Source organism: Uliginosibacterium gangwonense DSM 18521 (assembly GCF_000373965.1).
GTDB classification, from domain to species: domain Bacteria; phylum Pseudomonadota; class Gammaproteobacteria; order Burkholderiales; family Rhodocyclaceae; genus Uliginosibacterium; species Uliginosibacterium gangwonense.
In genome coordinates this window covers 1-57,671 of the sequence record NZ_KB892846.1, presented here as the reverse complement: position 1 = coordinate 57,671, position 57,671 = coordinate 1, and the positions used below count along the sequence as shown (strand labels likewise).

Annotated in this window: 51 protein-coding genes (1 of these 51 running past the window's edge); 24 read left to right on the top strand and 27 right to left on the bottom strand. The window is 56.2% G+C overall.

Translation table 11 applies throughout. The features are described from left to right. Nucleotides 1–2,033 carry the 5' portion of a PAS domain-containing sensor histidine kinase gene (locus tag B145_RS0111755; protein WP_018607546.1) on the bottom strand. The gene continues 205 nt to the left of window position 1, outside the view, so the window shows 2,033 of its 2,238 coding nt (coding positions 1–2,033); the start codon lies at nt 2,031–2,033; the stop codon falls past the left edge of the window. A gap of 196 nt (nt 2,034–2,229) precedes the next feature. Here B145_RS0111755 and B145_RS0111750 point away from each other — a divergent pair, with 196 nt between their 5' ends. Next, nucleotides 2,230–3,750 carry a PAS domain S-box protein gene (locus B145_RS0111750; RefSeq protein WP_157288382.1) on the top strand — a complete coding sequence of 507 codons (1,521 nt, stop codon included), beginning with the start codon at nt 2,230–2,232 and terminating at the stop codon, nt 3,748–3,750. A 112-nt stretch (nt 3,751–3,862) separates the two neighbouring features. Here the strand turns inward: B145_RS0111750 and B145_RS27490 are convergent, their stop codons facing one another. From B145_RS27490 to trxB, 4 genes are all read right to left on the bottom strand, one after another. Continuing rightward, a complete protein-coding gene (locus B145_RS27490) occupies nt 3,863–5,236 on the bottom strand; it encodes a hypothetical protein (protein WP_051082588.1) in 1,374 nt (457 codons plus the stop codon). A gap of 560 nt (nt 5,237–5,796) precedes the next feature. Beyond that, entirely contained in the window at nt 5,797–7,167 is a 1,371-nt protein-coding gene (locus tag B145_RS0111740) for a S8 family peptidase (RefSeq protein ID WP_018607542.1), read from the bottom strand. A 585-nt stretch (nt 7,168–7,752) separates the two neighbouring features. Continuing rightward, nucleotides 7,753–8,616 carry a Smr/MutS family protein gene (locus B145_RS25385; protein ID WP_018607539.1) on the bottom strand — a complete coding sequence of 288 codons (864 nt, stop codon included), beginning with the start codon at nt 8,614–8,616 and terminating at the stop codon, nt 7,753–7,755. An 89-nt stretch (nt 8,617–8,705) separates the two neighbouring features. Then, nucleotides 8,706–9,665 (bottom strand): thioredoxin-disulfide reductase, encoded by a 960-nt coding sequence (gene trxB / locus B145_RS0111730; protein WP_018607537.1) that lies wholly within the window; start codon nt 9,663–9,665, stop codon nt 8,706–8,708. A gap of 276 nt (nt 9,666–9,941) precedes the next feature. Between trxB and B145_RS0111725 the strand changes: the two genes are divergently transcribed. From B145_RS0111725 to yidD, 5 genes are all read left to right on the top strand, one after another. Further along, nucleotides 9,942–10,613, top strand: coding sequence for a Crp/Fnr family transcriptional regulator (locus B145_RS0111725; protein WP_051082587.1), 672 nt, complete (start codon nt 9,942–9,944; stop codon nt 10,611–10,613). Nucleotides 10,614–10,706: 93 nt separating this feature from the next. After that, nucleotides 10,707–13,025: a DNA translocase FtsK gene (locus B145_RS0111720; RefSeq protein ID WP_018607533.1), complete on the top strand. Its 2,319-nt coding sequence runs from the start codon at nt 10,707–10,709 to the stop codon at nt 13,023–13,025. Between the two features lie 35 nt (nt 13,026–13,060). Beyond that, complete coding sequence (gene lolA, locus B145_RS0111715; RefSeq protein WP_018607531.1) at nt 13,061–13,672, top strand: outer membrane lipoprotein periplasmic chaperone LolA; 612 nt, start codon at nt 13,061–13,063, stop codon at nt 13,670–13,672. A 20-nt stretch (nt 13,673–13,692) separates the two neighbouring features. Continuing rightward, nucleotides 13,693–15,000, top strand: coding sequence for a replication-associated recombination protein A (locus tag B145_RS0111710; RefSeq protein ID WP_018607530.1), 1,308 nt, complete (start codon nt 13,693–13,695; stop codon nt 14,998–15,000). Between the two features lie 6 nt (nt 15,001–15,006). After that, on the top strand, nt 15,007–15,342 hold the full coding sequence (gene yidD / locus B145_RS29640) for a membrane protein insertion efficiency factor YidD (protein WP_083917732.1): 336 nt from the start codon (nt 15,007–15,009) through the stop codon (nt 15,340–15,342). A gap of 61 nt (nt 15,343–15,403) precedes the next feature. Here the strand turns inward: yidD and rsgA are convergent, their stop codons facing one another. Both rsgA and B145_RS0111690 read right to left on the bottom strand, forming a co-directional pair. Beyond that, entirely contained in the window at nt 15,404–16,489 is a 1,086-nt protein-coding gene (gene rsgA / locus B145_RS0111700; RefSeq protein WP_018607527.1) for a ribosome small subunit-dependent GTPase A, read from the bottom strand. A gap of 498 nt (nt 16,490–16,987) precedes the next feature. Next, nucleotides 16,988–17,248 (bottom strand): hypothetical protein, encoded by a 261-nt coding sequence (locus tag B145_RS0111690; RefSeq protein ID WP_026259067.1) that lies wholly within the window; start codon nt 17,246–17,248, stop codon nt 16,988–16,990. 257 nt (nt 17,249–17,505) lie between these two features. Between B145_RS0111690 and serS the strand changes: the two genes are divergently transcribed. Then, complete coding sequence (gene serS, locus B145_RS0111685) at nt 17,506–18,792, top strand: serine--tRNA ligase (RefSeq protein ID WP_018607521.1); 1,287 nt, start codon at nt 17,506–17,508, stop codon at nt 18,790–18,792. Nucleotides 18,793–19,072: 280 nt separating this feature from the next. Here the strand turns inward: serS and B145_RS0111675 are convergent, their stop codons facing one another. From B145_RS0111675 to B145_RS0111640, 6 genes are all read right to left on the bottom strand, one after another. Further along, entirely contained in the window at nt 19,073–19,585 is a 513-nt protein-coding gene (locus tag B145_RS0111675) for a hypothetical protein (protein ID WP_018607518.1), read from the bottom strand. 114 nt (nt 19,586–19,699) lie between these two features. Continuing rightward, nucleotides 19,700–20,311: a cysteine hydrolase family protein gene (locus B145_RS0111670; protein ID WP_018607516.1), complete on the bottom strand. Its 612-nt coding sequence runs from the start codon at nt 20,309–20,311 to the stop codon at nt 19,700–19,702. A gap of 128 nt (nt 20,312–20,439) precedes the next feature. Further along, nucleotides 20,440–22,107 (bottom strand): pectate lyase family protein, encoded by a 1,668-nt coding sequence (locus tag B145_RS0111665; protein WP_026259066.1) that lies wholly within the window; start codon nt 22,105–22,107, stop codon nt 20,440–20,442. A 565-nt stretch (nt 22,108–22,672) separates the two neighbouring features. Next, entirely contained in the window at nt 22,673–23,959 is a 1,287-nt protein-coding gene (locus tag B145_RS0111650; RefSeq protein WP_018607511.1) for a DUF1615 domain-containing protein, read from the bottom strand. Nucleotides 23,960–24,081: 122 nt separating this feature from the next. Beyond that, entirely contained in the window at nt 24,082–24,588 is a 507-nt protein-coding gene (locus B145_RS0111645; RefSeq protein ID WP_018607510.1) for a DUF2314 domain-containing protein, read from the bottom strand. Next, the gene (locus B145_RS0111640; RefSeq protein ID WP_018607509.1) at nt 24,585–25,022 is read right to left on the bottom strand and encodes a winged helix-turn-helix transcriptional regulator; all 438 of its coding nucleotides are present in this window, start codon (nt 25,020–25,022) and stop codon (nt 24,585–24,587) included. Before B145_RS0111640 ends, B145_RS0111645 begins: the two co-directional genes overlap by 4 nt. A 142-nt stretch (nt 25,023–25,164) precedes the next feature. Between B145_RS0111640 and B145_RS0111635 the strand changes: the two genes are divergently transcribed. The 4 genes from B145_RS0111635 (at nt 25,165) to B145_RS25370 (ending at nt 28,826) form a co-directional block, all read left to right on the top strand. Next, on the top strand, nt 25,165–25,719 hold the full coding sequence (locus tag B145_RS0111635; RefSeq protein ID WP_018607508.1) for a flavodoxin family protein: 555 nt from the start codon (nt 25,165–25,167) through the stop codon (nt 25,717–25,719). Nucleotides 25,720–25,972: 253 nt separating this feature from the next. Next, nucleotides 25,973–26,443, top strand: a complete 471-nt coding sequence (locus B145_RS0111630) for a hypothetical protein (protein WP_018607507.1) — start codon at nt 25,973–25,975, stop codon at nt 26,441–26,443. A 390-nt stretch (nt 26,444–26,833) separates the two neighbouring features. After that, a complete protein-coding gene (locus tag B145_RS0111625) occupies nt 26,834–27,268 on the top strand; it encodes a ProQ/FINO family protein (RefSeq protein WP_018607506.1) in 435 nt (144 codons plus the stop codon). A 634-nt stretch (nt 27,269–27,902) separates the two neighbouring features. After that, complete coding sequence (locus tag B145_RS25370) at nt 27,903–28,826, top strand: type 2 periplasmic-binding domain-containing protein (RefSeq protein WP_018607505.1); 924 nt, start codon at nt 27,903–27,905, stop codon at nt 28,824–28,826. 678 nt (nt 28,827–29,504) lie between these two features. Here B145_RS25370 and B145_RS0111615 read toward each other — a convergent pair. The 4 genes from B145_RS0111615 to B145_RS0111600 all read right to left on the bottom strand — a co-directional run bounded on the left by B145_RS0111615 (nt 29,505) and on the right by B145_RS0111600 (nt 34,068). Further along, nucleotides 29,505–30,077 carry a hypothetical protein gene (locus B145_RS0111615; protein WP_018607504.1) on the bottom strand — a complete coding sequence of 191 codons (573 nt, stop codon included), beginning with the start codon at nt 30,075–30,077 and terminating at the stop codon, nt 29,505–29,507. Nucleotides 30,078–30,088: 11 nt separating this feature from the next. Beyond that, nucleotides 30,089–31,039 carry a hypothetical protein gene (locus B145_RS0111610; protein ID WP_018607503.1) on the bottom strand — a complete coding sequence of 317 codons (951 nt, stop codon included), beginning with the start codon at nt 31,037–31,039 and terminating at the stop codon, nt 30,089–30,091. Between the two features lie 433 nt (nt 31,040–31,472). Next, the gene (gene lysS / locus B145_RS0111605) at nt 31,473–32,987 is read right to left on the bottom strand and encodes a lysine--tRNA ligase (protein ID WP_018607502.1); all 1,515 of its coding nucleotides are present in this window, start codon (nt 32,985–32,987) and stop codon (nt 31,473–31,475) included. 106 nt (nt 32,988–33,093) lie between these two features. Next, nucleotides 33,094–34,068 carry a LysR family transcriptional regulator gene (locus B145_RS0111600; protein ID WP_018607500.1) on the bottom strand — a complete coding sequence of 325 codons (975 nt, stop codon included), beginning with the start codon at nt 34,066–34,068 and terminating at the stop codon, nt 33,094–33,096. Between the two features lie 179 nt (nt 34,069–34,247). Here B145_RS0111600 and B145_RS25365 point away from each other — a divergent pair, with 179 nt between their 5' ends. Genes B145_RS25365 through B145_RS25350 form a run of 4 tightly spaced genes read left to right on the top strand, consistent with a single transcriptional unit; the run spans nt 34,248 to nt 38,883 of the window. Beyond that, on the top strand, nt 34,248–35,576 hold the full coding sequence (locus B145_RS25365) for a TolC family protein (protein ID WP_018607496.1): 1,329 nt from the start codon (nt 34,248–34,250) through the stop codon (nt 35,574–35,576). Next, a complete protein-coding gene (locus B145_RS25360) occupies nt 35,573–36,556 on the top strand; it encodes an HlyD family secretion protein (protein WP_018607494.1) in 984 nt (327 codons plus the stop codon). Before B145_RS25365 ends, B145_RS25360 begins: the two co-directional genes overlap by 4 nt. Before the next feature lie 3 nt (nt 36,557–36,559). Further along, nucleotides 36,560–37,735 (top strand): ABC transporter permease, encoded by a 1,176-nt coding sequence (locus B145_RS27485; RefSeq protein ID WP_018607492.1) that lies wholly within the window; start codon nt 36,560–36,562, stop codon nt 37,733–37,735. Beyond that, nucleotides 37,681–38,883 (top strand): ABC transporter permease, encoded by a 1,203-nt coding sequence (locus B145_RS25350; protein WP_083917731.1) that lies wholly within the window; start codon nt 37,681–37,683, stop codon nt 38,881–38,883. Before B145_RS27485 ends, B145_RS25350 begins: the two co-directional genes overlap by 55 nt. A 50-nt stretch (nt 38,884–38,933) precedes the next feature. Here the strand turns inward: B145_RS25350 and aroQ are convergent, their stop codons facing one another. Next, entirely contained in the window at nt 38,934–40,196 is a 1,263-nt protein-coding gene (aroQ, locus tag B145_RS28110; protein WP_211209818.1) for a gamma subclass chorismate mutase AroQ, read from the bottom strand. A 210-nt stretch (nt 40,197–40,406) separates the two neighbouring features. Between aroQ and B145_RS0111560 the strand changes: the two genes are divergently transcribed. The 6 genes from B145_RS0111560 (at nt 40,407) to B145_RS0111535 (ending at nt 45,155) form a co-directional block, all read left to right on the top strand. Next, nucleotides 40,407–41,786: a hypothetical protein gene (locus B145_RS0111560; RefSeq protein ID WP_157288380.1), complete on the top strand. Its 1,380-nt coding sequence runs from the start codon at nt 40,407–40,409 to the stop codon at nt 41,784–41,786. A gap of 166 nt (nt 41,787–41,952) precedes the next feature. Next, the gene (gene chrA / locus B145_RS0111555) at nt 41,953–43,158 is read left to right on the top strand and encodes a chromate efflux transporter (protein ID WP_026259063.1); all 1,206 of its coding nucleotides are present in this window, start codon (nt 41,953–41,955) and stop codon (nt 43,156–43,158) included. Between the two features lie 160 nt (nt 43,159–43,318). Beyond that, on the top strand, nt 43,319–43,618 hold the full coding sequence (locus B145_RS0111550; RefSeq protein WP_018607482.1) for a DUF2325 domain-containing protein: 300 nt from the start codon (nt 43,319–43,321) through the stop codon (nt 43,616–43,618). 20 nt (nt 43,619–43,638) lie between these two features. Continuing rightward, nucleotides 43,639–43,845 carry a hypothetical protein gene (locus B145_RS0111545; protein WP_018607481.1) on the top strand — a complete coding sequence of 69 codons (207 nt, stop codon included), beginning with the start codon at nt 43,639–43,641 and terminating at the stop codon, nt 43,843–43,845. Between the two features lie 106 nt (nt 43,846–43,951). Continuing rightward, a complete protein-coding gene (locus B145_RS25345) occupies nt 43,952–44,329 on the top strand; it encodes a hypothetical protein (RefSeq protein WP_245541854.1) in 378 nt (125 codons plus the stop codon). A 55-nt stretch (nt 44,330–44,384) separates the two neighbouring features. Then, nucleotides 44,385–45,155 carry an SDR family NAD(P)-dependent oxidoreductase gene (locus B145_RS0111535; protein WP_018607478.1) on the top strand — a complete coding sequence of 257 codons (771 nt, stop codon included), beginning with the start codon at nt 44,385–44,387 and terminating at the stop codon, nt 45,153–45,155. Between the two features lie 64 nt (nt 45,156–45,219). Here B145_RS0111535 and B145_RS0111530 read toward each other — a convergent pair whose 3' ends face one another. Further along, nucleotides 45,220–46,677 (bottom strand): sensor domain-containing diguanylate cyclase, encoded by a 1,458-nt coding sequence (locus tag B145_RS0111530; protein ID WP_083917730.1) that lies wholly within the window; start codon nt 46,675–46,677, stop codon nt 45,220–45,222. 701 nt (nt 46,678–47,378) lie between these two features. Between B145_RS0111530 and B145_RS0111525 the strand changes: the two genes are divergently transcribed. Together B145_RS0111525 and nhaD are read left to right on the top strand one after the other, a co-directional pair. Continuing rightward, complete coding sequence (locus tag B145_RS0111525; RefSeq protein WP_018607473.1) at nt 47,379–48,695, top strand: enoyl ACP reductase FabMG family protein; 1,317 nt, start codon at nt 47,379–47,381, stop codon at nt 48,693–48,695. 479 nt (nt 48,696–49,174) lie between these two features. After that, on the top strand, nt 49,175–50,458 hold the full coding sequence (gene nhaD, locus B145_RS0111520; RefSeq protein ID WP_018607472.1) for a sodium:proton antiporter NhaD: 1,284 nt from the start codon (nt 49,175–49,177) through the stop codon (nt 50,456–50,458). 33 nt (nt 50,459–50,491) lie between these two features. On the opposite strand, the gene B145_RS0111515 is transcribed toward nhaD, so the two are convergent. The 5 genes from B145_RS0111515 to B145_RS0111495 form a co-directional block, all read right to left on the bottom strand. Further along, nucleotides 50,492–51,079, bottom strand: coding sequence for a hypothetical protein (locus B145_RS0111515; protein ID WP_018607470.1), 588 nt, complete (start codon nt 51,077–51,079; stop codon nt 50,492–50,494). 197 nt (nt 51,080–51,276) lie between these two features. Further along, nucleotides 51,277–51,966, bottom strand: a complete 690-nt coding sequence (locus B145_RS0111510; protein WP_018607468.1) for a hypothetical protein — start codon at nt 51,964–51,966, stop codon at nt 51,277–51,279. A 224-nt stretch (nt 51,967–52,190) separates the two neighbouring features. Next, nucleotides 52,191–53,009 (bottom strand): MipA/OmpV family protein, encoded by an 819-nt coding sequence (locus B145_RS27480; protein WP_018607467.1) that lies wholly within the window; start codon nt 53,007–53,009, stop codon nt 52,191–52,193. A 269-nt stretch (nt 53,010–53,278) separates the two neighbouring features. Then, entirely contained in the window at nt 53,279–53,926 is a 648-nt protein-coding gene (locus tag B145_RS0111500) for a hypothetical protein (protein WP_018607465.1), read from the bottom strand. Continuing rightward, complete coding sequence (locus B145_RS0111495) at nt 53,907–55,289, bottom strand: glycoside hydrolase family 28 protein (RefSeq protein ID WP_018607463.1); 1,383 nt, start codon at nt 55,287–55,289, stop codon at nt 53,907–53,909. Before B145_RS0111495 ends, B145_RS0111500 begins: the two co-directional genes overlap by 20 nt. Before the next feature lie 257 nt (nt 55,290–55,546). On the opposite strand from B145_RS0111495, the gene B145_RS0111490 reads away from it, so the two are divergent. Then, nucleotides 55,547–56,509, top strand: coding sequence for a substrate-binding domain-containing protein (locus B145_RS0111490; protein ID WP_018607462.1), 963 nt, complete (start codon nt 55,547–55,549; stop codon nt 56,507–56,509). A gap of 100 nt (nt 56,510–56,609) precedes the next feature. On the opposite strand, the gene B145_RS0111485 is transcribed toward B145_RS0111490, so the two are convergent. From B145_RS0111485 to B145_RS0111475, 3 genes are all read right to left on the bottom strand, one after another. Beyond that, nucleotides 56,610–56,885, bottom strand: coding sequence for a hypothetical protein (locus tag B145_RS0111485; protein ID WP_033407034.1), 276 nt, complete (start codon nt 56,883–56,885; stop codon nt 56,610–56,612). Between the two features lie 140 nt (nt 56,886–57,025). Beyond that, nucleotides 57,026–57,346 carry a hypothetical protein gene (locus B145_RS0111480; RefSeq protein ID WP_018607458.1) on the bottom strand — a complete coding sequence of 107 codons (321 nt, stop codon included), beginning with the start codon at nt 57,344–57,346 and terminating at the stop codon, nt 57,026–57,028. 100 nt (nt 57,347–57,446) lie between these two features. Next, nucleotides 57,447–57,671, bottom strand: a 225-nt coding sequence (locus B145_RS0111475; protein WP_018607456.1) for a transposase, incomplete at its 5' end; no start/stop codon positions are given.

Below are 57,671 nucleotides of genomic sequence, written 5' to 3'. Positions count from 1 at the left end.
CCTTGATCGGCAATCCGTAATTGTATCGCGGGCAGATTGGGCAGATTGTCGCTGCCGGGGTGGGCATGCAATGTGGTGGCACTGATGTGCAGGCGTAGCTGGCCGTTCTCTGGAGAGTGCTTGATGGCGTTGGAGAGCAGGTTGCGCACTACCTGGCCCAGGCGCATCGGGTCGCCCAGTACGGTACCGTGCAAATCCAGGCTGCTTTCAATTTGGAGATGCTTGGTGGCGATGGCGGCTTCAAATTCCAATAAGGCTTCTCGCACCACCTGATGAAGTTGGACGTGTTGCAGGGCCAGATCCATGCGCCCGGCTTCGAGTTTGGAGAGGTCCAGCAAGTCGTTGAGTAACAGGAGCAGGCGCTCGCCGCTCTGGTTGATGCGGTTGAAGTAATCGCGCAGGCGCTCGGGTGGGGCTTCCGTCACACGATCTGCACCCAGGCGGGCAAAGCTGAGGATGGCGTGCAGAGGGGTGCGCAATTCATGACTCATGCTGCTGACGAAGCTGCTTTTTGCCGCGCTGGCGTTTTCTGCACGGCTCTTGGCCTGAAGCAATTCGGCGGTGCGGCTCTTCACCAATTCTTGCAACTGGTGCCGATGGCGGTGCAGCTCCTCCTCAAATTGCTTGCGCTGGGTGATATCGCTGTAGGTGGCAATCAGCCGCAGTGGTTTGCCATTGATATCGCGTTCCATGACTTGGCCACGGTCCAAAACCCATACATAGTGGCCGTCGTGGTGGCGCAATCTGTATTCGGCCAGATAGAGTGGTTCCTGGCCCACAAGGTGGGCCTGCAGGGCGGCCCCCGCCGCCAGCAGGTCATCAGGGTGGATGCGTTGGGTGCGTTCTTCAGGGCAGTCGCCGATGTCGTCGTCAGCATAGCCCAGCATGGCTTTCCAGCGTGGCGAGTAATAAGAGCGGTGGCTGATGAGGTTCCAATCCCACAGACCATCGCCTGCACCTTCCAGGGCAAATTGCCAGCGGGTCTCGGCACGGCGCAGCGAGGTGATATCGGTCATTGTACCGATCACCACCGGGTGGGCATCGGGATCTTGGCCCGGTACCATATGGATGATGATCTGGCGTAGCCTGCCCTGGGTGTCGGTGAGGGTTTCCTCGCGCGTTTTCATTTCGCTGCCAGGCTGCATGAGCAGCGTATCCTCATCCGCTTCGATCAGCTCGGCAAATTCGGGTGATGAGATATTGCTGGCCCGGCGCCCCAGGATTTCTTCCGGGTTACGCCCGAAGAGCAGCGCAAGCGCCTTGTTGGTGAGCATGAACCGGTGTTGGGCATCCTTGACGAATACTGCCGTAGGTAAGGCATCCAGCACGTGCTGGAGATATTCGCGCATCTGCACCTGCCGATCCAGCGCATTGCGTAAGCCCAATTCCGCCAGCCGCAGGTTAGTGATGTCGAAGCTGGAGCCGACGATGATGGGTTCATCCCAGGCGTTACGCCCCGGTGCCTTGGAGACGATGCGGTACACTTCGCGTCTGGTGACAGGGTTGTGGAAAACCTCCTCGCGCAGCACCGATTCCCCGACCAACACGCGCTGATCCTCGGCCATGACGCGGGCGGCAATTTCGGGGGTGGCGGCCAGATCGTGCGCTGTTTTACCGACGATGAAGCTGGCTTCTTGCCCACGTTGGCGGGCAAAGGCGTCATTGATCAGGATGTAGCGCCCAGCAGCATCCTTGATGTAGACCGGCTCCGGGATGACGTCCAGCACCCTTTGCAAGCATTGGGTGTGGGTGCGCTCCACGTTATCGTGAATCTGTCGATTCTGCTGCCATTCGTAATAGGCCACGAGTGTTGCCGCACTCGACAGCGCCAGCAATACCGCGCCCCAGGGCGGCAGGCCCAGCATGCTGGGGAGCAGCATCAGTTCAGCAACGATGGCACAGAGTGCACATCGGTGAAGCCAGCAGGTAAGGGCGGCAGGTTTGGCGCGCATGAGTAGGTGATCGAAGGAATCGCTCACACCGTCAAGCATAGCGCGCTTCTTGCGCAAATGGGGCAAGCGCTTGGGTGCCATGCGTGTGAAATGTTGTCAGGTTTTACGCAAGTGCGCTCAAAGGCGATGCCTGACCTATTTTTGACGAATACAGCACAGGCGACGAGTGGTTCTGCCCGAGTGGGAAGCGTATGCAAAGGGCTTGGTGATCCTGATTACCATGACTTGACAGCGGTCTGTTTTATCGGATCGAAGCCATGAATGAGGTAATTGCGCCTTGAAACCATTGAATATCTTGCTGGCCGACGACATGCAGTCGGTGGGCGCCTTCGTGTCGGATTATGTCCGGGCCGCAGGGCATCTGATCACCTACGTGGAAAGTGGCGAGGCGGCCGTGGAGGCATTCCGGCGCCAAGCTTTTGACTTGGTGTTGATGGACGTGGTGATGCCCGGCATCGGCGGGCTGGAGGCCGTCCGCCAGATCAAGGCCATCCCCACTGCGGCATGGGTGCCAATCATCATCATTACCGCGCTGGATGAAGAGGATGAAATCCTCAATGGCTTTCTGGCCGGGGCAGATGATTACCTGCTCAAACCACTGCGCCCCGTCACGCTGGATATCCGTATTCGCTCCATGATGCGGATTGCATCCATTCAGCGCTCTACCGCCATGGTGGTCGATAGCGTGAGCGAAGGGATTGTCCAGATTGACCGCGTGGGCCGCATCTGCCGCTTCAACAAGGCAGCCGAGGTCATCTTCGGTTATGCAGAAGAGGAGGTGCGCGGCAAGAATGTCAAGATGCTGATGCCTGCACCGTTTAGTGAGCACCATGATGAATTTCTTGCCAATCGTGTGCAGAACCATGCCTTTGGGGCGATGAATGTGCAGATGGATGTATCGGGGTTGCGCAAGAACGGGGATATATTCCCGATGCACCTGGGGATCTCGGAAGCGAATACACCAGACGGAACGCTTTTTGTTGGTCTGGTACGTGATATGACGGTGGAGCGTGGCCTACAGACTCAGTTGTTGGAAAAGAATGCCGAGATGGAACGCTTTTTCAGCGTGTCTCCCGATTTACTTTGTATTGCCGAAACCAGCGGGCATTTCCGCAAACTGAACCCGACCTGGACACATGTGCTCGGTTATGCCTTGCGTGAATTGGAAGGCACTGCCTTTATGGATCTGGTTCATCCCGAGGATCGGGAGCTGACGCGTGAAGCGGTGAGAAAGTTGCTGGCAAGCCACACCGTGGAGAGTTTTACCAACCGATATCGAGCCAAGGATGGTAGCTATCGATATATTGAATGGCATATCGTGCCCTACGAAAAACGCCTGCTATATGCTGCTGCACGCGATGTGACCGAGCAACGGGAACAGAGCCGGGTGCTGGCTGAAAGTGAGCATTTCCTGAAGTCCTTGATTGATGTGTTCCCCGGCATGGTGTGCTATTGGACCCGTGACCTGCACTGCACTTTTGCCAACCATGCCTATGTGGAATGGTTTGGAAAAACGAGCGATGAAATGCAGAACATTCATATTACCGCCCTGTTAGGCCCAGAGTTGTACAGGCAAAACGAATCCTATATTCAGGCCGCACTACGGGGTGAATCGCAACGCTTTGAACGCATCCTTACCAAGCCGGATGGCAGTATCACCTATACCTGGGTACATTACCTGCCCAATCTGAAAAATGGGCAGGTTCATGGTTTTTTTGCGCTGGTGGCGGATGTGACGGAGTTGAAAATTTCCGAGGAATCTCTCCGTGACAGTTCGCACGTATGTGCTTCTTGCTGAGGTCTGTGGGTTTATAAAAGAGCCCTTCCTGGTCGGCCACAGGCGATATCCGGATATCAAGATAAGCCCCGACGCCCTGCTGGGGCGCCGGGTGTATACATGCTAAATTGCGTTATCTAGGCTGTTGTTGATCCTGTTCATGATGATGTCCTTCTTTTTTCTTGCGCTGTTCCTCTTTTTCGCGCTCTTCCTTGCTGCGTTCTTCTGCGCGTGACTGTTCTTCATGATGGCGATTGTCTTCCTTCTGCCGGGCCTGTTGCGCGCGCCGCTCCTGGTCCTGTTGATGGGTACCATTGTTGCCGTGGTTGGTTTGGTCGTGAGCAGAAGCGGGTTCCGGCTGATTCGGGGCAGTCTGCTGGGGCATCGGACGAGGAGCGTTCGGCTGTATGCCTTGGGCATTTTGAGGGTGATTGCCCTGCTGAGCCATATCCGGGTGCGCAACGCCCTCTACCGTTGCGTGCGGCGATGGACGTTGGGCGTTTTGTGTGACGGGTTGCGTCGGCATATTCTGCTGCATGCTTTGTGGGGCTTGAGCATGATTGCCTCCTTGAGCCATGGGCTCTTGACGCACCATCTGTGCGGGAGGCAAGGCAGCCGGGGGACGCCCTGGCACGTATGAAGGAATCGGCTTGGCAGAATTCACCGCAGGTGCGGCGACCCTTAGCACGGGTTTCATCGCAGCAGCCAAATGGGCCTGGGCGGGCACCGACGAATTGACAGCCTGTCCGTTTGCCGTTGCACTAGGTGGGGCCACAATGGTGACGTTTGTGATGTTGGTTACATTGGTAACATTTGTGGTTTTGTTATTTGTGACGTTGTTGGTGACATTGTTCGTTACATTATTGTTGTTGGTAATGCGCATCCCGACATTGACTACAGGCGGGGCACTGGTCACCACCGCAGGAGGCGTACCAATGGGGGCCGGAACGATCAGGCCCACCCGTGACCCTGGAGGGGGCGGAATGAATACACCTGAGGGGCCAACAGGCCGTGGCCCTGGCACTACACCAACAGCGGCAACGGAAATGGAAATACTCAGGTGTGGTGGAGGCGGCTCAAAACGGATGCCTGGCGCAGCCCAGAATCCATCCACGAAAATGACCATGCCATCCCTGTTTTCATAATACGGATGGACCCAGGTATAGCCAGAGCGTGGAGGTGCAACCCAGCGCCCATGCGCCCATACCCAGTTGCCATGCCAAACCCAGTAGCCACCGATCCACACAGCATCATCAAAGGGTGGCGGAGGAGGAGACTCCACCAGCAGAGGCGGCGGTGCCCAACTGATTGCCACCGGCTCCGGTTGCACAAGTGGAGGATCAACATACACGCTCACCACTGGCGCAGGGGCAGGCTCAACATGGCGTACAGGGGGAGGAGGGGCTGGCCGCTCAACGTAGACTGTCCGTGTTCTTTCGACAGTACATCCGGTCATCAAAATCATCCCCAGCACAGCAATCTTCTTTGCCACCGATTTCTTGGCCATGACGCCCTTTCATTCATGCAATTCGATTATTTGATTGGCCCTGACCTCTTTTGTATGTTTCAAGAGAGGAAGACCGCTTTCCGTACCTGACTTCACGGATAGTAACGAATCTGAACAATGCAGGATGACCGGATATCTGCCGGAAAAAGGCTTGAAAGCTATTTGTCAGCTTGGGGATGAAAGAGAGATTTTATGCTTTATGTGTTTATTAATTTATTGATATTGTTGTGTTTTTGTGGTTTTATTATTTTATTGAAATGCTTTTGGTGTGGTATAAATAGTTGTTCGGCATGATTTTGGCAATAAGTTCTTACAAAATCATGTCTTAACGCATGCGACGCCTGAGTTGTCAGGGGGATGCCACTATAGTTGGTAGGGTTTTTCTGCATGCCATGCATCTCGAAACTGGCTACCTTCCTGCTGCGTACCTGTTCATCCCGACTGATGCCGGAATTGATCGTGCCTCGGAGTGCGGAAGTGATCAATGGGTTTTTTCAAGGGCGTAAAGTACAAAAGCCACCCGCCATGATGGTGGGTGGCTTTTCTGTTACGTCAGAATCTTACTTCGCTGCGGCGACTGCGGCGGTTGCATCCACAATCCCTGCGCCGCACCCGCTGCAGGTGCCGGGGAAGCTGCGGGCGGTTGAGGTCAGGATGCTCTTGACCTGATCGGGTGTCAGTGTAGGCGCCTTTGCCAGTATCAGTGCTACTGCGGCAGCCACATGGGGCGTGGCCATTGAGGTACCCTGGTAATAGGCGTAGTTGTCGGTGCCGGGGGTGGTCGTGCCGGAGTTGAGTGTGGACAGAATGCCATCCGTTGCGGCCGAACTCATATCACCGCCCGGAGCCGCTACGGTTACGATGCTGCCATAGTTTGAATACGGTGCACGGGAGCCGTAGCGATCAGTTGCCGCAACAGTAACGACGCCGCTGCAGTTGGCCGGGTTGGAGCTGGATGCGTTGGTGTTTTCATTCCCCGCCGCCACGACAACGACTGTGTTGCGCGAACGGGCGGAGGTAATCGCCCGTTGCAGCGTGGTGCTGCAAGTACCGCTGCCGCCAAGTGACATATTGATAACCCTTGCCGGGGTCGCGTTGGCAGGAACGCCAGTTACTGTGCCACCGGAGGCCCAAGTGATGGCGTCGGCGATGTCGGAGGTCAAGCCGCCGCATTTACCCAATGCCCGGACAGGCTGCACTTTGGCACCGTAGGCGATGCCAGCCACTCCTTTGGCATTATTGGTGATTGCAGCGATTGTGCCTGCCACATGAGTGCCGTGCCAAGATGAATTGCTCGCGGGTGAGCCGGAATAGCACTCATTGGCTGCTGTCCAGTCGCCTGGGTCGAGTGGTGAGGAATCTCGGCCGCCACCATCATTGGCGACGGTGGTGTCCGAAATGAAGTCATATCCCGCCACAATATTGGCGGCCAGATCTGCGTGAGGGCGGTAGCCTGTGTCAATGACGGCCACTACGACCCCGGTGCCTGTGCTGCTTGCCCAGGCTGTATCCGCACGCAGGCCACCGGTACTTTCATACAGATCCCATTGGCGGCTGTAGTAGGTATCGTTGGGCGTAGCGAGAATATGCAGGAATTGGTCTGGCTCGGCATATTCGATGCTGGGGTCGGCTTTTTTCAGCTCGGCGGCAATCGAAGCTGCCTCACTCAGCGAGACCTTTTTGTCGAGCTTCATGACCTGTGCGCCTGTTGCCGTTGTACGGGCTGTACGCAGCGACAAACCAAAGTGCTGCCCAGTTGACGTAAGAGCTTGGGCGCGCAGGGTTGAGATTTGTTCGGATTGGATGGTGGCGTTCTGTGGTGTCGCGTATTTGACGATCAGACTGTTGGTCTGCTCAATGTATTGTGGCGTGGGTTTCGCTGTGATCTTGGTATTCCCTCCCGCAAATGCGCTGGTAGAGATGGCAAGCATGGAGCAGCACAATGCTAGATGTGTTATGGAAGATGGGAATCTATGATGCATAGTCAGGTGAACCTCCATTGTATAGGGTTTAGCCAGGCAAGACAGGTTGGGCCGGGTTGCGGTTATCTGTTTTGTTTGGCGGAGTCAGACTAGCATGCATGTAAATAAATATGCAAATAGGTAATATGGCTTAAGTATATTCTAAATTAGATGGGTAGGGTTTTTGTGAATGATCTGCCCCAGAATGGGGGTGTGTTTTGTGGGCAAGCAAGCCAATTGGCGATCTTCGCTTGATGCTAATGATCTTTTTTGATGCATTTAAAATATATTCAATGCATTAGCTGCACCGATTTGGAGCGGAGTTTGGGTGATCTGCCCTTTTGGGCGGGTGCTGGAGAGAATGGTTCTCACTTGACGAAATGACGTATCCCCTTGTAATTATTTATCATGCCGAAGTGATGCATGAGATTTTCTTCGGCGCCCACATTCGAATGGATGGCGGAAAAGATGTGAACGCAAGGGGAATTTGTGGGGTGGGATGCAACGATAATATTGCCGTTCCCGCCCAGCCACTTTTGCGAGGAAGAGGGCCCTCTATTCCGAATCCCTGTTCTGGGGTGTGGGCCGTTGTGCTTTGAGCAGCACGATCAGCGCGCCTGCGCCGCCTTCGGCAAGGCGTGCCTGACAGTAGGCGATGACATCTTCGTAATTCATGAGCCAGCCCGCGACGAGTTTCTTGAGTACGGGGTCGCGGCCGGGGGAGCCTTTGCCTTTGCCGTGTACCACGCGAACGCAGCGTGCGCCTTTCTTGCGCCACTGGGCCATGCAGGCAGCGAGCAGTTCGCGGGCTTCGTCTCGGTTGCAGCCATGCAGGTCGACTTCATCCTGCACCACCCAGCGGCCCCGGCGTAGGTCGCGCAGCACACTGCGGGGGACGCCGTTACAGAGGTGGGTAAGTTCATCGCCGCCTTCCAGGTGCAGGTCAAGCGAGGTGGGGGCGTAGATGGATTCGACCAGGGCGGCCTTTTCGTCGCGTTCCCGCTGCAGGGGAATGGGCAGTGGCTTGGGGGCTTCGGCGTGGACGCGGTCGGTGACAATAGGGCGGGCGCCGCGCAGGGCTTCAGCCAAGGCCCCTGCCTCGCCCGTCAGGAGTGCGGGGGTGTCACTGTCATTCAGCCAACTTGCGGGGAGCCAATTGTCCTTTGGGCGCTCCAGCTTGGCTTCCGCTTCCTGCGTTTTGGGGCGGGGGATGGGCTTGGGTTGTGGCCGCTGGATGTCTGCCTGTCGACTTGGCGCAAGGCGTTTGACGCCGGTTACGGTTTTGCGGAAAAGTTCGGTATCGTCTGCCGCTTGAACAGCTTCCCCCGCACTGGCTTTGGTTTTTGCAGCGGGGCGTTTGGCGGGCTGTTCACGCAGGCGGCGTTTGAGTTCGGAGAGGATTTGACGATTGTTGCTCACGGGGCAATGCTTCCGGTAGTGCTTTGGGACATGCCCCCAATCATAAGGCAAGGCGGGTGGATTTGCCTTGCCTTCTCCGCCTTCTGTGTTCAGAGCCCGTCCAGATACCGCTCTGCATCCAGTGCCGCCATGCAGCCAGTACCCGCCGAGGTGATGGCTTGGCGGTAGATGTGGTCGGCCACATCGCCCGCAGCGAATACACCGGGGATGCTGGTCTGGGTGGCGTTGCCGTGCTGGCCGCCGTGCACGCTGAGGTAACCTGCTTCGTTCATCTCCAACTGGCCTTTGAAGATGCCAGTGTTCGGTGCATGGCCGATGGCGACGAATACGCCGTGTAGGGTGATGTCTCGGGTGGCGTCGGTCTTGATGTTTTTAACGCGCATACCGGTTACGCCGCTGTTATCCCCCAGCACTTCGTCGAGGGTGGAATCCAGCTCCAGCACAATTTTGCCTTCCTTCACGCGCTCGTAGAGCTTGTCGATCATGATCGCTTCGGCGCGGAACTTGTCGCGGCGGTGAACCAGGGTAACCTTGCTGGCGATGTTGGCCAGGTACAGGGCTTCTTCCACGGCGGTGTTGCCGCCGCCGATGACGGCGACTTCCTGATTGCGGTAGAAGAAACCGTCGCAGGTGGCACAGGCGGAAACGCCGCGACCAGAGAATTTTTCTTCGGAAGGCAGGCCCAGGTACTTGGCTGTGGCGCCGGTGGCGATAATCAGCGCATCACAGGTGTAGGTGCCAGAGTCACCCACCAGCTTGAAGGGGCGGGTGGTCAATTCGGTGGCATTGATGTGGTCGAAGATGATTTCGGTGTTGAAGCGCCGGGCATGTTGCTCGAAGCGGGCCATCAGGTCCGGGCCTTGAACGCCGTTAAAATCGGCGGGCCAGTTGTCGACTTCGGTGGTTGTCATCAATTGCCCACCTTGGGCCAAGCCGGTGATCAGCACCGGCTTGAGGTTGGCACGGGCGGCATAAACGGCGGCCGTGTAGCCGGCGGGGCCGGAGCCCAGGATGATCAGGGGGTGATGTTGGGTTTGTTGGGTGCTCATGGGGGATAGGGTTCCGTATGGGTTTGAATTCCCCAGAAGTATAGCTTGATGCTTGCATTTCAAGAGATTGACACAGGCTATTGGAACAATTTGCATGAACGGATTTAGGCGGCTTTTTTCGCAAACGCTTTGTGCGAGCATGCCGTAAGATGATGATGCGCATTGCAAAGTGGGGCTAAAAGTGCGCAATATTCAACGCTATAGATGTCAAGATCCTAGTTCCTTGGTAATCTTGGCGTATGCAAGGGGTTCCACAAGGCCTCGTTGGTAGAAAGAATGAGATCGCACAACGTATCTGCTACGGCACTGAGAACAATTCCAATCTTCGCCGGTCTGCCCATGGAGCGCCTGGAGGTGATCTGCCGCTTTGCGAGCATGCGCCGGGTTCCAAGGGGGACGACAGTCGTTTTGGCTGGAGACAGCACGGACTTCGTCTATTTCGTCCTCAACGGCAGCCTCAAGGTGCTGGTGGGGGACGAAGACGGGCGAGAGGTCATCCTCACCCTGCTTGGGCAGGGGGATGTATTTGGCGAGATGGGGGTGGTGGATGATTCGCCGCGCTCGGCTACCGTGACCGCAGCGGGCTCCACCGACTTGGTGGTGTTCTCGCAAGCCGATTTCCGCCGCATTCTGCAAGAGGATTTCGATGTCTGCCTGCGCCTGATGGGCAAGCTTGCCAATCGCCTGCGGGATGCCGACCGCAAGATCGAAAGCCTCGCCCTGCTGGACGTGTATGGCCGTGTCGCCCGCCTGCTGCTGGAAATGGCGGAGACCGTGGATGGCCGCAAGGTGATTCGCAAACGGCTGTCGAAAAACGACATTGCCAAGATGATCGGCGCCTCCCGAGAGATGGTCTCGCGGGTGATGAAGGATCTGGCCACGCGTGGCTTGATCCAGGACACCCCGGCGGGTGTGGTACTCGAAGCCGGATTGGGCGAAACCGACTGATCGTCGGCTGCCCTTCCGCCGTTAAGATGCTCCAGGCTGGAGCAGGCTATAATCTGCCAGTTTTCTGCCTGACTCTGCCCAAGCTGCCTACCCATGCTGTTTCGCTCCTCACCGCGCACCCCTTCACAACCGCTGCCTGAAAAGGTTGCGGTGCTTATCCGTGAGGTGCGCCTGCTGCTCGTCGGGGTGCTGGGCATCTACCTTACGGTAGTGCTGTTCGGCTACAGCAAGTCTGATCCCTCCTGGTCCCATGCGGTCAATACCCAGGTCGTGGCCAATCCGGGTGGTCGGTTTGGTGCCTGGGTATCAGACATGCTCTTGCAGCTCTTCGGCTCATCGGCCTGGTTGCTCGTCGTCTTGATGTACTGGGCGCTGTTCATCGGTGGGCGGCGTTTCCGCGATGAACTCAATGGCGACCGCCGCTCACTTTTCATCATCCTGGCTGGCTTTGTCATTGTGCTGGCCACCAGTTGCGGGCTGGAGGCCATCCGCTTCTACTCCAGTCACGCCATGCTTCCCGGTGTGCCGGGTGGGGTGATCGGCACAGAAATCGGCCGGCAGGTGGTGCGTTACTTCGGCTTTACCGGTGGCACCCTGTTGATGTTGGCAGCCGGGGCAGGGGGGCTGAGTATCTTTGTTGGCTTCTCGTGGTTTGATGCTTTCGAGAAGACTGGTCATGGGCTTGAGCGTGCATGGTTCTTCTCGCAGGCCAAAATCCAATCCTGGCGTGACCGTCGAGCAGGCAAGCAGATTGCCGAGAAGCGCGAGGAAAAGGTCAAGCGCGAACGCAAGAAACGTGAAGACGCACCGCCAGTGGAAATCCACGTGGAGCCGCCTGCCTCCAAGGTCACCATCGTCAAGCCTGTTGAACGTCCGGACAAGGAGCGTCAGCCTGCACTGTTTGCCGACCTGCCCGGTGGCGCACTGCCGGGCCTGATGCTGCTTGACCAGCCTTCGCATGATGTGGAGCCGCCTTCGGTCGAGTCGCTCGAATTCACCTCGCGGCTGATTGAGCGCAAGCTGGCGGACTTTGGCGTGGAGGTCAAGGTGCTGGCGGCCTATCCCGGCCCGGTGATCACCCGCTTCGAAATCGAACCGGCGGTGGGTGTGAAGGGCGCGCAGATCGTCAATCTGGTCAAGGATCTGGCCCGGGCGCTGTCAGTCATGAGCATCCGTGTGGTCGAAACCATCCCCGGCAAGACCTGCATGGGGCTGGAGATCCCGAACCCGAAGCGGCAGACCGTGCGTCTCTCGGAAATCGTCGGCTCCAAGGTCTATCACGATATGGCCTCGCCGCTCACCGTGGTGCTGGGCAAGGATATTGGCGGCAACCCGGTGGTGGCTGATCTGGCAAAGATGCCTCACCTTCTGGTGGCCGGTACAACCGGCTCCGGTAAATCCGTGGGGATCAATGCCATGATCCTCTCGTTGCTCTACAAAGCCGAAGCAGACAAGGTGCGCCTGATCCTGATCGACCCGAAGATGCTGGAACTCTCGGTGTACGAAGGCATCCCGCATCTGCTCGCTCCGGTCGTGACCGACATGAAGCACGCCGCCCATGCGCTCAACTGGTGCGTGGGGGAGATGGAACGCCGCTACAAGCTGATGGCCGCACTCGGCGTGCGTAACCTTGCAGGGTTTAACAAGCAGGTGTCCGACGGTTTGAAATCCGGCTCACCAATCAAGAACCCATTCTCTCTGACTCCAGAAAACCCCGAACCCCTCAACACCATGCCAACCATTGTCGTGATCATCGACGAGCTGGCCGACCTGATGATGGTGGTGGGCAAGAAGATTGAAGAACTCATCGCCCGTCTGGCGCAAAAGGCACGGGCGGCGGGTATCCACCTTGTGCTCGCCACGCAACGCCCTTCGGTGGACGTGATTACCGGCCTGATCAAGGCCAATATCCCCACGCGGATGGCCTTCCAGGTTTCCAGCAAGATTGACTCACGTACCATTCTCGACCAGATGGGTGCCGAATCCCTGCTGGGCATGGGGGACATGCTCTACATGCCCCCAGGTACGGGCATGCCAGTGCGCGTGCACGGCGCCTTCGTTGATGACAAGGAAGTGCACAAGGTCGTCAGCTTCCTCAAAACCGTGGGCGAGCCGGATTATGTAGAGGGCATCCTTAACGGCACCGGTGGCGAAGAAGGCGGCGATGGCCTGGGAGATATCCTGGGCGGCGAGGGTGGTAACGGCGGTGGCGAATCGGACGAGATGTACGACAAGGCCGTGGAAGTCGTGCTGCAAACTCGCCGCCCCTCCATTTCGCTGGTGCAGCGCCACCTGCGCATCGGCTACAACCGTGCTGCCCGCCTGATTGAACAGATGGAAAAGGCTGGGCTGGTCTCTGCTGCCAGTGCGACCGGCTCCCGTGAAGTATTGGCTCCCGCCCGCGAGAAGTAGCGTTTTTACCCGAACCGAATAACCGAGGCTCCCCCATGCGCCGCATCCTTTTTGCTTTGCTTTGCAGCACCCCCATGCTGGCATCGGCCAGCGCTATTGACCAGTTACATCAGTTCCTCACCAACACCAAAACCGCCAAGGCCACTTTCAACCAGAAGGTGATCAACAAATCTGGCAAGCCCGGCCAACAGGCCAGCGGCACCATGGTTTTCGCCCGTCCCGGCAAATTTCGCTGGGAATATCAGAAACCGTATAACCAACTGATCGTGGGCGATGGCAGCAAGCTGTGGACCTATGACAAGGAACTCAATCAGGTCGTCATCAAACCCATGAGCCAGGCATTGGGCGCTACGCCTGCCGCATTGCTCGCAGGCAGCAATGACATGGACAAGAATTTCAAGCTCGCCGAAGCAGGCGAGCAGGATGGCATGGAATGGCTGGCCGCCGAGCCCAAGACCAAGGAAGCCGGTTTTGAGTCTATGCGCATTGCCTTCAAGAACAACCTGCCGCAAGCGATGGAAGTGCGCGACAACTTCGGCCAGACAACCGTCTTGTTCTTTGCCAGTTTCGAGCGCAACCCTACGCTGCCCGCCGACAGCTTCCACTTCACCCCACCCAAGGGCGCGGATGTGGTGGGCGAGGAATAAGTTCACTGCAAGGCTTATCAATGACAGCCGACCTCTTTGCCGTCAAACCCACCCCACCGCTGGCTGAGGCCTTGCGTCCGGCCACGCTCGATGAAGTCATCGGCCAATCGCACTTGTTGGGCGAGGGTAAGCCCTTGCGTCTGGCCTTCATGTCGGGCAAGCCGCATTCCATGATTCTGTGGGGGCCGCCGGGCGTGGGCAAGACCACGTTGGCACGGCTGACTGCACAGGCTTTCAAGTGTGAGTTCATTGCGCTCTCGGCGGTGTTCTCCGGCGTCAAGGATATCCGCGCTGCGATGGAGCAGGCCCAGCAGAATCTCTCGCAGGGCAAGCACACCATCCTGTTTGTGGATGAAATCCACCGCTTCAACAAATCCCAACAGGACGCGCTGCTGCCCTACGCTGAGTCGGGTTTGGTCACGTTTATTGGTGCGACGACGGAAAACCCTTCGTTCGAGGTCAACTCTGCGTTGCTTTCGCGTGCCCAGGTCTACGTCCTCAAGTCGCTCACCGAGGCCGAACTGCGTCTGCTTTTGCAACGCGCCCAGACCAAGGTGCTGGATAAACTGGAGTTTGAAGACGCAGCAGTGGATACGCTGATCGGTTATGCCGATGGGGATGCTCGGCGTTTTCTCAATCTGTTGGAGCAATGCAATACGGCGGCAGGGGCATCCGGCACCAATCGGGTAGATGCCAAGTTTGTCGAAAACGCGCTTACGCTCAATAACCGCCGTTTTGACAAGGGCGGCGAGAATTTTTACGACCAGATCTCCGCCTTGCATAAATCGGTGCGGGGTTCTCACCCGGATGCGGCGCTGTATTGGTTGTGTCGCATGCTCGACGGTGGGGCTGATCCGCGTTATCTGGCCCGGCGTATCATCCGTATGGCATGGGAAGATATTGGTCTGGCCGACCCCCGTGGCATGCAGATTGCCAATGATGCAGCGCTGACTTATGAACGCCTGGGCTCGCCCGAGGGCGAACTCGCCTTGGGGCAGGCGGTGATCTATCTGGCCGTGGCGGCCAAGAGCAATGCAGGTTACATGGCTTTTAACGAAGCCAATGCCTTTATCAAGCAGGACAAGAGCCGCGAAGTCCCCGTCCACTTGCGCAATGCCCCCACCAAGCTGATGAAGGAACTGGGCTACGGCCATAACTACCGATACGCCCACGACGAACCGAATGCCTATGCCGCTGGCGAAACCTATCTGCCCGAGGATATGGAGGAGCCAGGATGGTATCAGCCCACCCCACGTGGTCTGGAAGGTAAGATTGCCGAGAAGTTGGCGACACTACGCCGGTGGGATGAAGAGGCCAAGGATAAATAACACTGCATGCACGGAGGCCCTATGTTTCGCTACGTCGCAGCAGGTGCAATCGTCGGTTACCAGAAATATCTCTCGCCGCACAAAGGCTATGTCTGTGCCTTTCGTTTGCATACACAGCGTTGTTCCTGTTCAGAATTTGCCAGAAAGTATGTGTTGCGCCATGGCGTGTTGAAGCTTTTGTTTGTGCTGCCCGCACGTTTTGCGAAATGCAAACAGGCCGCAATGGCGCTAAAGGAGAAGTTGGCTGTAGAGAAGGGAGGGGACAACATCCCGCCAGTCTGTAACGCTCTCATGTGTGATTGTGCGCCGGTGGGGGGCGAGTGCTGCACTTGGCCGTTTTGAATTCCAGAGTGCAGCCACCTCGCCGCTAACCATGCGAGGTGGCGCTTTTCTGGTGCTCCGGCTATTCCCCCCGTTTTTCCTTCAAGCGGGCGTGTCCTGCTTTCATGGTGGCTTTCCAGCGCTGGAGTTCGGCTTTGCGTTCCAGCACACTTTGCTGAGTCCGGCTCGCTTCGCGCAGAAGTTTATGATAGTTGCGCAGGCGATCCGGGTCTATGGCGTCACGCACGGCGCAGCCCGGTTCGTTCAGGTGCTGGCAGTCCCGGAAGTGACATTGTGCAGCCAGCGTTTCAATGTCACTGAAACATCCGCTGATGTCTTCCATATCCGCGTCAATGTTCCAAGTGCGTAGCCCTGGTGTGTCGATGATGCAGGCGCCACCGGGGATGCGATACAACGAGCGTGCTGTGGTGGTGTGCCTGCCACGGCTATCGTTCTGGCGTACCAAGCCTGTTTGTTGGGTCTGATTTCCAAGCAGCGTGTTGGTCAGGGTGGATTTTCCCGCGCCGCTGGAGCCCAACATGACCAACGTGTGTCCAGGCGTCAGCCAGGGTTCAAGTTGGGTACATGTTGCTTCAGATAGCCCATTGATGGAAATGACGTTGATGTTTTTTGGTAGCCGTGAGTGGAGATTAGCAATGCGTGCCTCAACCTCAATGCCGATATCCATCTTACTCAATACGACTACCGCTTCTACGCCCGCTGCATGAGTCATACTCAGGCAACGTTCCAGTCGGCGTGGGTTGAAGTCGTGATCCAATCCCATAACCAGTAAGGCAGTGTCGATATTGCTCACCAGCGCTTGGCGTTGTCCATCAGAAGTACGGCGGGCAATGTGGTTGAGGGGCGGAACTTGAGCCACGATCCAGTCTTCATCCGGGTCTTTGGGGGCGACCAGTACCCAGTCGCCTACTGCCAGAGTGTGTTCGCTACTGTCCAACTCAATCATTAAACGCGTTTGGGCCTGAAGTGGGAAACTACGTGCGCCGTTATGAACGGTGAAGCGATTGCGGGCTATTTCAATAATGCGTGCCATATGCACGCTTGGTAGTGTTGCTTCGGGTAAGGAAAATGCTGCGTTGATCAATGACGGGGTCAGGCCGATTGCCTGTAATGCCGGGTAATCCATTTCAATCATGGCGGGTTTCATTCCAGAATCATTCGCCCGCACAAAATGCGGGCAATACAAGGCCATGGGCATCAGCCCATGTGTCCTACCGGTTTTGAATGATGGAAGTCGGCTAACTGCCAGTGATAGAACGGACGGGGATTGCCTGTCTGTTGGTCAGGCAGCTGCCGACAGGAAGACTTGATCAGATTTAGACATGGCAAGCTCCTGTGGTTGTTGTGGAATAGTTAATTAGTCTAGAGGTGGGTACGGCGGTGTGTCAAGGCTGCTCGCATGGGAATCAATGAATTGAGATTTTGCAGCAGATGCATGCGCCATTTTTATATGAAAATATGGGTGATGAGGTGCATGTCGATAGAATTTTATGGTACTGCCATGGCATGGCCGTGGTGAAGGCAGGATGGGGGACCCACGATCAGTTGGTGTGGGCCAACTGATCGTGGGTGGGCGCTTTGAGTTGCCCTGATGCTCACTTGCCAATGTTAGGCCGGATCGTCGCGCACGAGAGTCGCGGGATCGCTATGCGAGCGGGTGCGCAGAACGAAACTGCGCGTACACGTGTAACACGTGTTCTGCTTTGTCCAGGCGGCCACGCGTCATGGCGTCCGAGACGATATCCGAGAGGCAGCGGGAGACGACAGTGACCCCTTCCTCTGTCTGCACCAAGCCACAGACAAGCTGGCCCGCAATCTCGGAAGGGATATGTTCATGCTCGGCGAACAGTTCCACCTCCTCGTCGGTGATGTCGCAATAGTCCATGCAGTCTTTCAATGTCAACATGGTGCGCTTGGCCTCTGTCTGGGGGTTTTGGTATGGAGCCTATGTGCGGCCCCTTTGTTCTCAGGCTAGCGGACAGGCGGCAGATTGCCAGTGGTCTTTGCCTATACATTGTTTGATGTGCCATTGCAGCAGCCAATAGTTTGAGTCAATCCATGATGCAGCATCAATTCGCAGGGGCTGCCAACGTGGTAATCTTCGCATTGCACAATTTGTTCGGTGTTTATTGACCCCGGATTTTTCTAATAACAGGTTTCCCAATGCTTGATATCCAACTGCTTCGTACTCAGCTCGATACCGTCGCCCAGCGCCTAGCGGTGCGTAATTTCCCGCTTGATGTGGCAGCCTTCCAGGCCATGGAAGATGAACGCAAACAGCTCCAGACTCGTACCCAGGATCTGCAATCCCGCCGTAACACGCTCTCCAAGCAGATCGGCATGCTCAAGGGCAAAGGTGAAGATGCCTCCGCTGTGATGGCTGAGGTGGCAGGCATTGGCGATGAGTTGAAGGCTTGCGAAGAGCGCCTGGCTGCGCTGCAAGAACGTTTCAACGATTTCCTCTCACGTATCCCCAATCTGCCGCATGAATCCGTGCCGGTGGGCAAGGACGAATCCGGCAACGTGGAGGTGCGCCGTTGGGGTGCGCCGCGCAGCTTTGACTTTGAGGTGCGTGATCACGTTGATGTCGGCACCCCCTTGGGGCTGGATTTCGATACGGGTGCCAAGCTGGCTGGTGCCCGTTTCTCCTTCATGAAGGGGCATGTGGCCCGTCTACACCGTGCCATCGCCCAGCTGATGCTGGACATCCAGACCGGCGAGCACGGCTACACCGAGTGCTACACCCCTTACATCGTGAATCCGGAAGTGCTCTATGGCACGGGCCAGCTGCCCAAGTTTGCCGAAGATATGTTCCGCGTGGAGCGGGGCGGGGATGGCTCGCGTACCCAGTACCTGATCTCCACCTCCGAGATCTCGCTGACCAACACAGTGCGTGACACCCTTCTCAAGGCTGAAGACCTGCCGCTCAAGCTCACCGCCCATTCGCCCTGTTTCCGCTCGGAAGCCGGGGCTGCCGGGCGTGATACGCGTGGGATGATCCGCCAGCACCAGTTCGACAAGGTGGAAATGGTCCGCATCACCAAGCCGGAAGACAGCTATGCCGCGCTGGAAGAGATGGTGACCAACGCGGAAGCTGTGCTGCAACGCTTGAACCTGCCCTATCGGGTGGTATCGCTGTGTACCGGCGACATGGGCTTTTCCGCTGCCAAGACCTTTGACCTGGAAGTGTGGCTGCCTGCGCAAAACGCTTACCGCGAAATATCCTCGGTCTCCAACTGCGAAGCCTTTCAGGCTCGCCGTATGCAGGCTCGTTACAAGAACGAAGCAGGCAAGAACGAGATGGTGCACACGCTCAACGGTTCGGGCCTTGCTGTGGGCCGCACTCTGGTGGCCGTGTTGGAAAACTACCAGCAGGCTGATGGCTCGGTGGTGGTGCCCGAAGCCTTGCGCCCCTACATGGCTGGCTTGGAAGTGATCCGCCCTGCCTGAGTTGGAACAATGGAATAGGGGGCATCGCCCCATGCAATCGGCCCCTGACCAGGGGCCGATTTTTTTGTCTCTGTGTTTGAAGGCTTGCTTGTCTGAGGCCAATGATGCACTGAATATTTCCTGATCATACGTTTATCATTTTTGTCAGTGTGCCCCTGCCAGTTTTGATGTGCAGCGCCTTCCTGGTGGTGGTTGGCACATGGCAGATGGTTTTGTTGGTGCGTATGAGCAGTTTATCGAAGCGCAGCAAACAAGAAGATCGCGCTTGATGTGTTCCAATCTATGGTGAGGGCATGATTGATTTGACTTCAATGCTCTTGCTTCGGTCTGCACTCTTGATGATGGCATTGATCAGTGCGCTGTTGCCTTCATCGTGTATGGGTTTGAGAGATGCGTCATAGAACTCCACGAACTCGTCATAAGCGTTGTGACCACCCCCGGTAGAGTAATTCAGTTCCAGGTAGGGTTTGCCTTCAAGCAAGGCGCATTGGGCGGAGGTAACAAATAACGCAACGCCATGAGCATGAGCTGCTTTGAAGGTACGCGCTCCCTTTTTGTCGGGATTGGGGAGTGCAATGTTTTGTTGCCGGGCAGGAATCGACAGTGTTTGGCGCGTGCATTCGTTCAGACTGTCTTCCGCGTGGGATGGCGTGCAGTAGCTGGTGAGTTCAAAACGGATGCCCCCGCAATCAATCCGGGTCGGCCAGACTTCTGGTGTGGCCGCCAGTGCGACATGGGGGGACAGGGCTAGCGCAAGGCAGAGGCAGCGTGAAATGTTGTAGGCTCTTGGCATGATGCGGTTTCTAGTCAAATTCTCAATATTGGCGTTGCAGGATTTTACTTTAGCTGCAGCGTGCGGATGGCTGCATCTGTGCTGAATTCGACCACCGGATTTCAGTCCGGGCACCTAACCGCATGCGCCAGATGCTTGATGTGTTGGGGTGATGGCGAGGTGAGGCGGCTTATGGGTGTCGGGACGTCGGGACGTGAAGATCAATTCCGCCGTGGGGATGGTTCGGGCGCGAGGGCCGAAGCTGGCGATGTTGGATAGCGTGGCGTTGTGGTGGGCGCGAATCTGCCCACCTCCCGCATGCGGTTTGTCGTGCGTGGTATGGGCGTCGGACACCAGTATGACGGGGTAGCCTAGCGCGAGTGCTCGCCGGGTGGTGGTATCCACGCAGAATTCCGTGGCATATCCGCAGATAACGAGTTCCTGGATTTCAAGGGTACGTAAAGTGGATTCGAGTTCGGTGCGCAGGAAAGAGTCTGGCGTGCGCTTGCGCACATGCAGATCTCCTTCCTGGGCGATGAGCCCACGTTCCAATTGCCAGGCAGGCGTGTCGAATTCGAGCGGGCTGCCCGGGCTTTCATGATGGATGAAGATGACTGGCACATGTGCCGCGCGTGCCTGGCCACTGAGCATGTTGATCCGGCTGACCACTGCATCGGCCTCAAAGGGGCGGGGTGTGGCATCGAACAAGCCTTGTTGTACATCGATCACCAAGAGTGCTTGCTTCATCGGGCCATGCTCCAGCATGTGAAGGGGGGGCTGTATTGTGCGCTCAGGGGCTGGAGGACTCAACAGGGGATTGCCCATAAAAAAAGCCCACGCCGTGGCGTGGGCTGAGTGTCAGGCAAAACTCCGTTTTACAGCTTGCCAACCCCTGCTGCGCTGGGGATGCTGCTGGCCAGCCCTGAGGCTGCACTTGGGGTATAGCTGTAGTAGGTGCCGGGCGTCCAATAGCTAGCACTGCTGCTGCCCGTGGTGACGAGGTTGGAAGAGGCCACCAGCGCCGAGGCCACATCGACGGCGCTGCCGTTGAGCAAGGTGCCACTGTCATAGAAATAGGCTGAACACAGTGCGGTACTCATCCCGCTCAGGCTGGCGCAGCTGGTAATCTTGCTGCTGCTGATTGATGTGCCGTACAGGTTAGCGACGCTTGCACTGGAAGTTCCGGCAGAAATTGCGAAAGCATTATTTTCTGCATGGATCTTGCCGCCTTGGCCCACCGTCCAACCCACCAGCCAGGGGTAATTGACACTGGTGTCCAGCGTGGCTTCGTAATAGTTGTTGAACAGGTGCACCATGCCATAACGTACGCGGGCTTGCCGTTGGCGCAGATTCTGGAAGTAGTTGTGGTGGAAGGTCACGTTGAGCACGCCGGGGTGTTCGGCGGTGAGGCTTGCCGTATCGGTACCGCCCAGGTTGAAGGACTTGTCGTGATCATGGAACTTGTTGTACGACATCGTCACATAGTTGCCTACCTTGGTCACATCTACCAGACCGTCGTGGTGCTGTACCTTGAACTCGCTGGCCGTGTAATCGGTGCCGCTATATGTTTCATTCCACACAGAAGGATAGTTGTGGTCGACCCGCGTGGTGCCATCGGAGAACTCGTTGTGGTCGATCCATACGTGTGTGGCATAGAGCACAGAGATCAGATCGTAGTTCGAATTCCAGCGTCCGGTAGTCGAATCGGTTGGGTCCCATTGCGGGAAGAAATCGAAGGCGTCCTCAAAGGCGACATTGCGAATCACGATGTTGTCGACCGCTGCACTGCTTGAACCCAGAATCAGGTTGCCGTGGATGATCTTGGCGGTGCTGCCTGCGCCGATAATCGAAGTGTTTGATGGCACATTGATTGCCACCACCTTCTTTTGGATATTGGCCGCGCAGGCGCGTGCCGATTCAGGCGTGCCGCTCACCACCCCTGCACCCGTTGCGGCGGTGCCCCATACGCTGGGTTTGTAAGCTGCGTAGTAGGCTGTCCACATTGCATCTGCCGTGGTGTAGCCGTAGCCTTTGCAGGTGGTGCTGCCTGCGTTGGCATAGGTGATGTAGCTGTCCGCCGTCAGTTCATTGCCGCTGGCATCCTGGTTCAAGTCGATGGTGCCGGAAACGTAAATGATCTTCTTGCTTGCATCCAAGGTGCCGCTGGCAATGCTGCCATTGGTGTTGAAGGTGGCGGTGCCGCCATACAACGCTTGGATGAGGTCGGCACGGGAGGCCACCGTATAGGTTTTGGCTGTTATGGCCCCGTCACCACCCGTGGTGCCGGTCGTGCTGAGGTTATTGCTGCCGTAACCCGCCCAGCCATCTGCGCCCAGCGACGAAATTGTGCTGCTGGATGAAGAGCCGGAGGAGCTTGAAGAAGAACCGGAAGAACCTGAAGAGGTGCTGGAAGATGACGTCGATGAAGTCCCTGCACTGGATGAGGAATCCGAGGAACTGCCGCCTCCACCACCACAGGCTGCCAAGCTGGCGAGCATTGCGATGGCTGCAAGGCTGCTCCACTTTTTTGCCGCATGTATCATCTGTACCTCCTCCATATAGTTCTTTAGATATAGGCAGGACGGTATATCCATGCCTGAATTGCTGAGACCGAGCAAGTGGTGGCAACGGTAACATCAATTTTGAAAATCGGGAAGATGTCAGATAGAGAAGCTTGCCTGGCAGATGGGAGGGCGCAGGAGGCATGTGCCAGACGCGCAGTCTCCCCTATGAACGAGCCGACGAACGGTTGGTGTGGCAAGATTGGATGGATCGGCTCAGCCTTGCCTACCCATTTCTGTATGGAGGAAATCTGGAATGACACCCCAGGATCAGAAGTGCTACAGCTATGCGAAAGGCCGTCGCAATGTTGATGGGGAGAACGACAAGGCTCCGCGCAAGAGTATTCCACGGGCGAAGAAGAGAGGCATTCGGGTCGAATGCCATGCCCAAGCCAGTGGCGCAAGTTGCCGGATAGCCCCTTGGCGGATGTCCTCGCGTAGTGCAAGCAATGAGGCCTTGTTTGGGCTTATGTAGAATGAGTTATTGCTATAGCATTCATGTCTTCGCCTATTTCACCATTTTCATTATGGTGTATTGAACAAAACGTTATTGCCGTGCCAGGCATTGCTGGTAATGCCCATTGACCTTTTCAGCAAACCATTGTGTGGTGAGATTGTGGCTGATTTTCACGCTTTGCAGGTGGATCTGTGGCAAGGCTTCACGAGGTACGGGGTGCCCGGTGGCCTTGTCGGCCAGTGCAAAGACGCGTTGGTAGGTGGGCGTCTGGCCCAGGGTGCTTGTTTTTTCCTGGCGGATATCGGCCATGATCTGTTGTTTGGTGAGCCCTAGTTTAGGGGCGAGTTTCAATAGCGCTCGCGTAGTGCTGCTTTGGGAGCGGGCAGGCTGTCCGTTCTGGTAGATGAGCAGGTCGCCATCGGGGTCGACGCGTGCGCCGCTCACTTTCGCCAAGGCGGTTTGGAAGGCCGCATTGCGGCTGCTGTAGCGCCCGCCGTTGTAGTCGGCGAATCTGTATATCATGTTGGTATAGGGGGCGGGGTATTGCAGCAGATGGGCGATACCAAAATAGACTCCGCCATGCCGAGTGAATACCTCCTTACGCAAACTGCCTTTGATGGGGTAAGGGTAGGGCTGGCTGTGGACATGCTCATTGGCAAACTCCACGCTGACCTGCATGGGCCCGCCTGTGCGGATGGGGTTGGTGATGCCAAAGCGCTTGGCTAACTGCGGGGCCTCGCCCACGATGGCTTCAAACAGGTCGTTCATCTGGCGCTCGGTGCGCAGCGCATCAATGCGGGCCTTGAAACTGCTGCCGTCGAGCAGGGGAACAGAGAGCGCGGCTTTGACGGTGAAAAGCGGGATGTGGTACTTGGCAGCTCTGGCGCCAACTTCCATCCACACTTTATCGCCCAGGTCAGGCACGACCGGGTCGGATTGCCAACTGGAGAGTTGTTCGATCACGGCCATCGCAGCGCAGTAGTTTTCGGTGCTTTGCTCAAGCTTGAGGGTGAGGAATGCTTTCTGGATATCGTCTGCCCAGCCATTGCGCTCTGGAATGCGCGGAGGAAGCAGGTGGTTGAGCAAGGCGCGGTTGTCCACCGGTTTTGCAGGGGTAACGCTCGGCGGTGGCGCGGAAACCGTTGTGGGGGGGGGGAGCACCGTGCTGGTGATGGCTGGCGGTGTTTGTACCAGCAGGTTCTGGGTGCTGGCTTCTGACGCTGCGCTTGGGCCTGATGCCGTAGCCGGGGGTAGGTTTGTTGCGACGCTGCTCTGCCCCGGCGTGCGCTCCACGACGGGGGCAGGTGTAGTGGTGGCGCAGCCAGTGAGTATCCCCAAAACCCCCAGAAGCCAAAATCCCTGATATTGCTTGCTCATAAATCCATCTCAAAATCCGCCAGCGGCAGCGTGGCGGAATGATAGTCCAAGTTGTTGAGTGGAACGGTTTTTCAATTGATGGAGGGCAAAGACGTTTGGAAAGTTTGAGTCGACAGGATCATTCAGCCTTGGCTGGCGTAGTGCTTTTCCAAGGCTTGCAGGCTTCTCGGGAGGGTGAGGCCGTCACGGCGGGCGATGGCGAACATGGCACGCTGGCTGAAGCCGCCGTGGATTTTGTCTTGCATGTCGGTGAGCTGCCAGTCTTCGATTTCATCCAGACGGCATGTGCACCGGCGTTCAAATCTGCCCTTGTGGCTGACGGGGGCCGTGGCGATACTGATTTCCAGTTCATCCGCCACGGGTTGCGCCAACACGTCGGCCCAGATGTGTTCGACCTGTTCGCTGTCGCTGGAGAAACGTAGCTTGACCAGTGCGTGCTTGTGCGGGGCGCCAAGCAGGGTCCGGAATTGCTCCAGCGTGGCCCGGGCCTGAGCGAAGGCATCCTGCATCAGCGGGTCGTCGGGCTCGGTGAGCAGGGGTTGATAGTCGGTCCGTGGCCTGAAGAGACGTATGCCGACCCAGATGACCAGTGCGGCGATGCAGATCATCAGGAGCAGGTGGGTGTTCATGATGGGGTGCTTCCTTGCTCCGAGAGTGGATTGTGGTGCTGCGCATCGTAGGCTTGCTGCGCGTGCAATACGGCTTCAATGTTCGATTCGGCCCAGGCGGAAAGCGATTCGATCAGCTCCGCCAGCGTCCAACCCAATGGGGTGAGGGAGTATTCAACCGTGACGGGGGTCGAGCCGATCACGCAGCGCAGAACCAAGCCATCGCGCTCCAGTTTCTTCAAGGTTTGCGAGAGCACCTTTTGCGAGACACCCTCCACATTGCGTCGTAGCTGGTTGAAGCGCACGGGGCCATCCCGCAATCGTCCGATGACCAGCAATGCCCATTTGTCTGCCAGCCGGTCCAGAACCATGCGGGCGGGGCAGTTACTGGCGTAGACGTTATAGGTCGGCTGAGGCGCTTGGTGGGCTGAAGGGGGAAGGGGCGATGCGTGCATGGTTTCCTATAGGTAATCTAGTGGGCTGAAAGTGCCTTCTTGCGGCGGGTAGTATGCAAAAGATACCATCTTTCCGCAGGAAACCTCCAGTGGGTGTCTAGACGCCGCTTCTCACTATCAATCAACAAAAAGGAAACCCTCAATGAGCAAGATTGTTGTTGTCTACTTCTCCGGTTATGGTCATACCCGCCGTGTTGCGGAGCACGTTGCCCAGGGCGCAGGTGCCTCTTTGATCACCATTGATGCCGAAGGCAATGTGCCCGATTCCGCCTGGGATGAACTGGCCGCTGCCGACGCCATCGTTTTCGGCGCCCCTACCTACATGGGCTCTGCTCCCTGGCAGTTTAAGAAATTTGCTGATGCCACCTCCAAGGCTTGGTTTACCCGCGCCTGGCAAGACAAGGTGTTCGGCGGCTTTACCAACAGCGCAAGCTTCAATGGTGACAAGGCGGTCACGCTGATCTCCTTGCAAACGCTGGCTTCCCAGCACGGTGGTATCTGGGTCAGCCTCGGCTTGCTGCCCGCCAACTCCAAGGCGGCTACACGCAATGACGTCAACAACATGGGCGGTTCGGTCGGGCTGCTGGTGCAGTCGCCTGCGGATGCCAGCGTGGATGAAATTTCGGCAGGAGACCTGGAAACGGCCAAGCAATATGGTGCCCGCATTGCTGCGGTGACGGCCCGCCTGCGCCCCTGATCGCTCATTGTCTTGCCCAGGCCGCGTCTACCCAGATCAGGGAGACGCGGTTTTTTCATGTCTGGCACTCCACGCGTCCACCACTTCAAGGAGGATGACCCACATCGCTAAACACATGGCAGCCGGAGGAGGGCCACCGTAAAGGCCGACAGCCGTTTGCGGCGAGCCCCATGTTTTGCCCTACAATGCGTCGCAGCTGTGGTTAAAGGCATTCATCCCACATCATCCAAGCATCATTGTCAGGGGCGTATCAATGAAACGTTTTCTTTTCGCACTGTTTGTCGCGGTTTTTGCCCTGGTGGGTTGTGGCAAAGACCCTGTTGTGGCTGATATTGAGGCCTTTAATACCGTAGGCAATCATGCTTTCAAGGATGTTGCCCCAACCATGGCATCGCTCAACGAACGCACCGCTGTTGCCAAAACCAATGAAGAGAAAGCTGCCATTTTGGGCGAACTGGTCACCCTGATGAATGACAAAAGCAAAATGCTGGGTGACTTCAAAGCCAAGACACCAGAAGTAGGCAAGATCAGCGAAGCCATCACCGGTGGGTTCAAGAGTGCAGCGGAAGGCGCGGCGGAAGCCCAGGCAGCCATGCTGCATAATAGTCAGGATGAACTGGGCAGCGCCACCCGCAAGATCACGAACGGGCAGACGCTACTGCGCCAGGGAATGGAAGACTTCATGAAGCTGGCTCAGGAAAAAGGCGTCAAGCTCAACAAATAGCGGCCATGCGTGGCGGATATCAATGAGTCAAGCGAATCCTGATTGCGGTGATACGGGTTCTGATCCTGCCACCAAATCCAGCGACCACGCGATCGGGCCTCTCAAAAGCGTTTTCCGGCTATATCGGAAAACCGGGCAGAAGGGGCAGGCACGGTAGATGCAGGAACGCCTGAAACCTCCTTCTATCAGCAGGAACAGCGCAGAGCGCCAGCTGACAGGGGAGGCGCTGTTGGTAGTGTACAGTGGGGGTTTGCCGCAAAATTCTCACATTATTTGCCATTGGGGTAAAATCGCTGCTCGTTTGTGTCGCCTGCGGGCCTGGAATGGGCCGTAAGCGTGCTGGCACAGCGAAAGCAAAACATTTTCTGCACTTTTTGAACGATATAAATAATGTCCGAATCTACCGCACAAGCCCCCGCCCAGACAGCACGGGACCTGCTCAAGGCGCTCCAGCAACAATTCCAGGTGCTCCGCGATTATGCCCCGCTGGCCATTGGCATCGACAAGCAACTGCTTGCGCAGCAACCGGACATCAACCGCAAGCTGCTTCGTTCTGCCCTGGGCATGCACACCAAATCGGTGCGTTACCTCAAGACGCTGCAATCGGCTACTGTGCGCTTCAATCTAGACGGCAGCAATGCCGACGCCGTGAGCGAGGAGCAGCGTGAGCTGGCTGCCAACTTGTTGCGCGAATACTTCAAGCGCCGTGCTGAGCAACACAAGGCGGAGGCTGCCGCCGAAGCCGCCAAAAAGGCCGCCGAAGCGGCCGAACAGCAGCGTGCAGAAAAACTCAGCAAGCTCCAGGAAAAATTCTCCCGCAAATAGTCCCGCCAAGTGGCTCGAAGGAGCCGCTTGACCGCGCCCCGGCGATGAAATCCCGAACCCCCTCACCAAGAACAAGGTGCGTGGGTGGATCGGCGCGGCGCGGGTAGGCTGATGCCTCTTCTCCAGAACAGGGCTACATAGCAAAGCATTCCAAACCCTGAAAAAGGTATGGATTGAGGCCAATGTTTCCGATGTGGATACCGGGGATAGCGGGTGTCTGACCAAACGCAATCGGTCAGGATATTTATTATGCCAAAAACATCAATTCTAATATTGATTTTGGTGTGTATGACGGATTTGATAGATATTCACTGAGTTAAACCGTTCTTGGCTTTTAATATGATTTTCATAGTATTAACCCCCGGCTGTTAAGCGCCGCACAGCGGCTCCGGGCTTTCTTCTCGGGTGGGCAGGTAGCGTTCATGCACCCCCCGCACGACTCAAATATCTGATTGATGAAGAATGGGAGTAGCGCTTCGTAAGCGCTCATGTTCTATATTTTAAGCTAAGTACCTCCCGCAAAGCGCTTTCCACATAAGGGGCATCCCTAGTATAAACTTGCCCAAAAAGGCAGGACATTTGGTCCTCGTATGCCCTAAGATTGTGTAAAACCGTAAATTGCAAAGAGCCACCCATGTTTCTGACCTGCACTGCCAGCTTGACATGCGGTTTACGCCATGCCTCCCGGATCTGGGTGCTCATTCTGCTGATGGGGCCCGGGCAGATATGTCAGGCAGAAGTGACGACAGTGATGCTGACGGCAACCCAGGTCGTCAAAGATCCGCGCACAAGCTATGCAGGGGCTGTTCTGGCCCTGGCGCTGGAGAAAACCCGATCAGAATATGGCGACTTCCGCATCCAGAATACGCCAGTGATGAATACCGCCCGTGCGCTGCTGGAAATCAAGGCCAACCGGATTGCCAACCAGCTGATCGTCACCTCATTCCAAAACAAGATGCTTGACGATGGCTTGCGCTACGCCAATTTTCCAATCGAATACGGCGTAACCGGATATCGCGTCTGTTTTGTCTCCCCAAATGCCAAAGAAGCGGTGCGCCGGGCGAAAAAACTGGCTGACCTGCAAAAATTCACTATCGGTCAGGGCTCCGGGTGGGCAGATGTTGCAGTTTTGCGCCACAGTGGCTTCAAGGTGGAAGAATTGAGCAACCACGAAAGCGGCTATCTGATGGTGGCCAGCAATCGCATTGATTTGTACTGTCGAGGCATCAATGAAGCGATGGAAGAATGGCAAGATCATGCCAATGTCACAGGGCTCACCATAGATAGTTCAATGGCCTTGCGCTACCCCCTGCCACGCTTCTATATCAGCAACCAGAAAAACTCCGCATTGCTTGAACGCATCTCCAAAGGCCTGCATCTGGCCCATCAAGATGGCTCCCTGCAAAAAGAGTGGCGCAGATTTTATGCAGAAAGCGTCAGCTTCGTAAAGCTGAAAAACCGCCGCATCTTCAACCTCTCCACTCCGAATATCGACAGGATTGATTTTGACTACCGGAAATATTTCATCAACCCGGAGCAGGCAATGTCTGCCAAGTAGTAACCGTTGCGCTAGTGAGACCTACGTAACAGCGGCAAAAGGGCTTGATTCCCGAACCGCTAAGGCGGACTGTCGCGCTGCTTCGAATCCACCTTACGCGTCAGATCAAAAGCTAAGTTTGCTAAGCAAGTTCACAAAGACATAAACCCCGTTTTTGTATCCGCCAGTAACAACAAAACAAATATGGCAAAAATGAAAATAGCCAGAACAATTTTGAATCCTCCCCTACTCGCCTCCCTATAAACACATAGGCAAAAGCAGGAATAATAGCCAACAACAGAACAACGGGAAGCAGTATGACAAAAGCCATCCACAAATAGCCATCATACTTTTCATGACTAACAGCAAAAACAAAAATGCTCACAAAAATGTAGACGTGTTAAGCCATTGGGAAAATATTTTTAGTTTCTGCATTCCCAAAATTTCATGTCAAGAACCCCTGTTGGCAGACCGGTACTTGCTATTACGTGGGGGTTAGCCATGTAGGGCGAGGGTTGGCACCCAAACCCGCGCGGGATAACGGTTGACTTGGCATTTATGATTTGTTTGATGGTTTTTTTTGCGCTGTATCGTATTGTTTTGATACCTACGCCTGTGGCTTCGATTGGGCTGATCGTTGTGTCCTGTCACACGCAGGTTACGGCTTCGCCTAACCCTCCTACATGGTTATTTTAAAATTTATTGATCAGGTTGATGCAGCCTATCCCCAAGGTAGAATAGCCCCCAAAAACTAGTAATCAACATCTGCCAAAAAACAAAAAAGAAAAACATCATGTAAGAAATAGAAAATAATACATGAAACTTTGTGGAAATGATGTTCTTTACTGGGAGGTAGATTGCCTGACCAAGGATAGCCAGCATTATCAAGATAATACTTTCTGCTGTCAGGAAAGCAAACATTGAACAAAGAAACCTTCTTCTGGTGAGTTCAATTGGAACTTTTTGGCCTTGTACCACGATATCGATCTTTGGTGCAGGTGCAGGCATGGTTTTATCAATGTCAGTTTTATTGAACGTAGCTATAGCAGCGAGCGCAGCTATATAAAAACCAGGTAATCCCTGAACAAAGCCAAGAATCTTAGAGATTACGGCGCCATCAGTATAAAGTGGAATATTGCCGTACTCTTTTAGCCAAAACAATAGACCAGTTGATAGTGCAGCGACAACTAGCGGATAACCCCAGTCTACTATCCATTTTTGTTTATGTTCAATGTATAGATAAGATAGAGGACTAAGCAAATGTTTAAACATTATGCCTCCAGCTACAAAAGTTCTTTCATCTTTTCAAGAATTGCATCGCAAAAACAATCATAGGATGATTTCAAATCAAATCCAAAGCTATCTAGCTTTTCTTTTTTAACATATCCCTGTGCAGAAGCGTCATCAGTATCGAATTCTACGGTTCTATCTACACCAGTCGGCGTTTTGAACTTGATACGCGCACGACTATAGTCATCTTTCTTTCCAGTAAGTACCTTTGTTATTCGACTGCATTTATCTTTTATCGGCCGATCTTCATCCTTTAAAGTCAATGCTAATATTTTGCATTTTTCTTGAATATATCCATCTTCATCAATACTGGTGTATTTCTCTTTTTCAGTAATAAGTTCAATGGATTGAATTTTTCCATTATCTAAATCGTATTTTAGATCGTCCGAAATATGACCTTCAAACCCGAATTTGAAATTAACGTTATATTTTTTCGGTTTGCCTTCATTGTCAACAGAGCCGTCGGGATGATTCTGTTCAAATTGTTGCGGAGCAATCGCTTTGGCGTCATAAAGAATTTGATTGAATAACCGTTGGACAACAAATATACCAAGTCCAGTGCAATATTCAATCAACACCAAAGCAGGTTCCAAATCATTTTGAGGAATTTGCACAATTATATGAACAGAAAAATCTTGTCCTTCTTTTTCCTGCTTTTCTGCTGTACGGCGTTTATGTTCCGTTGGGATAGTGAAAACGGGATCAGACATTCCTTTGTCTGACTTATTTACTAAAATACTAATAATATTACCGTCCTGCTTCCAGTCAGATACATAGAGCTGTTCCCGCCCTTTAGACATTTCTTTGATGCGCTGTTCAATTGGAACTAGTTCTATCAGTTGAAATGCCTTTCTAACTGAAATTGGTTTGGGTGCTTTAAAGGTTCGAGATTCAGCATCAATGATAAGATCGTAAAACAACACTAAGCGCTCAGTTTTTTTCATATTCCCCTCCCATTTGAGAATTTTCTTATAGCCTACAACTTCTTATATGTTTTTTCATCCCATGTTCGTAGCAAACTGCGCCGAACGTCACGCGTAACGGCAAGCCCAAGTCCTCAATTACGAAGATGAACCTAATCCATTTAGAACAATTCGCTTTGCTCATCGCTTCCTTTGCCGCCGTCGAATGATTGCTTTTGGCTCGCATTGCTGTGCGTCGGCTTTGATCAGTTTCCCACCATTCATGCTGCATTAATATTTAGTCAATCGTCAAGGGGAAAGTCGGGTAGGTGTCACGTTATTTGTTTCGATAGCCTTCAAAATATCCTATGACGATGCGGATGGAAACAAACGAAGAAGATGGGGCAAAAAAAACCCGCACAGCGTTGTGCTGTGCGGGTTTTGAGGGGGCGAACCGCTTGAACGGTCTAAAATGTTACTCCGATCGCATTTGCGGGAAGAGGATCACGTCGCGGATGGCGGCGCTGTCGGTGAGGAGCATGACCAGGCGGTCGATGCCAATGCCGCAGCCGCCGGTGGGGGGCAGGCCGGTTTCCAGGGTGCGGATGTAGTCGGCGTCGTAGTACATGGCTTCTTCGTCACCAGCGTCCTTGGCTTTGGCTTGTGCCTGGAAGCGGGCGGCTTGGTCTTCGGGGTCGTTCAGCTCGGAGAAGGCGTTGGCGATTTCGCGGCCGACGATGAAGAGTTCAAACCGTTCGGTGATGGTGGGGTTGGCGTCGGAGGCGCGGGCAAGCGGGCTGACTTCGACGGGGTAGTCGATGATGAAGGTGGGGTTCCAGAGCTGGGCTTCGGCGGTTTCTTCGAAAAACGCCAATTGCATAGCCCCCAGGCCGACTTCGCCCCTTGGCATGGCTTTGCGTTTTTGCAGTTCAGTAGTGAGCCAGGCGGCGTCGGTCAGTTGTGCCTCGGTGTATTCCGGGCAGTACTTCATGACGGCCTGGACGACGGTGAGGCGGTCGAAGGGCTTGGAGAGGTCCAGGTCACGCCCTTGGTAGGTGAAGTGTTCGGTGCCGAGTGCTTCGCGGGCGGAGAAACGCAGCAGGCCTTCAACGAAGTCCATAAGGGTGCGGTAGTCGGCATAGGCTTCGTAGAATTCAATCATGGTGAATTCCGGGTTATGCCGTGGGGATAGCCCTTCGTTGCGGAAGTTGCGGTTGATCTCGTAGACCTTTTCCATGCCGCCCACGACGAGGCGCTTGAGGTAGAGCTCAGGCGCGATGCGCAGGAACATTTGTTGATCTAGCGCGTTGTGGTGGGTGATGAAGGGCTTGGCGGAGGCGCCACCGGGGATGGGGTGCATCATGGGGGTTTCGACTTCGAGGAAGCCGTGGTTATCCATGTAGCGGCGCACTGCAGAGATGAGCTTGCTGCGGGCGATGAAGGTGTTCTTGGATTCTTCGTTGGTGATCAGATCCAAGTGGCGCTGGCGGTAGCGGGTTTCCACGTCGGCCATGCCGTGGAACTTGTCCGGCAGGGGGCGCAGGCACTTGGAGAGCAGGCGGATGTTTTCGCTCTTGACGGAGAGTTCGCCGGTCTTGGTCTTGAAGAGCACGCCGGTGGTGCCGACGATGTCGCCAATGTCCCAGGTCTTGAAGTCTGCATAGACCTCTTCGCCCACGGTGTCGCGGGTGATGTAGAGCTGGATGCGGCCGGACATGTCTTGAATGGTGACGAAGCTGGCCTTGCCCATGACGCGCTTGAGCATGATGCGTCCGCCAACGGTGACGGAGACCGGTTCGGCCTCAAGGGCTTCGGCGCTGTGGTCGCCGTAGGCGGCGTGGAGCTTGCCTGCGAAGTTTTCGCGGCGGAAATCGTTGGGGTAGGCTTTGCCACTCTTGCGCCATTCTGCGAGTTTGGCGCGGCGTTCCGCGATGATGTGGTTTTCGTCCTGAGCGGGCGTTTCTGCGGCGGGCGTATTTTGTTCAGACATGGTCAATTCCCAAGCTTGTAGAGTGGCTTAATCAAGAAAAACTTGCCAGAAACCTACCATTTTGACTGATTGCGTCGGCGATGTCACATGTTGGGCGGGATTTGTGTCAAAGATTCTGGGGAGAAACGGGGTTTTCAACGCTGGCAGGGGCGAGTTTGCGGGCAATTTCGCGCAGTTTTTGGCGCAGGTAGGTGTGGAGTGGGTCGAGCTTGTTGCGTGGGTGCCAGGCCAGATCAATCGGGAGCGTGAGTTCCGGGTCCTGAATCGGGATGACGCAGAGTTCGTCGCCTAGCAGGCGGCCCATGACTTCGGGCAGCAGGGCGATGGCCGGGGTACGGGCGAGCAACGGGGTGATGGGCTGGAAACTGCCCGTTGATACCTGTATGCGGCGGGCCAAGCCTTGCCTGCGAAACCAGCCATCCACAATGCTGTTGCCCGTGCCTGCGTAGTGGGCTGTGATATGGGGCAGGGCGGCAAGGTCGGTTGCCAGGAGTGGGGCGGTGAGCTGCAATTGCGTGGGGTGGTAGAAGCAGCAGATGCCTGCGCTGAAGAGGTGTTCGCGCATCAGGCTGCTGCGTGGGCGGGGGAAGTAGCCGATGGTGGCGTCGATACGGCCATTGCTGATGGCGTCCTCCAGGTCGTCTGGTGCGGTGGATTCGATGCGTAGCAGCAGATTCGGGGCTTCGTGGCGGAGTTGTTCAACGAGTTCGGGCAGTAGTGCCACTTCCACCAGATCTGGCATTGAAATGTGGATTTCGCCATTGGCAGCGGCGGGGTCGAACTGCGTACTGGGGTTGATCAGGTCTTGCGCCAGTGCGAGGCAATCGGCCAGCGGTTGGCGCAGGGATTCGGCATAGGCACTGAGCAGGTAGCGTCGCCCCTGGCGGATGAGCAGAGGGTCTTGGGTGTGCTCGCGCAGGCGTTTGAGGATGTGGCTGATCGCCGGTTGCCCCAGGTGCAGGCGTTGCGCAGTCTGGCTCACGCTCTGGGTTTCCAACAGGGTGTGCAGGGCGAGCAGGGTATTCAGATCAAACTTGCGTAGCGCCCGTACATTGATATTACTGAGGATAATGTCTGGCATGCTTATTATCGATTTTTGATTGATATATCACCCTATTACACTCATTCCATTGCCCGGGCAAGCTACTCATGGGCAAGCCCTTGTACGAGAAGGGCATCCGCATGCGTAGGCAGGCTGTTGTGCATACCGAAGGTGGTAGCATTCATGACAACAAGAATAAACCGATGGATTCGGAATAAATGAGACGCTTACTGTTGATGATGCTGGGCTGGGGCGCGCTGGTCAGCTCAGTCGGGCATGCCGAGGTGTTGAGCTTTGAGGCTGCGCGTGCATTGGTGCAGGAGCGTTCCGATGCGCTGCACGCGGCAGATGCAGAAACGCGCCGCCGCGAATATGACGTGAAGGCCGCCGAGACGATGGGCTATCCGGAAGTCTCGGTCAATTACGTGGAGATACAAGGGCACAAAAGCCTGGACCTGGGCACCTTCCCCTTCTTGGGGCATATTGTCAAAGAGGCTGATCTGGGTGGGCCGCGCAGTGCCGTGTCGATGAACTGGCCGATCTATACCGGCGGCAAGATTACCGCAGCACAACAGGCCAAGGCGGCAGACGTGGAAGCTGCGCAGGCTGAACAGCGTGGGACGCAGGAGCAACTTGATGGCGAGCTGGCGCGGCGCTACTTTAGCCTGCGTCTGGCCAACGATGTGGAGCACCTGCGCCAGGCGCAATTTGAGCAGACCGAGCGTGACCTCGCCCGTGCCCGCGAGTTTGAAAAGCAGGGACAGTTCAGCGCGCTGGAACGCTTGAGTGCCCAGGTCTCCCGCGATGAGGCCGAGCGCGAGTTCATCAAGGCGGGCCACACCCGCGCCACGGCGGAGGCTGCTCTGGCTCGTCTGCTACGCAGCAATACCCCGGTGCAAGCCAGTTCGCCACTCTTCATGCAGACCCGCCCCTTGGCGCCCTTGAGTGAATGGATGCAGATGGCACAGGATGCCAACCCGGCCTTGGCGATGCTGCGTGCCAAGCAGCAGGCGGCCGAGCAGGGCATCGTAGCGGCCAAAGCAGCGTATATGCCAGAGGTATTCGCCTATGGCGAATACAATCTCATCAAGCGCAACCTTAGCCTGACTGAACCGAACTGGATTGCCGGGCTGGGGGTTCGGATCAAGCTCTTTGCCCGCGAAGATCGCGCCAGCGCAGTGGGTTCGGCCCGTGCCCAGGTGGATCGCGTCGATGCCTTGCGTGCCGAGGCGCGCAACCAGATTGAAACCGGCGTGGAGGCCGCTTGGCTGCGTGCCGAGCAGGCGCAACGGCAATTTGCGCTCTATGCCAGCAGCTTGGATCTGGCCCGGGAAAACCTGCGCCTGCGCGAACGTGCCTTTGATGAAGGGCAGACTACCGTGCTCGAAATCAACGAGGCCCGTAACGCTTTGCTGCGTGCCCAGACCGGGCAGGCTCAGATTGCCTACGAATTCGATATCGCCCTGATTGCCCTGCTGGAAGTGTGCGGGCAAGGTGGGCAATATGTCAATTACATCAAAACTGCCGATGTGAGCTTGCAGCCATGAACAAGTCCGTCAAAATCCTCTCTGTCACACTCTCCCTTGCGGCACTTGCCACCTTCATAGGCGTTGGCCTGTGGTTGGCCAACAAGCCGATCAAGGTGCCTCTGCAGGGGCAGTTCGAAGCCAACACGATCAATATTACTGCCAAGATCACCGCCCGTATCGCTGCCCAAGCTGTGCGTGAAGGCGATGCCGTAGCCCAGGGGGCGGAACTGGTTACGCTGGATAGCCCGGAACTGCGTGCCAAGCAGACTCAGGCCGAAGCTGCCAGTTCTGTAGCCAAGGCCAAGCTTGCCTTGGTCAATGCCGGGGCGCGCAGCGAAGATATCAATGCAGCCGAGGCCATGTGGCGCCGCGCTGCAGCGGCAACCGAATTGGCCGATAAAACCTATCGTCGCCTGCATGCGTTGTATCAGGAAAAGCTGATTTCCCAGCAACGCAATGATGAGGCAGAAACCAATCTGCATGCTACGCAGGCGGCTGAACGTGCGGCCCGCGCCCAGTATGACAGCGCCCTGCATGGCGCCCGCATCCAGGAGAAGGATGCAGCCGGGGCGCTGGCCAATCAGGCAGCAGGCGCCGTAGCCGAAGTGGCTGCTGCCAGTGTCGATACCCGGCTTGTCGCCCCCTTGGCGGGAGAGATTGACAAACTTGTGCTCCACCCCGGTGAGTTGGCTCCGGCAGGTTTCCCAATTATGACGATGGTGGATATGAAGGATGTATGGGCCACCTTTAATATCCGCGAAGATGATTTTGCTGGTATCCGCATCGGTGCCACACTCACGGGCACCGTGCCAGCGTTGGGGGGGCGTAAAGTGGAGGTGAAAATCTACTACATCAGCCCCAAGGGGGATTTTGCCACATGGCGGCCTACACGGCTCTCTGCCGGATATGACGTGAAGACTTTCGAGGTGCGCGCCCGTCCGGTGGCCCCGGTGGAGGGGCTGCGACCGGGGATGTCGATTCTGGTGACGCGTGAGTAGATCATGAGCTTTGCAGCGTTTCGCGCAGTGGTAGGGCGGGAGCTGGCATTCCTGTGGGCGTCCCCCGTTGAACAGGCTCTCTGGATCTGGAGCCCGCTGATGGCGGTGGCTCTGATCCTTTGGCTGTTTTCCGCTGGTTTGCCCGAGGGCTTGCCCATCAGCGTGCTTGACCAGGACCACAGTGCCAGTTCGCGGGAGTTGATCCGCCGCCTGGGCGCCACACGTAGTTTGCGGGTAGGCGTGCTGGCCGAATCGCTGCCCGAAGCACTCGGGCAGGCACGTAGCCGCGAAGCCTATGCCATTGTGCAGATTCCCCAGGGTTGGGAGGCGGAACGCCTGCGTGGTGGGCAAAAGCCCGTAGTGCTCTACAACAATGCCCAGTATTACCTGCCTGCCGGTTTGATCACCGCCGCCGTGCGTGATTCGGTGGCAAGCCTTGCGGGGGAGCAGGCGGTGCTGCGTGAGGCCCGCTTTGGCGGTGGGCTTGTGGCTGCCGGGCAACGCATGGGGGCTGTGCGCGCGGAACTGCGTACCCTGTTCGATCCGCAGATTTCCTATGAATTGTATCTGGGTGGCATGCTCACCCCGATCCTGCTCCATATCTATCTGGTTGTCATGGTAGTCAGTGCCGTGGGGCGTGAGTTCCGCGACCGCACGGTTGAGCAATGGCTGGCGAGCGCAAAGGGATGCCTGCTGTCTGCGCTGGTTGGTAAGTGTCTGCCCGCTGTGTGCCTGCATCTGTGCGTAGGGGGCGTGCTGATGGGAATGCTGATGGGATTTACAGGAGGGCATGTTGCGGGCAGCCTTGTGTTGTGGTTGCTGGCGATGGCTGGTTTTGTGCTGGTGTCAACTGCGTTGGGGGTCTTCCTCATCAGCCTCACGGGCAATCTGCGCATCGGCTTGAGTCTGGCAGGCTTGCTGGTGGCAACCGCCCCTGCCTTCAGCGGTTTCACTTTTCCGCTTGATGCCATGAGCAACGGCGCTCGTCATTGGGGTGAACTGATGCCATTGACTTATTATCTCAAGCTGCAGCAAGGTCAGTGGATGTCTGGTGCCAGCTTGCAGGCGTGGGGGCAGGGCATTTTGCGTCTGGCTGGGTTTGGTATGTTCTTCATGCTCGTGGGATGGATCATGTTACGCCGCCAGATAGCGAACCCGGCGCGCTGGGGGCGGCGATGAGCATGTGGCAGGCCATCCGTGAAACGCTACGCGCCATTCTGCGCGACCAGGGGCTGTTGCCGTTTTTTCTGCTGGCCGTGCCGATCTATTCGCTTTTTTACCCGGCCGCATATTCTACCGAGGCGGTGCGGGGCATCACTCTTGAAGTGGTTGATCTGGATGGCAGTGTCATGTCCCGCCAGATCGTGCGGGATCTGGCAGCCAGCCCGGGGGTACGTTTGATTGGCAATGCACCTTCTGTTGAGGCCGCCCGCCGTGATATGGCCGATGGGCGTTGCGCGGGGGTGACCATCATCCCCGCTGATTTCTACCGCGATGTGTTGCGTAACACCCCTACTACGGTGGAGGCCTGGGGCAGTGGTGCTTTCCCCGTGCAGAACAAGGCTGTGCTCGAAGCCGTTGGTGCCGTGGTGCAGAATGTCGCCCGGCAGGCGGCTGTGGTGCGCATGGTGCGGCAAGGTGCCCCTGCCGCTAATGCCCGCATCGGCCGTGATCCGGTGCCTGCGTTTGTTGAGCAGAATCTATTCAATATTACGCGTGGGTATGGCAGCTACGTGGTAGCAGCCGTGGCGGTATTGATTGTGCAGCAAGTGTTGCTCATCGGCATTGCTGCACTCATCGGTACACTGTATGAGAACCGGGCAGCGCCGCTCTTTGCAGCCGAGGGCTTTGCCACGTCACGCTTTGTGGGCATGTGGTTTATCCTTGCTGCGCTCGTGTTGCCATCCTTCCTCTATATGTTCGGTTTTGCCTACTGGTATCAGGATTATCCGCGTGGCGGCAATGTGGGTGCGATGGCGGCCTTCGCTGTGCTGATGTCATTTGCCATTGTGGCAATGGGGCTTGCGTTGGGGGCGCTGTTCGGCAACCGTGAGCGCACGCTGCAAGCCATGCTGGTGACATCGATCCCTATGCTCTTCCTTTCTGGCACCATGTATCCGCGCGAAGCCATTCCCGCACCACTTCAGGCGCTGGCGGCGCTGATCCCCACCACACCGGGCATGAATGGTTTCATCAAGCTCAACCAGATGGCGGCACAGTGGAATGAAATCAGCGCCGAGGTCCAGCATATGAACCTTCTTATCATCTTCTACGCGCTGATCGCCTGGGTGGGGCTGCGTTTGCGGGCGCGTCGTCTAGCAAGATGATGCTTGTCGGATAGGGGCCGCGCCGCAGCCCCTGTTTCCCGGAGACTGGCCTATTTCAGCCAGCCATCAAGTAGATTGCGGTACTGGCCTTCGATGAGCGCAATGTGCAGGAAGTGGTCAACATATTCCTTGAACACCACATCACCACGCGGTAGCAGGTAGGCTTTTTCCGACACAGTGAAGGGGGCTTCTGGATGCACTGCGCATAGACCGGGGTGTTGCTTTTGCTGGAGTTGGGTTTCGATGGCGTCCGTCATCATCACGTCAGCACGGTTTTGCAGGATTTCGTCGAAGATGGTGACGTTGTCCGGGAACACCGTGATCATGGCGCGTTTGATTTCGCTACGGGCAAAGCGTTCGTTGGTACCACCGGGATTGACGATCACACGCACATTCGGCTGGTCAATCTGCTCAAGCGTCTGGAAGCGCACCTTGTCTGCACAGCGCACAATCGGCGTCTTGCCATCGGTTTGCACGGGCACCGAGAAGGCTGCCAGTCGCGCACGGTCGGTCGTGATAGAGACCCCGCCACTCACGAGATCACAGCGATTGGCAAGCAGGTCGGGCATCAGGGTGGCCCAGGTGGTGGCAACGAATTGCACATCTGCATGCAGGCTGGCAGCAAGTTGGCGGCCTATTTCGGCATCCACCCCCTCAAAGGCAAAGAGATCCTTGCGCCATAGTGTGAAGGGTTTGTAGTCGCCTGTCATGCAGATGCGCAAAAGGCCACTGCGTTGCACGATATCCAGGCGTGATTCTCCCGCTTTCGCCTGGGCGCGTGCCGTGAGCGGGGCGATAGCAACCTTCCAGGCCAGCGGATCGGCGCCTTCCGGGCGTGCAGCGATCAGCTCTTGGGCATCGGCAATGGTCAACTGTGGCGCGGCCTTGGCCAATGCTTCAACCAGCAGAGGGGTGAGTTTGTCCAGATGCGGGCGGATATCGCGGGCTAGATCAGGTGCCTGCTCAAAGGCGGGGGCCTGAGCCTGTGTCCATTGGCGGTGCAGGGTCCATTGCACCGTCTTGTTGGCTTCGATCTGGGCGCTGATGAAATCCCGGGCCAGTTGCTCGGTTACCCCTTGTTTGGTGGCCAGGGCAGTCGTGTCGCCAATCACCTGTTTTTCGCGGCCCAGATCTTCAATGGCGCCGTGGCTATTCCATTTGGACTGCGCCACCTCGGTTGCAATCGCGAGGCGTTCCGCCGTCAGCGTGAGCAGGTTACCGACAGCCTTGGGGATTTCCGCATGGCTGGCCGTGCTGTAGATGAGCGCACACAGCATGGTGCAGCAGGTCAGCATTTTCTTCATTGAATTCATTGTTTTCCCTCTGTGAAAAGAACGGGTGGCACGAAGCGCTGGCGAAAGTCTATGCTATTTTTGCGTCGGCGACATGACCGGCAGGCGCTATGCTGGGCATTCCTTTGCTATCCATAGACCATGCTATTTTGCCTTGTGGCCTCTATTGCCCCTCGGTTAAGCTACGGCACAAGGCATAGATGCATAGACAAGACTTACACCGGGGGTTTGATGAGTGTATTGGGCAGGTTAGGCGGAAAAAGTCCGTTCGGGAATGCTGGCACTGGGCAGAATGCGCCACTGGTGTGCGCCAAGTGTGGGACTCGTCTGCGCCATACCTTTGGCGCCAAGGTGATGCGCTGCCCACAATGCAGCAGTGATATTGCGACAGATGATGACAGGCATGGGATGCTGGACCCGGACGTGGTGTATGGCAATGCACCAGGGGATAAGGTGCCTGAAGGGGATTTGCTGATTGCCATGACGCTCTCTGAAGAGGACATGCGCCATGTGGTACTCCGATATCTGGCGCAGCAAGGTGCACCCATGCGCATGGTTGAGGCTGCGATGCAGGCGCCTGTGGAGCAGATGTTTCTTCCTGTCTATGTGTTCAGTGGTCGTTTTGAGGCAAAGTGGAGCGCCTCGATTGCCTATCAGCGTGGTTTGAATGCTGCGGAATGGATGCCTGCCAGTGGTGAAGGCGAGGGGAGCTATGCAGCAATCGTCTATGCTGGTGATCACCTGCCTGCGGAATTGGCTGCGGCAGTGGAGCAAAAGGTGGATACGTCCCTGTTCAAAACCCATGCCGATTTGCTGATCAAGGGGTTTGAGGTCGAGGAGTATGCAGCGTCTACCGATTCTGCTTATCGAAACCGGGGCCGGGACAATATCAACGCTGCCATCATCAATGAACTGGCCCGCGAAGCCCCAGGTGATCTTCATGATCAATGGGCCTGCAGAAGCCACTACAGCTTGAACGTGGCTGATGGTCTTGTGCCTGTCGGGGTGATACAACTGAGCTATCGTGGTAAGCGCTATGATTTCCTGATTGATGGCGCCCAAGGTGGGCTGTATGCGATTCCGCCCTTGCTGCCAAGTGCGAACCCCGGCTGGAATGTTTGCATGGCGGTGTTACCGGCGCTATGTGCCATTGCAGCATGGGTGCTCTGGATGATGGTGGTGTCCTTCCCCTTGTTGCCACCACAACCGGTGGTGTTTATCGTGTGTTGCACCATTCCTTATTGGGTGCTGAGACGCTATGCGCTGCGTACCTACGATAAAAAGATGAAGTCATATGCCGCCAAGGTGGATGCCTATCAGCCAGGAAATCCCCCTCCCACGCGCGGCTGGATTGTGTCCATGATCCGCTACGACGGGTTGGTAACTCCTTTGTTATGTTTGGGGGCGATGCTGTTTGTGCTGTACCCTCCTGCAATGTGGGCGGAAGCGTATGCCATTGAAAATGGATATGGTCTGGATGCCTCTGGTCGCCCCACGATCAACAGGCCATCACCTGTGGCAACCCCTGCTGTACCCGTAGCCCAAGCAGCCGGCGAGCCGCCGCTTGCCTCGCCCCATTCGGCCAAGCACAAGTCAAAATCCAAGCAATGATTATTTGCACTGAATGTGTAGGCGTATTACGGTAACAGGCTGTTTGGGTTCAAACTAATTTGGCGAAACAATCATTCATATCCGGATAATTGCACCATGTGATTGGATTTGGCACAGTATTGTGATCTGCGGGCCTTGTACGGTGTCAATTGATCGGGAGAAAAGCGTGCCTCAAGAAGTTCAGCCTGTATCGCGCGACAGCTATCCCTGGGCGATCTTCCTCATCTTTCTGCAATTAGGGCTGACTTCCTTCGGTGGGCCTGTGGCGCATCTGGGGTATTTCCGGGATGAGTTTGTCACTCGTCGGGCATGGCTGACTGAGCGTGCCTATGCTGAGGTGGTGGCTTTGTGCCAGTTTTTGCCCGGCCCCGCGAGCAGTCAGGTTGGTATTGCACTTGGGTATTCGCGTGCGGGTTTTCCAGGGGCATTTGCCGCGTGGCTGGGTTTTACGCTGCCGTCTGCGCTGTTGATGATGGCGTTTGCGGGAGGGCTTGCCCGTTATGCCGGTGGTGTGTCTGCAGGGGTTTTGCATGGCCTGAAGCTTGTGGCCGTCGCCATTGTGGCGCAGGCAGTGTGGGCCATGGCGAAAAATCTTTGCACAGATGCATTACGTATGACCATCATGGTGGTGGCCGCCTCGATTGTGTTGCTGATGCCATATGCATGGGTGCAGGTCGGTGTGATCTTTTTGGCGGGTTTGCTTGGGACGCGGCTTTTCAGGCGTGAGAGTGTTGCCATGCATGAAGCTTTGCCTCTAGCGTCCAGCCGTCGCAGTGGGGTCATCTGCCTGGGGCTGTTTTTCGCCTTGTTGCTGGCGCTGCCCGTTTTGGTGCACTGGATGCCAGGGCCGGTGCTGGCGATGATCGATGTGTTCTATCGCGCGGGGGCTTTGGTCTTTGGCGGCGGGCATGTGGTGTTGCCCCTGCTGCAGGCGGCCGTGGTGCCTGCGGGCTGGGTGGATAATGAAACTTTCCTGGCCGGGTATGGGGCGGCACAGGCCGTGCCGGGTCCGCTATTTACGTTTGCCGCGTTTCTGGGCACGGCGATGACGGCTGCACCCTGGCGCTATCTGGGTGGTTTGTTGTGTCTGGTGGCGATCTTTTTGCCCGCCTTTCTGCTTGTACTGGGGGTTTTGCCGTTCTGGCAGAGTTTGCGTGCGCTGCCGGGGGTGCAGGCGGCACTATCCGGCATTAACGCGGCAGTGGTCGGCCTGCTGCTGGCTGCGTTCTATCAGCCAGTATGGGTCAGCGCGATTCATCAGCCGCAGGATGTGGTACTTGCTTTGCTGGCATTTATGACGCTGCTTGTGTGGAAGCAGCCGCCTTGGCTGGTTGTACTCGTTTGTGGTGCCTTGGGGTATGTGCTGTGGTGAGCAGGATAATGGCATTCCAGGCCGCATATACTTGCCGATGCTGTACTTATACCCTTCCAGATTGATAAGCAGCGAAAAACCTTGTCGTTCTGTAGTCAATGAAATCCGTCTAGTCTGCAAGCTCTTACCAAGCCATTTCCATTTGCAGACAGGAGGGATCATGAAAGCATTGATTGTGGGTGCCGATCATATTGAACCAATCCGGCGCGAATTGGAAATGAGCTTTTCCGGTGGATTCACCCGTACCGAACATTGGAGCGGGCGCAAGGTGGGCGATGAGCGACGCAAGATTCCCAGTGATACCTCGCTGGTGGTGGTGATCTGTGATCGCGTCAATCACAAGCTGTTGCGCAACGTGCGAGAGCAGGCGCAGCGGCAGGATGTGCCGCTACTGTATGCCCACCATTCACTGACTGAGATCCGTGCGAAACTCAGCGGTATGAGTTTTGCATCGGCATAAATATCGGCGATCAGGGCGGTTTGACTCCGCGTACCGGGGTGCGTGGCCAGAGCGATTACCCGGCGGTTAACCCCGGTCTCGGCAACTGGCGCGTCAAGGCTTACGATGACCTGGAGAGCCATGGTATCCAGCTGCGTGGCAATCAGGATGCGCTGATCGTGGCGGTGACCAAGCCGGGGCAAACCATTGTAGTGCTGAAAAATGGCACCCCCCGAAATGAGGGGTAGAAGCGACTGTGATCTGTGGCTCTTGAGAGGAGGCTGCAGGCACAGTCGTTTTACTTTGTACTTCAGGGTGGTAGAGTGCGCAAATTCCAAACCGCAGGGGAAATCCTTGAGTTCAGGCTTTATCGGCGCAAAGTCCGGCCAAACGGCACCTGGTATGGGCGTGCGGGCTGCGGTTGTGTATGCGCTGGTGGCCCATCGCCTATCCATGTTCTACGACAATGGGTATTGGATGACCTCGGCACAAGGGGCTACGCTCTGCAGTGAATGGTTGCTGGATGCTGGGCACCATGTTTCGCAGGCAGAGCGCAAGTTTCTCTCCGAGGTGAGTGATCAGGTGGCCACACAGATCAAGACCACTTTGACGCGGCAAGCAGGGCTGTATATGGCGCACGAGTTGATGGAGTCGCTTGACCCGCGTTATGTCTCCGAGATCGGGGCAACGGTGATGGATGAATGTGTCCAGGTGCTGAAAAGCGCAATGTAGATGGCGCGGGATGAGTGCCTGGTGTTGTTGGATGGATTGCATGGAGGTGTTATGTATGGTAAATGAATTTTGTGGAAAAACGGCCCTGGTGACAGGTGCTTCTTCGGGCTTTGGCTATGCCATTTGCGCACGCTTGCTCAAGGAGGGTTATCGCGTGATTGCTGCCGCCCGCCGTACTGATCGGCTGGAGCCCTTGCAGCGTGAATATGGCGCGATGGTGTTTGTGGCTGAACTGGACGTGCGCGTGGCAGAGTCCGTCTTGCAGCTTCATGATTCGCTTCCCGAAGCGTTTTGTGCCATTGACGTGCTGGTCAACAATGCGGGTTTGGCGCTTGGCCTGGAGCCTGCCTTCAAGGCTGATTTCAATGATTGGCAGACCATGATCGACACGAACGTGACGGGTCTGGCACGTGTTACCCACTGTTTTTTGCCGGATATGGTGAAAAGAGGGCGCGGCCTTGTGATCAACATGGGCTCGATTGCAGGGACTTATCCCTATCCGGGAGGCAATGTTTACGGGGCCACTAAAGCCTTTGTGGCGCAATTCAGCCTTAATCTGCGCGCTGATCTGGCCGGAACAGGAGTTCGTGTTACGGACATCCAGCCGGGGCTGTGTGGCGGCACGGAATTTTCGTCCGTCCGTTTTCATGGCGATACGGATAGGGCGGCTTCGCTGTATGCCGGGGTTGATGCCATTACATCGGAAGACATTGCCGAAACGGTAAGCTGGATTGCAGGCTTGCCACCACACTTCAATGTCAATGCAATTGAGATTATGCCAACTGCGCAATCTTTCTCTCCCTTGCATGTGAGCAGGAAGGCTTGAGACAAGAGGCCCGGACGCGAATTCCGGGCAGAATGGATTTATTCAGAGGGCGCGTCGGAGCCATTCAGGCGCTAGGGAAAGTCCCCAGGCAGACCTGATTACGCCCCTCTCGCTTGGCTGAATAGAGCAGTTCATCTGCCTTGATAATGATTTGCTCGATGGCGTGGTCGCCTGGTGCGATGATGACGGCGCCGATGCTGGTTGTAAGGGGAATCAGTTGATCATCATCGGTATGCAGTGGCGCGGATGCAATGGCGGCGCGCACTCTTTCGGCTATTTCATCGGCACGGTTCGGTTCAATGCCGGGCATGAGGGCGACAAATTCGTCACCCCCCAGCCGCCCCAGCAGGTCTGCGTCACGCAAGTAGTTACGGCAGGCGCGCGTGAAGGCGATGATGGCGCGGTCGCCGACCGAGTGGCCGAATTCGTCGTTAATGCGTTTGAAGTTGTCGATATCCATCAGCATAAGCATGAGATGGGTCTTGTTGAGCCGGGCGCGCTGGATTTCCAGTGCTGCACGTTCTTGGAAATAGCGGCGGTTGTAGGTGTTGCTTAATTCATCGGTGATGGCGAATTTCTTGAGTTCGCTGTTGTGTTTGATGAGCTTGAGGTGGTGGCGAAATGCCATGAGCGCGGCGCCGACAAGCAGCAAGGAGATGACGCTGTATTGCACGATCTGGCGATACCAGTTGGCGAGCCACTGACGGTCGGGTTCCCCCACGTATACGAGGAAGGGGAGGCCTTGTACCTTTTGTGCGCCGGTCAGGCGGGTAACGTGATCAAGCGGGGAGGTATTGTGAAAGATTGCCGAAATCTTGTCAGATGTGACAAAGGCTTGTGATTTATGGCTACCAACCACACGGCCCACGTCGCTTTCGCGCGCTGGCATGCGTGCAAGCAAGACCAAGTGGTTATCTGTGATAGTCACCACGCTTTGCGTGCTGAAAGTGATTTTCGTCAGCAGATTGGCGAACAATTTGCTACTGATGCCGATGGCAACGACCCCTCGGAAATTTCCGCTTGCATCCACGATTTTGCGCGCTTGTACCACGGTGTAGTGTGTGGCATCGGGTTGTGGCGAGGGTGTGACGATGGATTCCAGGGCCGGGTTGCGTTTGAGTGCCTGGCAGTATTCATGGGGATCAGCCGTGACCGTGGAGTGGGGCGGCACTTGGTGCGTGGGGTGGCAATCTGCATCGAGCAGGCTGATGGACTCTGCGTACTGAATGGTGCTTTGCTTGGCCTGTAGCCAGCTCAGCCGTGCCTGGGCGCGCGGGTCGTCAGCATGGGGTAGGCGTAATTCGTCGGGTGAAACTTCGGTGGCGATGTCGCGCAGGACGTAATCGAAAGCGAGGAAATGACCCTTGATCCATTCGCTGACTAGATAGGCGATGCCTTCCAGTTTGAATGTTTCATGTTCGTATTCGCGCTGGTAACTTGAGCGCAAGTCAAATGCGCTACCGCCCACCACCAGGGTACAGAATGTGATGCATATCGCCAGACTTGCTGTTCGCCTTACCATAGTGTCGTTCCGTGCCCTACAGACCCATCTTACAGTATAGGTGTTTGTTGGCCGATCTTTGGCGTTGGCCTGCCCGAACGGCGCCAGCCCCGTGCTCGAAGGGGCTGGGTCTGGGCGGAGCGTTTTACCGAGAGGTGGGAGGCCTTCTTCTGCCGTACCCGCCCTGCAGTGAGGCGGGCTGCAATATCGATCTGGCGGCTAGCGCTACGGACTTCTTGGAGAACCCGTGTGGAGAGTGGTGCCGTGTTTCATGACTTGAACTTGCGTCTGCAAATTGATGAGCATGCTTATCGCGGATATTTCCGCAGCTTGGGTGGGCATATTATTTCCAACGCGGTGATGACGTACAGGCGATTACCCAATGGATGAATGCTTTATGCATAAAATCAGTATCGCGCTCTTCCGATATGTCTGGCTGCTATTCTGTTTATCTGTTCCTGGGCCTTACGGAATACCGAAAAGCGCCCTGTTTGGCGGATGACTGCTGTCGATGGCCGCAATATCTATCACATTTCATGCATTTTAGTGCGTTGGCATAGAATGGGGCTGCGTGCCTTTGCGCAGCCCGATAGCGGAAATTGGGTCAGTTTGGGGTAGAATCCACGGCTTGACCATCTTGTCACCCATTCATTGCCACCCTGGGCTTGTCAAATAGACGGCTGCTGTGCAGCGCGGTCAGGGGGCTATAAGGAATCTGTAAAGTGAGCAAACCCACCGCATTGAGAAACCTGTCGAAGCAGACCCTGTTCAAGAAGGGCGATGTGTTCGTCCTGTTTGGCGAACTGTTCGGGCGTGGCTACGCCAACGGTCTGGTCAATGAAGCCCGAGCTGCCGGCCTGACCCTGATCGGCATGACCGTGGGGCGCCGCGAGGCCGATGGTAGCCTGCGCCCGCTTAACGCTGAGGAGCTGGCCACGGCGGAGGCCAACTTTGGTGGCAAAATCATCAATGTACCCCTGATGGCGGGGTTCGACATGGATAGCCCCGCTGGCACGCCTACTCCGACCGCAATGGTCAATGAGATGACCCTCAAATCCTGGCAGGAGGACAAGCTCGACTGGGCTCATATCGAAGCCTGTCGCCAAGTCGGCGTGGCCCGTTTCAAGGCTGCGGTGGCCCAAGCCATGGCGCAACTGGATGCGCTGATCCCCGATGGGGCCAATGCTTTCTTCGCCCACACCATGGCAGGCGGGCTGGTCAAGGCCAAGGTCTTCCTGGCAATCGCCAACCGCATCTACAAGGGCAGAGGGGATCGCTTCATGTCCTCCCAGGCGCTGCTGGAGTCGGATCTGGGCAAGCTCAACCTGATGAACTTTGATGAAGTCACCGCCAACACCTTTGGTCACCTTATCGAAGGCAGCGCAGCCATCCGTGCCCGCCTGGAGAAGACCGGCGGTGCTGCCCGCTATACGGCCTACGGCTACCACGGCACTGAGATCCTGATTGACGGCCAGTACCAGTGGCAGACCTACACCAACTACACCCAGGGCTACGCCAAGAAGCGTCTGGAAGACATTGCCCGTGCCGCCTGGGAAAAGGGCGTGCGCGCCACCGTTTTCAACTGCCCGGAAATCCGCACCAACTCTTCAGACATCTTCGTTGGCGTTGAGTTGTCGCTGTTCCCGCTGATCACGGCGCTATCCCGCGAAGGCTGCGGCGCCTGGGGTGAAGCCCAATACAAGGCCTGTGCGGCCCTGCTGCGTGAAGATGCCTCGTTGGAAACCCTGCTGGGCAACATCCATCGCTACAATGTTCAGCCTACTATGGCCGGGTTCCGCAACTTTGACGCATGGCCGATGAACAACACCCCGGAACTGGCCGAGCTGATGATCGGCACCTCCGAAGACATCACTGCCATGCACAAGGAGCGTACCGCGCTGATTACCGATCTGCTCAGTGCGCTGGTGATCGAAGCCACCGGCCCGCTCATGTTCAACGAAGCCGCTGCGCCCAGCGCCCCTGTGCTCTGGCTCAACCACGACGTGATCGCCAAGCAACTGGCTGCGCTGCACGGCTGAAAGTGCTGCAACCCTACAGGTGTGCTGCACCTGTAGGGCGATTGATTTGCTCGAAGCAGCCAGGGTCGGCTGCTGCTTGATCGGTTTGTGGATCGCAGCATCAAGGCAGACCGGTTTGCTCATTTTGCATGTCGGGCTGCTCATAAGGCGGATGGCGGCAAAGGTGATGCCTGATCACTCCTGGGTGGGGAGTTTTAACTTCACCCTAGGATTTGCCATGGGATACATTCCCAAGGCTTGGCAAGCGGATATCTGTTCGGGTAGGATAGCTCAATAGATTTTTTCTTTTTTCAAGGGGTGTCTGCGCCGAACTTTTGGTGTCAGGCAGGTTTTGCGCTGGTCGGGCCGCCGCGCGTTGGAACTCCCATGAATGCGCTAGTGCCTGTTCTTTGCGGGTGCCTGATATGGCACCATGCGTCACTCTTTTCTTCCTTTCACGGAATCTGCTTAGGCAAATCCCTTCACCGGGAGGTGTTTTTATGCTGATCGGATTGGTTGTTGTCTTCGTCATGGCCTACGTGGCCATCGCTTTGGAGCATCCGCTACGCGTTGATAAATCCGCTTCAGCCTTGATTGGCGCAGGCGTGTTGTGGACGATTTATGCTGTTTTCGCCGGAGATCCCCAGCGTGTAGCCGAGCAGTTGAATGGGAGCCTGGTGGGCGCAGCGCAGATCGTTTTTTTCCTGATGGGGGCGATGACGATTGTTGAGCTGATTGATGCGCATGATGGCTTTGGCGTTGTGACTACACGTATCCGCACCTCCACGCTGGCACGCCTGATGTGGTGGGTAGGTGGGATCAGCTTTGTATTGAGCGCTATTCTGGATAATCTGACGACAGCGATTGTCATGGTGTCTTTGATGCGCAAGTTGCTGGCCCGGCAGGGGGATAGGCTGGTGTTTGCCGGTGTCATTGTCATTGCCGCCAATGCGGGTGGCGCGTGGTCGCCCATGGGGGATGTCACCACGACCATGCTTTGGATTGGCGGCCAGATCAGTGCTCTGGCGGTGGTGCAGGCTGTGTTGCTCCCGGCTCTGGTATGCATGCTTGTGCCTGTGTCGATACTAGCCTGGGGCATGCGTGGGCGAAAGCTGAATTGGGCAGTGTCTTCTGAAGGTGAGGTTGGCCCACAGGTTGATGCCTGGGAGCGCAATCTCATCTTCATATTGGGCGTGGGGGTGCTGCTGGCGGTGCCAGCCTTCAAGATGCTGACGCATCTACCGCCATTCATGGGGATATTGTTTGGTCTGGGCCTGTTATGGCTAGCAGGTGATCTGCTCCATCGTAACAAGGATGTCGTATCGCGCCAGCCATTGAGCCTGACGCATGCGCTGGCGCGGATCGACATGAGTTCGCTGGTGTTTTTCACCGGCATTCTGCTCTCGGTGGCCACCTTGGAACATACCCATGTACTATCGGATTTGGCAGCATGGCTGGACCACGCAGTAGGGCGTCAGGATGTAATCGTCATGCTCATCGGTTTGGTCAGTGCTGTTGTCGACAACGTGCCTTTGGTTGCCGCCGCGATGGGGATGTATAGCCTCGCCCAGTATCCCACGGACCATTTCCTGTGGGAGTTTCTCGCCTATTGCGCGGGAACAGGTGGTTCGATACTCATCATAGGTTCAGCCGCTGGCGTGGCAGCAATGGGTATCGAGAAAATCAACTTCCTCTGGTATGTCAAAAAAATAGGCTGGGTGGCTTTGCTGGGCTATCTGGCAGGGGCTGCTGCCCACCTTGTGCAGTATCGCCTGCTGCATTGAAATCTTAACCCAGCGTGTGATGTCTGCTGGGGGTTATGGGGTCGTGGCGGTACATTCCTTGTCAACCCGGGCAAGCATGCCTACGTGGGCTGATTTTTCATAAATGATGACAGAAAGGTATCCTTCTGTTGCAGGAGACATTTTTTTGTCTGGGCGTAGCAGAGTGATGTAGATACCATCAGCACTGAAATAATCGGTGGCTTGCACAGGCAAGTCTGCATCAATCTTCCCCGGATATTGCTCGGCGGAAATACGTGGATATTTCTTTGCCAGGGTCTGGGCAATCTGTGTGTGTTGTTTGGCAGAGTATTTCTGTGCATAGACTAGTGTTGTTGCCTCGTCATGTTCAGCAATGCTCAGCAGCCCCGCAGTTGTGAGAGGAAACTTGCCTTCAAACATGCACAGTTGGCGGGATTTGGCCGCAACGGCATTCACGTTGAAACCCCCTTGGCATTCCAGCTCGGGTGGTGTTTTCAGCTCTTGCGGCTTCAGGGCTTTGAGCGCAGCAGCAATCTGACTGGAGCTTTGGTTATTGAGGTCTGGCGCAGGGCAGGCCTCAAGTGCCTGGGCGCTTTGAATCAGGCACATCAGCGCAAGCAGGGCAAAGGCGGAGCGGAACATGGTTCGATGATCTCCAAGAGCTGTAGATGCAGTCGCGGGGGCAGGCATTGCGGCTACCCTAATCGAAAATGCGCCCGGCGTCAGCTTCTATCGGGCTTAGATGTGTAAATGGCCGGAGGGATATGTAAGAAACTATTTGTTCGGGCGATAAGTCGTTGCGGAAAGGGGTTAGGTTCTTTCCGCAACGCCGATACGGATCAGTTATTGAAGGCCGTTACCAGGACGCTGGCGGTATAGACTGTGCCGCTACGCGTGGTAGTGTAGTTGCCTTTGACTGGCACTGCTGCACCATAGCCAGGCAAGTACCATGCGACGTTGGAGAAGGTACCGCCATCCGAATACGTTCCTGAGGTGGAAACCTTGCAGGCATTATAGCTGGCGCCTGCCAGCGTGACGGCTTCCACACCATCAAACTTCAAGGTGGTGGCTGCTGAAAAGGAGCTACTGTCGAGGGTGGAAGTCGAAGTCCAAGTAAAGGTCTGGGAAGCCCCTGATGCTTTGCTCAGATCAACAATCCGGTTGGAATAGACGTTGCTGATGGTGCCGGTTGAATTGGTGTAGGCCAGTTGAGTGAACGCGCTACTGGTGTAGCTCGTGTACGTGGTGAAGTAGGTGCCGGATGCGGGGGTGTCCGTTTCAGCCGTGACCGTATTACCGTTGTAAGTGCCCGTGGCGACCAAGTGGGTGTAGGAGGTGGAGTTGCCGCTGGCATCAGTGGATGTATAGGTGAAGCTCTTGCCGGTTGTGGCCGTCATGCATGAGGCCAGTGTTGTTGTACCGGAGTCCAGCGAGATCGAACTGCCGCTCCCACCACCGCAGGCACTGAGCACAAGGGCTGCAATGACGGAAAATGCGAAGGAAAGCGCCTTTCTGGGATGTGAGATCATTGAATGTTCCTGACGATTTGAAGAGGGGGCATGAGGATGCGTCGCGCTGGGGATGTGATTCAGTCTCAGGGTGCGGCGCTGCAAACCTGGATTATATGCAAAAAACTGTAATATCAGGCGTGCCGAATTTATCGGCAGTCGCTTTGCCCAGGTGGGCACGACTGGGATGTGACGTTCGTCAATACAGCACCAGCCGACCTGAAGAGATCGGCTGGGCTAGGGGCTTACCAGCGGTAGCTGGCGCCTGCGAAGACGCTGTGTTGGTTGCGTCGTTGCACGATGGGGCTGTCTGCTGCGTCGCCCTGGAGGCGGGCGAAGCGGTAGCCGCCAACGAGCATCCAGTGGAGGTTGAGCATGTAGTCCAAGCCGAGACCTGCATTGATATCTTTGATGCCGGATTTTGCATCATACCGGGCAAGCCCGGATTGGGCAGATTGGCTGGCGCTCACGCCAAAATAGCTTTGCATGTAATCGGTGCTGGCCCAGGTGAAACCTGCGTTGGTGCTCAGACCCAGGTGATCGGCAAGCTGCCAGCGGTAGCCCGCCCCGGCGTTGATGAGGGAGCCACCATGGCCGTTGTCGTTGAGGGCTGTGCGGGCCGACAGACGCAGGCTGGCTGCGCCAATTTTGTAGACGCCGAAGATGCCTGCCTCGGGGCTGCGATTGACGTTGCCCAGGCCTTGCAGATGGCTGCTGTCGCTTTCCTTGCGGCCACGATCCATGCCCAGGCTCAGGCCCGCTTCAAGTTGTGGCGTATCGATGATCGACCACGCCAGCCCAGGGGCGCCGTTTTCGCTGCCGAGGCTGAATTTGCCGATGCTGCTGCGGTAGCTGCCGCGTATCAGTGGAATGGCGCGTACTTTGTGTTCATCGCTGCCTTCGTAGCGAGGGATGTCCGCCACGCCCGCGCCGAGTGAAAGCGTCCATGTGGCGTCTTCGGGGGCCTGTTGGGCGTGGGCTGCGCAGGCTGCGCTCAGGAGTAGCGCTGCGACGTGAAGCTTGAGTGCAGGGCGGGGGAATGACGTTTGAATAGTGTGGTGCATGCAGTTCCTTTCCAGGGCTATGCCAGCCATGTTTGGCGCTGCATAGTATAGGAGAGTGCGGGTAAGGGCTGGTTAAGACTGAATTAAGCCCTGCGTGGATGAGGGAATTTAGGAGCCCTTCCTGCATGATGTGTGTTCTTGTAAAGGATTGCGAAGATCTGTTTTTCCGGTATGCGTGGCAGGGGGATGTAGCTGTCCTCATCTGTAAGAACCTGTTCATAACCTTACTGGGAGGTTCGAGGACGTCTGGGTTGTGCTTGTGCCGCGTATCAGGATTGCCTTTGTACCGGGATTTGTTCAGCCGCCCATTTCAGATGCTGGGCGCGGGGCGTGTCGTCCCGTGCATGGGCTGCGTCGGCTTGGGCGAGCAGGTGGTGTCGCAACGCGGGGGTGCCGGATTCGCCGAGCCAAATGGCAATGGCATCGAATGTGGCGTGGTCGTAACCGCAATGGGCTGCAATGTCGACCATAAGCAGCAGGCCCGCTTCAGCATTCTGCCGGGCCATCAGGTATTCCGCGACTGCCATGCGCAACACCGGGGCAGGGTGATTGCGATAATGCTCAATGAGATGGGCTGACTCTGCCTCAGGCAAGGTGTGCAAAAGATACGTCAGTGGGTGCTGCAGGCCTTGATGGTAGTGCGAAGCAATGTCTGCCGGATCGGCTGTGCCTAATAGCGTGCGCGCCAGTGTTTGCAGGGCAACTTGGCCTGTGCATTGGCAGGCCAGCAGCCATAATGAGGCAGCATGCTGGCGTGATGTATCATGCCGCGTGAGGTAGGCAAGTGCCGTCTGCAATTCGGCCACAGCCAGCGCTGGGGCTTCGCCTGCATGAATTGCGCGACGCAGTGCTTCCAACGCGGTGTTGGTACTGCGGCGCAGAAGGGGGAGGAGGCGGTTATGGGTTGATGACACCATCTTTCTCCAGCGTCCAGGCCGGGCCGAGGGTTGCCTTGATCTGCAACCGGTTGGCATGGATCTTTGCATTGCGCACCACAAGGCCGTGGCAGGCTTCAATGTGTACATTGTGAAAGTGCAAATCGCGCAATGGGGCTTCGGGTACCCCAACGATATAGCCCGCAGCGTTGATTTTCCCGGTGGCGGTGAGGCCATCAATCACGATCTGTGCAAAATCCGGGGTCTTGTTGATGTCATAGATCTGGGCGGGGTCGGTGTCTGGCGGATAAAGTTGCTCACCCACCATGAAGCCGCCTTTGGCAAGAATGGCGTCCACTTCAGATCTGGCAATGGGAGCCGCTTCATAGTAGCCGGAGAGCACCAGCGGGACGGCTACGTCGACCATCGTGGTATCAACATACCGAATGTTACGCACCTGCCCACCCTTGCCACGGGAGCTTTTGATGCGAAGCCCGTACATTGAGCCTTCAAAGTGGTTGTGCGCGACCAGTACATTATTCACGCCGCCCGAGGTCTCCCCGCCGATTGAGATGCCTCGCCCTTGCAGCAGGGTATTATGGGCAATGTAGATGTTGCTGACTACGCCTTGCGGGAAGCGTGGGTCAGCCTGCTCTGCCTTGATGGCAATGTGATCGTCATTACAGTCGATAACATTATGGGTAATGCGGATATTGCGGCTGTCGATCGGGTCGATAGCATCTGTATTGGGCGCATGGAAGGGCGAAACAATGTGTGTGTGCCTTACCTCTATGTTTTCAGCATGGCGCATCACAATGTTGAAGCTGGGCGAATGGGTAAGGGTGAGCCCTTCGATCAGCACGTCTTTTGAGCGGACAATGTAGATCAGACGCGGGCGGTCGGTGCCGCCCTTCTTTCCGGTGGCACGGATGTGTTCACGCCAGCGCTCCCACCACACGGCACCCTGGCCATCAATGGTGCCCTCACCCGTGATGGCAACATTTTGCGCATCTGCAATCGAGAGGAAGGGCAGCCAGCCATTTTCTGCCGCAATATGCCTATTCGCTTCGGTAGAGCGGAATTGCGCCTCTGTGCTGGAAGCGACCAGCGTGGCCCCCTTTTCCAGATGCAGGCAGATGTTGCTACGAAGCGTCAGCGGGGCGGTGAGAAAGTTGCCAGCGGGAACCCATACGGTGCCACCGCCTGCTGCGGCGCAAGCGTCAATTGTCTGCTGGATGGCTTCTGTGTTGAGTGCGATCTGTAAACGGCTGCCATCGGCCCCATACTCGGTGATCTCAAGCACGCGAGGCGGGAATGCTAACTCGGGCAATTGCGGCCCTTCGGTGGAGACGTTCAGGGTAGCAAACGAGGACTTGCAGGTATCTGATAAGGATGTTGCGGACATGTCGGCCTCAGGTGAGTCATGTGATGCAGCGGCCTGCGAGGACGCTCATCATCCTAGGGGGCCATGGTATGGCTGTCAACGGGGGGTGGTTTATCGTTGGTTGTATGTCAAGCGTATGAATGTTGGGAGACGGTATCAGGGCAGGGGCGTAGCTGGTTTATAGGGGCGAGGGGCATGCCCGATAGTGCAGCCTTGTCAGCATACAGGGCTGGGCAATCATATTCTTGTCATGATAGCCGTGAGTGGCAGGAGGGGTTATGTGTGGCATCCGTGGCAGGGCGATGGCGGTCGTGTTCGCCTGCGCTGCGATGTGTTCAGGTGCGGTGGCGGCCAGGGATTGCGTTGGAGTGATCTCGGCCGGCGGAGGCTATGCCTTTTGGGGGGAGGTTGAGCGCGGCGCTCGTTTGGCGGGTACCGAACTGGGGCTGGATATCTATTTTCGCGGGCCCAACGACGAGAACTCGCCCTATGTACAAAAAGATCTGATCAGCGTGGTCGAAAAAATGCGCTGCAAAGCCTTGGTGTTGGCACCCAATGTGTCTGAACGCAGGCAGGAAGTGGCACATTTGGCGGCCAAGGACATCCCGACAGTCTACATTGATCGTGATTTTGGTAACCATGATGCCCTGGCGGTGATTGCCACCAATAATTACCATATGGGCGAAATGGCTGCTCACTATATGGCATTGGCGTTACATGGTCATGGTACTGTGGCCGTATTCCACATGAAACGCGGTGTTCCCTCTACCGACGAGCGTGAGCGTGGATTTGTGGCTGGAGCAACTGCTGCGGGGCTTTCAATTGTTCAGGAGGCGTGGGTGGGCAGTGGGGTGGGGGAGGCCCGAGCCAACATACAGGGAATCCTGCCTGCTTTCAAGGTATTGCCAGATGGCATATTTACCCCGAATGAATCGACTACGCTGGCGACGATCTATGTGCTGCGTCAGATGGATGCCGCTGGGAAAACGAAACTGATCGGCGTGGATATCAACAGGCTATTTGTTGACGCGATGCACGACGAGATACTTTACGGCGTAATGGTGCAACGCCCAATCCAGATGGGTTATCAGGGAGTAATGACCGCCTATCAGGCTGCACTGGGGCGCATGCCCATCCAATATAGCGTGGATACTGGCAGCTTTTTCGTTACGTTACAAAACCTGAATACCCCTGATTTTGCCGAGGAACTGGCTCCATTCATCAAACGGGTGGAGCCTTGATGGGCTCCTGAACAAGCTGATGCAGCCGTATGCGAAGGATGGCGGAGTGAGTTCGTCAAACTCAATGTGGGCCGTCATAATCTCAGAGCATGGATAGGGGCTAAGAGAAGGCGCGAATCAGCTTGATGCCAAGGTAGCCTCCAACAAAGGCGGCGGGGGCAACCGTGAGCATGATGGCGGCGACACCTGAAAAATTGCCAATTTTGGGTTTGAATATTTTTTCCAGGCGATTTGCCGTCGGCACCATGATTGCGCCACCAGCTAGAATCAGGAGGATGAAAGCTGTACCCAGAATGCCCTGCCTGTATGCGAAGGATGCAAAATATAAAATTGCCAGGACTCTCCACAGGCGCTTGTTTTCTTTTAATTTCAGCATGGCGTGTTCGAACAAATGGGCTATGCACTACTATATGCCAGCTTGAACATTTGCGGAATGTTTGCTAGCCCCGAATCATGCGGGAACTGAATTGGTGCCGGGCTTTTTCTGCCCGCCCGGCAAGGCGTAGTATTCGTGGGCTACAGGCCGAGTTGGTGCCGTGCTACGTCATCTGCATAATCCGAGACCATTGATGCCAGCCGCACACCGAATTGGGCGGGGTCTATCAGCATCAAGACGTAAAATTCTGCCTGATTGGCTGCAAGTGTTTCGGTAACCGCCTCGAAGAAGATGCCTTGATCGCTTCCTAGAAGGTCATGTTGATGCCACTTCTGACGCCGGGCCAGGATTCTGTCTGCATCGCGTTGCGCCTGGGTGGCCTCGTAGCGTGCCAGCTCCAGACGCGCGGCGTTTAGGTTGCCCAGAATGGCGTTCAGCCCGGCATCAATAACAGTACTCATGGCGCCCCCGTGTTGTGATTGCGAAGACTGAATAATACTCTGGGTATTTTATATTGTCAATATCCGGGCTATTTATCTTGTCTAGATGTTGAGAACCTGTTCACGATCTTTTGAGCAAAAGCGCCAGGAATGCAAGATGTATGAACTGCAAGCTTGTGTTGAGTTTGCGCTCGCAGTTCTTCCACAAACGCCTACATTTTTCGATCCAGGCAAATGACCGCTCAACCACCCAGCGCTGGGGTAGGACAGCAAAGGTATGCAACTGGTTGCGTTTGGCGATTTGAACCTTGGCGCCCAGAAGTTCTTCAACGGCCTTGGCAAAGGG

Bases quoted from the DNA above. Each gene is read 5' to 3' on its own strand.
- B145_RS27490 (WP_051082588.1), bottom strand. From the start codon at position 5,236: ATGGCCAAGAAATCGGTGGCAAAGAAGATTGCTGTGCTGGGGATGATT.
- B145_RS0111740 (WP_018607542.1), bottom strand. From the start codon at position 7,167: ATGCTTGCCATCTCTACCAGCGCATTTGCGGGAGGGAATACCAAGATC.
- trxB (WP_018607537.1), bottom strand. From the start codon at position 9,665: ATGAGCACCCAACAAACCCAACATCACCCCCTGATCATCCTGGGCTCC.
- B145_RS0111725 (WP_051082587.1), top strand. From the start codon at position 9,942: ATGAGATCGCACAACGTATCTGCTACGGCACTGAGAACAATTCCAATC.
- B145_RS0111720 (WP_018607533.1), top strand. From the start codon at position 10,707: ATGCTGTTTCGCTCCTCACCGCGCACCCCTTCACAACCGCTGCCTGAA.
- lolA (WP_018607531.1), top strand. From the start codon at position 13,061: ATGCGCCGCATCCTTTTTGCTTTGCTTTGCAGCACCCCCATGCTGGCA.
- B145_RS0111710 (WP_018607530.1), top strand. From the start codon at position 13,693: ATGACAGCCGACCTCTTTGCCGTCAAACCCACCCCACCGCTGGCTGAG.
- yidD (WP_083917732.1), top strand. From the start codon at position 15,007: ATGCACGGAGGCCCTATGTTTCGCTACGTCGCAGCAGGTGCAATCGTC.
- rsgA (WP_018607527.1), bottom strand. From the start codon at position 16,489: ATGAAACCCGCCATGATTGAAATGGATTACCCGGCATTACAGGCAATC.
- B145_RS0111690 (WP_026259067.1), bottom strand. From the start codon at position 17,248: ATGTTGACATTGAAAGACTGCATGGACTATTGCGACATCACCGACGAG.
- serS (WP_018607521.1), top strand. From the start codon at position 17,506: ATGCTTGATATCCAACTGCTTCGTACTCAGCTCGATACCGTCGCCCAG.
- B145_RS0111675 (WP_018607518.1), bottom strand. From the start codon at position 19,585: ATGCCAAGAGCCTACAACATTTCACGCTGCCTCTGCCTTGCGCTAGCC.
- B145_RS0111670 (WP_018607516.1), bottom strand. From the start codon at position 20,311: ATGAAGCAAGCACTCTTGGTGATCGATGTACAACAAGGCTTGTTCGAT.
- B145_RS0111665 (WP_026259066.1), bottom strand. From the start codon at position 22,107: ATGATACATGCGGCAAAAAAGTGGAGCAGCCTTGCAGCCATCGCAATG.
- B145_RS0111650 (WP_018607511.1), bottom strand. From the start codon at position 23,959: ATGAGCAAGCAATATCAGGGATTTTGGCTTCTGGGGGTTTTGGGGATA.
- B145_RS0111645 (WP_018607510.1), bottom strand. From the start codon at position 24,588: ATGAACACCCACCTGCTCCTGATGATCTGCATCGCCGCACTGGTCATC.
- B145_RS0111640 (WP_018607509.1), bottom strand. From the start codon at position 25,022: ATGCACGCATCGCCCCTTCCCCCTTCAGCCCACCAAGCGCCTCAGCCG.
- B145_RS0111635 (WP_018607508.1), top strand. From the start codon at position 25,165: ATGAGCAAGATTGTTGTTGTCTACTTCTCCGGTTATGGTCATACCCGC.
- B145_RS0111630 (WP_018607507.1), top strand. From the start codon at position 25,973: ATGAAACGTTTTCTTTTCGCACTGTTTGTCGCGGTTTTTGCCCTGGTG.
- B145_RS0111625 (WP_018607506.1), top strand. From the start codon at position 26,834: ATGTCCGAATCTACCGCACAAGCCCCCGCCCAGACAGCACGGGACCTG.
- B145_RS25370 (WP_018607505.1), top strand. From the start codon at position 27,903: ATGTTTCTGACCTGCACTGCCAGCTTGACATGCGGTTTACGCCATGCC.
- B145_RS0111615 (WP_018607504.1), bottom strand. From the start codon at position 30,077: ATGTTTAAACATTTGCTTAGTCCTCTATCTTATCTATACATTGAACAT.
- B145_RS0111610 (WP_018607503.1), bottom strand. From the start codon at position 31,039: ATGAAAAAAACTGAGCGCTTAGTGTTGTTTTACGATCTTATCATTGAT.
- lysS (WP_018607502.1), bottom strand. From the start codon at position 32,987: ATGTCTGAACAAAATACGCCCGCCGCAGAAACGCCCGCTCAGGACGAA.
- B145_RS0111600 (WP_018607500.1), bottom strand. From the start codon at position 34,068: ATGCCAGACATTATCCTCAGTAATATCAATGTACGGGCGCTACGCAAG.
- B145_RS25365 (WP_018607496.1), top strand. From the start codon at position 34,248: ATGAGACGCTTACTGTTGATGATGCTGGGCTGGGGCGCGCTGGTCAGC.
- B145_RS25360 (WP_018607494.1), top strand. From the start codon at position 35,573: ATGAACAAGTCCGTCAAAATCCTCTCTGTCACACTCTCCCTTGCGGCA.
- B145_RS27485 (WP_018607492.1), top strand. From the start codon at position 36,560: ATGAGCTTTGCAGCGTTTCGCGCAGTGGTAGGGCGGGAGCTGGCATTC.
- B145_RS25350 (WP_083917731.1), top strand. From the start codon at position 37,681: ATGGATCATGTTACGCCGCCAGATAGCGAACCCGGCGCGCTGGGGGCG.
- aroQ (WP_211209818.1), bottom strand. From the start codon at position 40,196: ATGAATTCAATGAAGAAAATGCTGACCTGCTGCACCATGCTGTGTGCG.
- B145_RS0111560 (WP_157288380.1), top strand. From the start codon at position 40,407: ATGAGTGTATTGGGCAGGTTAGGCGGAAAAAGTCCGTTCGGGAATGCT.
- B145_RS0111550 (WP_018607482.1), top strand. From the start codon at position 43,319: ATGAAAGCATTGATTGTGGGTGCCGATCATATTGAACCAATCCGGCGC.
- B145_RS0111535 (WP_018607478.1), top strand. From the start codon at position 44,385: ATGGTAAATGAATTTTGTGGAAAAACGGCCCTGGTGACAGGTGCTTCT.
- B145_RS0111530 (WP_083917730.1), bottom strand. From the start codon at position 46,677: ATGGTAAGGCGAACAGCAAGTCTGGCGATATGCATCACATTCTGTACC.
- nhaD (WP_018607472.1), top strand. From the start codon at position 49,175: ATGCTGATCGGATTGGTTGTTGTCTTCGTCATGGCCTACGTGGCCATC.
- B145_RS0111515 (WP_018607470.1), bottom strand. From the start codon at position 51,079: ATGTTCCGCTCCGCCTTTGCCCTGCTTGCGCTGATGTGCCTGATTCAA.
- B145_RS0111510 (WP_018607468.1), bottom strand. From the start codon at position 51,966: ATGATCTCACATCCCAGAAAGGCGCTTTCCTTCGCATTTTCCGTCATT.
- B145_RS27480 (WP_018607467.1), bottom strand. From the start codon at position 53,009: ATGCACCACACTATTCAAACGTCATTCCCCCGCCCTGCACTCAAGCTT.
- B145_RS0111500 (WP_018607465.1), bottom strand. From the start codon at position 53,926: ATGGTGTCATCAACCCATAACCGCCTCCTCCCCCTTCTGCGCCGCAGT.
- B145_RS0111495 (WP_018607463.1), bottom strand. From the start codon at position 55,289: ATGTCCGCAACATCCTTATCAGATACCTGCAAGTCCTCGTTTGCTACC.
- B145_RS0111490 (WP_018607462.1), top strand. From the start codon at position 55,547: ATGTGTGGCATCCGTGGCAGGGCGATGGCGGTCGTGTTCGCCTGCGCT.
- B145_RS0111485 (WP_033407034.1), bottom strand. From the start codon at position 56,885: ATGCTGAAATTAAAAGAAAACAAGCGCCTGTGGAGAGTCCTGGCAATT.
- B145_RS0111480 (WP_018607458.1), bottom strand. From the start codon at position 57,346: ATGAGTACTGTTATTGATGCCGGGCTGAACGCCATTCTGGGCAACCTA.